The sequence below is a fragment of the Paenibacillus sp. 23TSA30-6 genome (assembly GCF_014858585.1).
Classification (GTDB): domain Bacteria; phylum Bacillota; class Bacilli; order Paenibacillales; family Paenibacillaceae; genus Paenibacillus.
On sequence record NZ_SLTL01000020.1, the window covers coordinates 1 to 57,671 of the forward strand.

55 protein-coding genes and 5 pseudogenes (1 of these 60 running past the window's edge) are annotated in these 57,671 nt (G+C 47.7%); 12 read left to right on the top strand and 48 right to left on the bottom strand.

What is annotated here, in order from left to right:
• Window positions 1-67: 67 nt before the first annotated feature.
• Window positions 68-319, top strand: a pseudogene (locus tag E0698_RS17650) (transposase); the annotation flags it as partial.
• A gap of 380 nt (window positions 320-699) precedes the next feature.
• On the opposite strand, the gene E0698_RS27025 reads toward E0698_RS17650, so the two are convergent.
• The 4 genes from E0698_RS27025 to E0698_RS17670 all read right to left on the bottom strand — a co-directional run bounded on the left by E0698_RS27025 (window position 700) and on the right by E0698_RS17670 (window position 3,985).
• A complete protein-coding gene (locus E0698_RS27025) occupies window positions 700-1,401 on the bottom strand; it encodes a hypothetical protein (protein WP_238354055.1) in 702 nt (233 codons plus the stop codon).
• 473 nt (window positions 1,402-1,874) lie between these two features.
• Window positions 1,875-2,228 (bottom strand): hypothetical protein, encoded by a 354-nt coding sequence (locus tag E0698_RS17660; RefSeq protein WP_192512397.1) that lies wholly within the window; start codon window positions 2,226-2,228, stop codon window positions 1,875-1,877.
• A gap of 365 nt (window positions 2,229-2,593) precedes the next feature.
• Complete coding sequence (locus E0698_RS17665; protein ID WP_149094073.1) at window positions 2,594-3,322, bottom strand: glycosyltransferase family 2 protein; 729 nt, start codon at window positions 3,320-3,322, stop codon at window positions 2,594-2,596.
• Window positions 3,323-3,478: 156 nt separating this feature from the next.
• Entirely contained in the window at window positions 3,479-3,985 is a 507-nt protein-coding gene (locus tag E0698_RS17670; protein WP_192512398.1) for a helix-turn-helix transcriptional regulator, read from the bottom strand.
• Between the two features lie 6 nt (window positions 3,986-3,991).
• Between E0698_RS17670 and E0698_RS17675 the strand changes: the two genes are divergently transcribed.
• Complete coding sequence (locus E0698_RS17675; RefSeq protein ID WP_192512399.1) at window positions 3,992-4,207, top strand: hypothetical protein; 216 nt, start codon at window positions 3,992-3,994, stop codon at window positions 4,205-4,207.
• Window positions 4,191-4,397, top strand: a complete 207-nt coding sequence (locus tag E0698_RS17680) for a hypothetical protein (RefSeq protein ID WP_192512400.1) — start codon at window positions 4,191-4,193, stop codon at window positions 4,395-4,397. The genes E0698_RS17675 and E0698_RS17680 overlap by 17 nt, the downstream gene beginning before the upstream one ends.
• A 69-nt stretch (window positions 4,398-4,466) precedes the next feature.
• Here E0698_RS17680 and E0698_RS17685 read toward each other — a convergent pair whose 3' ends face one another.
• Window positions 4,467-5,480 carry an LLM class flavin-dependent oxidoreductase gene (locus E0698_RS17685; RefSeq protein WP_192512401.1) on the bottom strand — a complete coding sequence of 338 codons (1,014 nt, stop codon included), beginning with the start codon at window positions 5,478-5,480 and terminating at the stop codon, window positions 4,467-4,469.
• A 342-nt stretch (window positions 5,481-5,822) separates the two neighbouring features.
• Here E0698_RS17685 and E0698_RS17690 point away from each other — a divergent pair, with 342 nt between their 5' ends.
• Both E0698_RS17690 and hslO read left to right on the top strand, forming a co-directional pair.
• The gene (locus E0698_RS17690; RefSeq protein WP_192512402.1) at window positions 5,823-6,305 is read left to right on the top strand and encodes an Rrf2 family transcriptional regulator; all 483 of its coding nucleotides are present in this window, start codon (window positions 5,823-5,825) and stop codon (window positions 6,303-6,305) included.
• 31 nt (window positions 6,306-6,336) lie between these two features.
• Entirely contained in the window at window positions 6,337-7,218 is an 882-nt protein-coding gene (gene hslO, locus E0698_RS17695) for an Hsp33 family molecular chaperone HslO (protein ID WP_192512463.1), read from the top strand.
• Between the two features lie 169 nt (window positions 7,219-7,387).
• Here the strand turns inward: hslO and E0698_RS17700 are convergent, their stop codons facing one another.
• Both E0698_RS17700 and E0698_RS17705 read right to left on the bottom strand, forming a co-directional pair.
• The gene (locus E0698_RS17700; RefSeq protein ID WP_192512403.1) at window positions 7,388-7,849 is read right to left on the bottom strand and encodes a helix-turn-helix transcriptional regulator; all 462 of its coding nucleotides are present in this window, start codon (window positions 7,847-7,849) and stop codon (window positions 7,388-7,390) included.
• 25 nt (window positions 7,850-7,874) lie between these two features.
• On the bottom strand, window positions 7,875-8,396 hold the full coding sequence (locus E0698_RS17705) for an AraC family ligand binding domain-containing protein (RefSeq protein WP_192512404.1): 522 nt from the start codon (window positions 8,394-8,396) through the stop codon (window positions 7,875-7,877).
• Window positions 8,397-8,489: 93 nt separating this feature from the next.
• On the opposite strand from E0698_RS17705, the pseudogene E0698_RS17710 reads away from it, so the two are divergent.
• A pseudogene (locus E0698_RS17710) lies at window positions 8,490-8,581 on the top strand (YlxR family protein); the annotation flags it as partial.
• Between the two features lie 56 nt (window positions 8,582-8,637).
• Here E0698_RS17710 and E0698_RS17715 read toward each other — a convergent pair.
• From E0698_RS17715 to folE2, 15 genes and pseudogenes are all read right to left on the bottom strand, one after another.
• A complete protein-coding gene (locus E0698_RS17715) occupies window positions 8,638-9,270 on the bottom strand; it encodes an RraA family protein (protein ID WP_134909771.1) in 633 nt (210 codons plus the stop codon).
• Between the two features lie 122 nt (window positions 9,271-9,392).
• Window positions 9,393-10,259: an IucA/IucC family C-terminal-domain containing protein gene (locus E0698_RS17720; RefSeq protein ID WP_192512405.1), complete on the bottom strand. Its 867-nt coding sequence runs from the start codon at window positions 10,257-10,259 to the stop codon at window positions 9,393-9,395.
• Complete coding sequence (locus E0698_RS17725; RefSeq protein WP_192512406.1) at window positions 10,231-11,046, bottom strand: ABC transporter ATP-binding protein; 816 nt, start codon at window positions 11,044-11,046, stop codon at window positions 10,231-10,233. Before E0698_RS17725 ends, E0698_RS17720 begins: the two co-directional genes overlap by 29 nt.
• Before the next feature lie 102 nt (window positions 11,047-11,148).
• Window positions 11,149-12,240, bottom strand: coding sequence for a FecCD family ABC transporter permease (locus E0698_RS17730; RefSeq protein ID WP_192512407.1), 1,092 nt, complete (start codon window positions 12,238-12,240; stop codon window positions 11,149-11,151).
• The gene (locus tag E0698_RS17735) at window positions 12,237-13,241 is read right to left on the bottom strand and encodes a FecCD family ABC transporter permease (protein ID WP_192512408.1); all 1,005 of its coding nucleotides are present in this window, start codon (window positions 13,239-13,241) and stop codon (window positions 12,237-12,239) included. The genes E0698_RS17730 and E0698_RS17735 overlap by 4 nt, the downstream gene beginning before the upstream one ends.
• 110 nt (window positions 13,242-13,351) lie before the next feature.
• Window positions 13,352-14,356 (bottom strand): ABC transporter substrate-binding protein, encoded by a 1,005-nt coding sequence (locus tag E0698_RS17740; RefSeq protein WP_149094084.1) that lies wholly within the window; start codon window positions 14,354-14,356, stop codon window positions 13,352-13,354.
• A gap of 97 nt (window positions 14,357-14,453) precedes the next feature.
• Window positions 14,454-16,070: a helix-turn-helix domain-containing protein gene (locus tag E0698_RS17745; protein ID WP_192512409.1), complete on the bottom strand. Its 1,617-nt coding sequence runs from the start codon at window positions 16,068-16,070 to the stop codon at window positions 14,454-14,456.
• Between the two features lie 106 nt (window positions 16,071-16,176).
• Window positions 16,177-18,216 carry an IucA/IucC family protein gene (locus E0698_RS17750; protein ID WP_192512410.1) on the bottom strand — a complete coding sequence of 680 codons (2,040 nt, stop codon included), beginning with the start codon at window positions 18,214-18,216 and terminating at the stop codon, window positions 16,177-16,179.
• Window positions 18,217-18,262: 46 nt separating this feature from the next.
• Window positions 18,263-19,546: a type III PLP-dependent enzyme gene (locus tag E0698_RS17755; protein ID WP_192512411.1), complete on the bottom strand. Its 1,284-nt coding sequence runs from the start codon at window positions 19,544-19,546 to the stop codon at window positions 18,263-18,265.
• 24 nt (window positions 19,547-19,570) lie between these two features.
• Window positions 19,571-20,332, bottom strand: a complete 762-nt coding sequence (locus E0698_RS17760) for an HpcH/HpaI aldolase family protein (RefSeq protein ID WP_192512412.1) — start codon at window positions 20,330-20,332, stop codon at window positions 19,571-19,573.
• Window positions 20,326-22,215, bottom strand: a complete 1,890-nt coding sequence (locus tag E0698_RS17765; protein WP_192512413.1) for an IucA/IucC family protein — start codon at window positions 22,213-22,215, stop codon at window positions 20,326-20,328. The genes E0698_RS17760 and E0698_RS17765 overlap by 7 nt, the downstream gene beginning before the upstream one ends.
• Window positions 22,206-24,167 carry an IucA/IucC family protein gene (locus E0698_RS17770; protein ID WP_192512414.1) on the bottom strand — a complete coding sequence of 654 codons (1,962 nt, stop codon included), beginning with the start codon at window positions 24,165-24,167 and terminating at the stop codon, window positions 22,206-22,208. The genes E0698_RS17765 and E0698_RS17770 overlap by 10 nt, the downstream gene beginning before the upstream one ends.
• 25 nt (window positions 24,168-24,192) lie before the next feature.
• Window positions 24,193-25,662 (bottom strand): MDR family MFS transporter, encoded by a 1,470-nt coding sequence (locus E0698_RS17775; RefSeq protein ID WP_192512415.1) that lies wholly within the window; start codon window positions 25,660-25,662, stop codon window positions 24,193-24,195.
• 51 nt (window positions 25,663-25,713) lie between these two features.
• A pseudogene (locus E0698_RS17780) lies at window positions 25,714-26,016 on the bottom strand (diaminobutyrate--2-oxoglutarate transaminase); the annotation flags it as partial.
• A 176-nt stretch (window positions 26,017-26,192) separates the two neighbouring features.
• Entirely contained in the window at window positions 26,193-27,110 is a 918-nt protein-coding gene (gene folE2 / locus E0698_RS17785) for a GTP cyclohydrolase FolE2 (protein ID WP_192512416.1), read from the bottom strand.
• A gap of 232 nt (window positions 27,111-27,342) precedes the next feature.
• On the opposite strand from folE2, the gene E0698_RS17790 reads away from it, so the two are divergent.
• Window positions 27,343-28,212: an aminoglycoside 6-adenylyltransferase gene (locus E0698_RS17790; protein WP_192512417.1), complete on the top strand. Its 870-nt coding sequence runs from the start codon at window positions 27,343-27,345 to the stop codon at window positions 28,210-28,212.
• A gap of 23 nt (window positions 28,213-28,235) precedes the next feature.
• Here E0698_RS17790 and E0698_RS17795 read toward each other — a convergent pair whose 3' ends face one another.
• The 5 genes from E0698_RS17795 to E0698_RS17815 all read right to left on the bottom strand — a co-directional run bounded on the left by E0698_RS17795 (window position 28,236) and on the right by E0698_RS17815 (window position 31,804).
• Window positions 28,236-30,092: an alpha/beta fold hydrolase gene (locus E0698_RS17795; protein WP_192512418.1), complete on the bottom strand. Its 1,857-nt coding sequence runs from the start codon at window positions 30,090-30,092 to the stop codon at window positions 28,236-28,238.
• A 59-nt stretch (window positions 30,093-30,151) separates the two neighbouring features.
• Window positions 30,152-30,730 carry a TetR/AcrR family transcriptional regulator gene (locus E0698_RS17800; protein WP_192512419.1) on the bottom strand — a complete coding sequence of 193 codons (579 nt, stop codon included), beginning with the start codon at window positions 30,728-30,730 and terminating at the stop codon, window positions 30,152-30,154.
• Between the two features lie 67 nt (window positions 30,731-30,797).
• A complete protein-coding gene (locus E0698_RS17805) occupies window positions 30,798-31,142 on the bottom strand; it encodes a cupin domain-containing protein (RefSeq protein WP_134909810.1) in 345 nt (114 codons plus the stop codon).
• A gap of 119 nt (window positions 31,143-31,261) precedes the next feature.
• The gene (locus E0698_RS17810; RefSeq protein WP_025683611.1) at window positions 31,262-31,597 is read right to left on the bottom strand and encodes a YolD-like family protein; all 336 of its coding nucleotides are present in this window, start codon (window positions 31,595-31,597) and stop codon (window positions 31,262-31,264) included.
• Between the two features lie 12 nt (window positions 31,598-31,609).
• Window positions 31,610-31,804 carry a hypothetical protein gene (locus E0698_RS17815; protein ID WP_014281351.1) on the bottom strand — a complete coding sequence of 65 codons (195 nt, stop codon included), beginning with the start codon at window positions 31,802-31,804 and terminating at the stop codon, window positions 31,610-31,612.
• Window positions 31,805-32,143: 339 nt separating this feature from the next.
• On the opposite strand from E0698_RS17815, the gene E0698_RS17820 reads away from it, so the two are divergent.
• Window positions 32,144-33,001: a hypothetical protein gene (locus E0698_RS17820; protein ID WP_192512420.1), complete on the top strand. Its 858-nt coding sequence runs from the start codon at window positions 32,144-32,146 to the stop codon at window positions 32,999-33,001.
• Between the two features lie 45 nt (window positions 33,002-33,046).
• On the opposite strand, the gene E0698_RS17825 is transcribed toward E0698_RS17820, so the two are convergent.
• The 5 genes and pseudogenes from E0698_RS17825 to E0698_RS17845 all read right to left on the bottom strand — a co-directional run bounded on the left by E0698_RS17825 (window position 33,047) and on the right by E0698_RS17845 (window position 36,737).
• Window positions 33,047-34,132, bottom strand: a complete 1,086-nt coding sequence (locus tag E0698_RS17825; protein WP_192512421.1) for an RNA-guided endonuclease InsQ/TnpB family protein — start codon at window positions 34,130-34,132, stop codon at window positions 33,047-33,049.
• Window positions 34,132-34,457: pseudogene (gene tnpA / locus E0698_RS17830) on the bottom strand (IS200/IS605 family transposase). Before tnpA ends, E0698_RS17825 begins: the two are co-directional and overlap by 1 nt.
• Window positions 34,458-34,931: 474 nt before the next feature.
• On the bottom strand, window positions 34,932-35,420 hold the full coding sequence (locus E0698_RS17835) for a hypothetical protein (RefSeq protein WP_192512422.1): 489 nt from the start codon (window positions 35,418-35,420) through the stop codon (window positions 34,932-34,934).
• Between the two features lie 158 nt (window positions 35,421-35,578).
• Entirely contained in the window at window positions 35,579-35,941 is a 363-nt protein-coding gene (locus E0698_RS17840) for a response regulator (protein WP_025683614.1), read from the bottom strand.
• 583 nt (window positions 35,942-36,524) lie between these two features.
• Window positions 36,525-36,737, bottom strand: a complete 213-nt coding sequence (locus E0698_RS17845) for a hypothetical protein (RefSeq protein ID WP_192512423.1) — start codon at window positions 36,735-36,737, stop codon at window positions 36,525-36,527.
• Between the two features lie 213 nt (window positions 36,738-36,950).
• Here E0698_RS17845 and E0698_RS17850 point away from each other — a divergent pair, with 213 nt between their 5' ends.
• Window positions 36,951-37,202 (top strand): helix-turn-helix domain-containing protein, encoded by a 252-nt coding sequence (locus E0698_RS17850; protein ID WP_025716704.1) that lies wholly within the window; start codon window positions 36,951-36,953, stop codon window positions 37,200-37,202.
• 941 nt (window positions 37,203-38,143) lie between these two features.
• On the opposite strand, the gene E0698_RS17855 is transcribed toward E0698_RS17850, so the two are convergent.
• The 5 genes and pseudogenes from E0698_RS17855 to E0698_RS17875 form a co-directional block, all read right to left on the bottom strand.
• Window positions 38,144-39,136, bottom strand: coding sequence for a metal ABC transporter substrate-binding protein (locus tag E0698_RS17855; protein WP_192512424.1), 993 nt, complete (start codon window positions 39,134-39,136; stop codon window positions 38,144-38,146).
• 50 nt (window positions 39,137-39,186) lie between these two features.
• Window positions 39,187-40,035, bottom strand: coding sequence for a metal ABC transporter permease (locus tag E0698_RS17860; protein ID WP_014281343.1), 849 nt, complete (start codon window positions 40,033-40,035; stop codon window positions 39,187-39,189).
• Window positions 39,981-40,688: a metal ABC transporter ATP-binding protein gene (locus E0698_RS17865; protein ID WP_134909819.1), complete on the bottom strand. Its 708-nt coding sequence runs from the start codon at window positions 40,686-40,688 to the stop codon at window positions 39,981-39,983. The genes E0698_RS17860 and E0698_RS17865 overlap by 55 nt, the downstream gene beginning before the upstream one ends.
• Window positions 40,689-40,904: 216 nt before the next feature.
• Window positions 40,905-41,189: pseudogene (locus E0698_RS17870) on the bottom strand (ABC transporter substrate-binding protein); the annotation flags it as partial.
• 82 nt (window positions 41,190-41,271) lie between these two features.
• A complete protein-coding gene (locus tag E0698_RS17875; protein ID WP_192512425.1) occupies window positions 41,272-42,348 on the bottom strand; it encodes a CobW family GTP-binding protein in 1,077 nt (358 codons plus the stop codon).
• A 257-nt stretch (window positions 42,349-42,605) separates the two neighbouring features.
• Between E0698_RS17875 and E0698_RS17880 the strand changes: the two genes are divergently transcribed.
• From E0698_RS17880 to E0698_RS17890, 3 genes are read left to right on the top strand one after another with little or no spacing between them, the layout of a single operon-like run.
• Complete coding sequence (locus E0698_RS17880) at window positions 42,606-43,607, top strand: permease (protein WP_192512426.1); 1,002 nt, start codon at window positions 42,606-42,608, stop codon at window positions 43,605-43,607.
• An 8-nt stretch (window positions 43,608-43,615) separates the two neighbouring features.
• Window positions 43,616-44,593 carry a TIGR03943 family putative permease subunit gene (locus E0698_RS17885; RefSeq protein WP_192512427.1) on the top strand — a complete coding sequence of 326 codons (978 nt, stop codon included), beginning with the start codon at window positions 43,616-43,618 and terminating at the stop codon, window positions 44,591-44,593.
• Window positions 44,594-44,611: 18 nt separating this feature from the next.
• Entirely contained in the window at window positions 44,612-45,721 is a 1,110-nt protein-coding gene (locus E0698_RS17890; protein ID WP_192512428.1) for a CobW family GTP-binding protein, read from the top strand.
• A 112-nt stretch (window positions 45,722-45,833) separates the two neighbouring features.
• Here E0698_RS17890 and E0698_RS17895 read toward each other — a convergent pair whose 3' ends face one another.
• From E0698_RS17895 to E0698_RS17945, 11 genes are all read right to left on the bottom strand, one after another.
• Entirely contained in the window at window positions 45,834-46,076 is a 243-nt protein-coding gene (locus E0698_RS17895) for a type B 50S ribosomal protein L31 (RefSeq protein ID WP_014281334.1), read from the bottom strand.
• Window positions 46,077-46,093: 17 nt separating this feature from the next.
• Entirely contained in the window at window positions 46,094-46,567 is a 474-nt protein-coding gene (locus E0698_RS17900) for a hypothetical protein (RefSeq protein ID WP_192512429.1), read from the bottom strand.
• A gap of 93 nt (window positions 46,568-46,660) precedes the next feature.
• Window positions 46,661-46,810, bottom strand: a complete 150-nt coding sequence (gene rpmG / locus E0698_RS17905) for a 50S ribosomal protein L33 (RefSeq protein WP_007430271.1) — start codon at window positions 46,808-46,810, stop codon at window positions 46,661-46,663.
• A gap of 68 nt (window positions 46,811-46,878) precedes the next feature.
• Window positions 46,879-47,448, bottom strand: coding sequence for a hypothetical protein (locus E0698_RS17910; protein ID WP_134909826.1), 570 nt, complete (start codon window positions 47,446-47,448; stop codon window positions 46,879-46,881).
• Between the two features lie 80 nt (window positions 47,449-47,528).
• Entirely contained in the window at window positions 47,529-48,911 is a 1,383-nt protein-coding gene (locus E0698_RS17915; RefSeq protein ID WP_192512430.1) for an MFS transporter, read from the bottom strand.
• Between the two features lie 174 nt (window positions 48,912-49,085).
• Window positions 49,086-49,553, bottom strand: a complete 468-nt coding sequence (locus E0698_RS17920; RefSeq protein WP_134909830.1) for a MarR family winged helix-turn-helix transcriptional regulator — start codon at window positions 49,551-49,553, stop codon at window positions 49,086-49,088.
• A 230-nt stretch (window positions 49,554-49,783) separates the two neighbouring features.
• Window positions 49,784-52,807, bottom strand: coding sequence for a GAP1-N2 domain-containing protein (locus tag E0698_RS17925; protein ID WP_192512431.1), 3,024 nt, complete (start codon window positions 52,805-52,807; stop codon window positions 49,784-49,786).
• Window positions 52,804-54,069 carry a TRAFAC clade GTPase domain-containing protein gene (locus E0698_RS17930; RefSeq protein WP_134909834.1) on the bottom strand — a complete coding sequence of 422 codons (1,266 nt, stop codon included), beginning with the start codon at window positions 54,067-54,069 and terminating at the stop codon, window positions 52,804-52,806. The genes E0698_RS17925 and E0698_RS17930 overlap by 4 nt, the downstream gene beginning before the upstream one ends.
• Before the next feature lie 16 nt (window positions 54,070-54,085).
• On the bottom strand, window positions 54,086-54,739 hold the full coding sequence (locus E0698_RS17935; protein WP_192512432.1) for a beta-mannanase: 654 nt from the start codon (window positions 54,737-54,739) through the stop codon (window positions 54,086-54,088).
• 18 nt (window positions 54,740-54,757) lie between these two features.
• Window positions 54,758-56,047 (bottom strand): vWA domain-containing protein, encoded by a 1,290-nt coding sequence (locus E0698_RS17940; protein ID WP_192512433.1) that lies wholly within the window; start codon window positions 56,045-56,047, stop codon window positions 54,758-54,760.
• Window positions 56,048-56,093: 46 nt separating this feature from the next.
• On the bottom strand, window positions 56,094-57,671 hold the 3' portion of the coding sequence (locus E0698_RS17945) for a transcription initiation factor TFIID (RefSeq protein WP_192512434.1). 789 nt of this gene lie beyond the right edge of the window; 1,578 of the gene's 2,367 nt are visible here — the last part of the coding sequence; the start codon falls outside the window, past its right edge; the stop codon is at window positions 56,094-56,096.

Genomic DNA, 57,671 nt, shown 5'->3' on the forward strand with positions numbered 1-57,671 from the left:
GACCAACTTTGCTTGCCAATGGATTTAGAAGAAGATATTCCTCCTAATCACCTCGTTCGTGTCGTTAATGCAGCCGTTAAGATACCAGAACCAAGCTCGGGAAACCCTTCGAAGTGAAGAAGGGTACACCTTGGCCGTGCGCCGAATGACGGAACCGGAAAGCGTATTTGGACAACTGAAAAACAACCGGGGTTTCCGGCGGTTTCTGCTTCGCGGCATGGAGAAGGTGACGCTTGAGGTCGGCTGGCTTTCACTTGCCCATCATGTGCTGAAGCAAGCCGCAGTGGACCAAAAATGCAAAGCAGCGATTCTCCAATAACGGGAGAATCGCTGCTTTGCTGACTTTTGTGGTTTTTTTAGAATGAGAAGGGTTGTCTCTAACGTCGAAATCTACTTTTGGGACAGCCCCATAGTTATCTAAATATACCTTGACCTTAAGCTTATAGAGGGCCTTGGTCACCTTGTACGCCTTGAACTCCTTGCGGTCCTTGGTCACCTTGTACGCCTTGAACTCCTTGCGGTCCTTGAACACCTTGAGGGCCTTGGTCGCCTTGAGGGCCTTGAGCACCTTGTGGACCTAGAGGGCCTTGAGCACCTAGAGGGCCTTGAGCACCTTGTGGACCTAGAGGGCCTTGAGCACCTAGAGGGCCTTGAACACCTTGTGGACCTAGAGGGCCTTGAACGCCTTGAGGGCCTTGGTCACCCGGGCTCCTTGAGGTCCTTGATCGCCTTGGACTCCTTGAACTCCCTGAGGGCCTTGGTCGCCTTGTGCTCCTTGAACTCCCTGAGGTCCTTGGACGCCTTGAACACCTTGAGGTCCTTGGTCGCCTTGGACGCCTTGAACTCCTTGAGGGCCTTGGTCGCCTTGGACTCCTTGAACTCCCTGAGGTCCTTGGTCGCCTTGGACTCCTTGAACCCCTTGAGGTCCTTGGTCGCCTTGTGCTCCTTGAACTCCTTGAGGTCCTTGGTCGCCTTGCGCTCCCTGAACTCCCTGTGGTCCTTGATCACCTTGTGGTCCTTGGTCGCCTTGCGCTCCCTGAACTCCCTGTGGTCCTTGATCACCTTGTGGTCCTTGGTCGCCTTGTACTCCTTGGACACCTTGGACACCTTGGACACCTTGAGGTCCTTGATCACCTTGAACGCCTTGAACTCCTTGAGGGCCTTGGTCGCCTTGCGATCCTTGAACGCCTTGAGGTCCTTGGTCACCTTGGACGCCTTGAACTCCTTGAGGGCCTTGGTCGCCTTGTGATCCTTGAACTCCCTGTGGTCCTTGGGCACCTTGCGGCCCTTGAACACCAGACCCTTGGTCGCCTTGTGGTCCTTGGCCACCTTGTACGCCTTGAACACCCTGTGGTCCTTGGACTCCTTGTGCTCCTTGAACGCCTTGAGGTCCTTGAGCACCTTGTGTTCCTTGAACGCCCTGCGGTCCTTGGACGCCTTGATCGGTTCCTAAAAGTTCATCAGATACTAACCGATGGGCAGGTACTAATTGCCCCAATGCATCTTTACCCCAAACAGAAATTTGAGTTTCATTCACTGCTGGTCCGCTTGTGGTAAAAACGAATTCAAATGCGTCTACATTTGCAAAGAAATTCCTAGTTAAAACCGCATTTGGTCCCACTACCACTAGTTGTTGTACATATAATGTTCTACTCCCGTTTAAAATAAAACCCTCGATCAAAACAGTAGAAGAATTTACAGAATCTCGGTTATCTATTTTTACTGTGACCAGTTGGGTGGGTCGGACTCCTAGAACAGGATCGTTTGCAATGGGTCCAGTAGATAATACTGCCATTTAGATACTCACTCCTTTCTAGTAAAAGCAAACTTTTTTTGTGAACAATGTGGTTTTATCTCTGTACATTTGTTGAGTTTTAAGACTCTAGTTGCTCATCCGAAACAATACGCTGAGCACCAATGATTGTACCACTCCCGTTTTTTCCCCAAACTGAAATATCAGTACTTTCTTCTGCTAAACCGCTTGTGGTAAAAATGAATTCATATGCGTCGAAGTTCGCTAGATAATTTTTCGTAATAACTGCATTGGGGGCTAAAGCTATTTGTTCTAGTACATTCAATGTTCGTAAACCATTTAAAATGTATCCTTGAATTAAAATAATTGAAGAATTGACTAAATCACGGTTAATTATTTTAACGGTAACCTGCTGAATAGGCCTGGCCCCACTAACAGGACTATTCTCAATAGGTCCAGTTGATAATACTGCCATTAAGTTGATCTCTCCTTTACTATTTATTAACTACAAATCCATATTGTAAAAAATGCTATATATATTGAACTAAAAAAATATATTTAGGCTTATATCCACTATATTATTTTACGGTTCAATTTATATAGAACAGAATAGGGATTAATGTAGCTCCATGTATCATATTAATAATGTGTTACATATGATTGTTTGTTTACCTATTAAAATAAAAATAGATATCTATCTACTTATGGAAGCCTTTTTAAATTCCGGGGACATTAAAAGGTAGTGACCGAGCATTAAGTAAGCTGATTCATCCAATTTCATTTCCAACCATAAAAGGATAAAGGCACCCTGAGAAAAAAGGTGCCTTTATCCTTGTAAATCTACAACACTCTAACAGATTTATTTTTTAATTCCTCGAATTGTTCCAACCTTTGTTTCTCATCCCATAAATAATGAAATCCCCATCTATTTGCTGTGTCCCCTTCTCGCAGTCCTTGTTTTAAAGCCGAGAAACGTGAATTTATATAGTCAAATCCCAAGTATTTATAATGTAGCAATAAAACATCATTATTGGATGGCTTTATGACGTCTCCTGTAGGTGAAGCAGTATGCCTGCCAGGACTGAAATTTATTTCTTGTATCGCATTTGGATTAAATATTTGAGGCTTATCGTACGTTTGACTTCTTACACCATTCCTTACCGTTTCATGTAATGGCTGATGGCTACTCGGAAAAAAATCAGAAACCATCTCATAACCATCAGGGACAATCCATGTTATCCCTTTAGAGGTGCATTCTTGCAGATATGTTCTAAGGTTAGGGTGATAGAAATGTTCATCTGCGTCACAGACAATAACCCAGTCTGCCTTTCCTCTGCTTCCTTTCCAAAATTGATTGAATTTATCTTGTGCTGATTTCACGAGAGAATTACCTTCTATTTCGAATCTATCTATAACAACTTTGGGATTTTCCCTTAACATGGATACAGAATTATCAGTTGAGTCATTATCGAAAATATAGTATTGATCCGCTATATTATCATAGTGCTTTAAAAAAAACGGGAGCATTTTTTCTTCATTCCAGCATAAAGCATATACATGTATTATCACGTGTTCTTCCCCTTTCACACTCAAAGCTTATGGATCGACTTGCTTGATAATATATGCAATTTATATTTGTAGGGTTCAAGTCGTGGAAGACGAGCTTTTCGTTAAGCGAGTATGTGAGAGATGATAAATCATATTGTAGCTATTATGGGAATCATTTTACCTCATTTGAAAATGTCGTCTTGAGTGTCGAACCTCCCCCGTTCGCTTCTGACACTCACGATATTGACTGGGCGTATACCCTGAATACTCCTTAAATTTCCGATAAAAAAAGCCCAGACTTTCGTATCCCACCTCGTATGCTATTTCGCTAATATTCTGGTTTGTATGGCGAAGTAGCGTCTCTGCGTACAGCATACGTTGGGTTTGAACAAGCTCCCGAAAGGTTTTGCCTGTCTGCTCTTTAAGCAAACTCCCCAGATAATTAGCGTTAAAATTAAATGCCACCCCCAATTGAGGTAGCGTGCAATCCCGATAATGCTGCTCAATGTATTGCAAAATATCAATAATTGTTTTCGCATAGGCTGCTTCGGATGTTTCTCCCCACGTAACCAGACCATGCTTTTCCATCAATACCAATTCTGCTTGCGGATGATCGAGTACACCTTGGGCAATCATCACCTCCCACCGCACACCGACGAATGGTGGTTTCTTATCGACTGGCATGAGCAGTTGGATAAGCAAGCCCCTTCTCAAGCCATACTTATTTACACGTTAAAACGGACCACTCGATTGGCTGAGCAGGTTAATCCTGACAAGCTTCCGTTCCTGAATCAGCGGTTGAGAGACGTCACGACAGCAACGCTTGCTGTCCGAGTAACCGGATATCGGCCTGACGACACCGTATATGCATCACTATTTGGTCGAAGCTTTGCTGATCACAGGTGACCGGGAAGGGGCTGTAAAACACCTCAAATCCTACTGGGGAGGTATGGTACGGGATGGAGCGGATAGGTTCTGGGAATTGTACGATCCCCATAATAAAGCCTTTTCACCCTACGGCAGTTATCTGATCAACAGCTACTGTCACGCGTGGAGCTGCACCCCAACCTATTTGATTCGTAAGTATAAGCTTTAAAATATAATAAGGCCGTGCCAGAATCGGGTTGTGAGAACCTTTTTCGGCACGGCCTTACTATTTGACTAACTACTCGTCTGTTCGCATCACTTTGGCAAGCAGCTCATACGACCGCAGGCGCGCTTGATGATCATATATATGAGAAGTTGTAATCAGCTCATTGGCTCTCGTCTGATTCATTATAAAATCAAGCTTTTGCTTGACCGTATCAGGGCTACCGATTGCAGAATACCCCAACATATTGCCGCGAACCGCCCCCCTCTCCTGCTCACTCCAGAGCTTCTCCATGTCATCAACTGGTGGCTTTAGTTTCCCGCTCTGCCCGCGTATCACATTGAGGAATTGCTGTTCTTGTGAAGTGAAAAGCCACTGTGCCTCCTCATCAGAATCTGCAACAACCACATTGACGCCAACCATCACATACGGCTTATCCAGTGCCTTCGATGGATGGAAATTGCGATGATACAGCTCCAGAGCCTGTAGCAAATGAGCCGGGGCAAAGTGACTGGCAAACGCGAACGGCAACCCAAGCTGACCTGCCAACTGTGCGCTGAATCCGCTTGATCCCAGCAGCCAGATCGGTATATCCAGCCCTTCTCCCGGAACCGCCCGTACACCTGGAACTCCCCCTTTTAACGCTGGATTGAAATAGGAACGCAGCTCATTTAATTGCTCCGGGAAATCTTCACCAGTGCTGTGCAGCCCTCGCCGTAGCGCCCTCATGGCAGGCTGATCTGTGCCTGGAGCCCTACCCAGTCCCAGATCAATCCGTCCCGGATACAGTGACTCTAACGTTCCGAACTGCTCTGCAATCATGAGCGGAGCATGATTAGCCAGCATGATGCCGCCTGAGCCTACCCGAATCTTGTTGGTATGCGCAGCTACGTGCCCGATAACCAGTGAAGTAGCCGCGCTGGCCACCGCCTGCATGTTATGATGCTCCGCCAGCCAGTACCGATGATATCCCCATTGCTCGGCATGCTGGGCAAGAGCAACGGTATCACGGAAGGAATCGGCAGGAGTACCGCCTTCAATGACAGGTGCAAGGTCTAGTATAGATAGTGCAACGTTCCGAATAGTCATTTTTCAATGAACCTCCCTGTAATTGTATCGCTGGTGAAATGCTATATCACTGATGAAGTAAACGCCTGTCCCATTTCCTCCACCATCACATATAATCAGTAAAATAGCTGCACTGTCAGAGTATCGTTTTACGATTCCCCTCACCGCTTTAATTATTTGACATATCAATTGATATGTCAAATATAATAATGTGTCCCGTTATGAATTGCAAATGAATTAAATTTTTAATTTTTTTGAGAAATAGTTTACTTTTACGAAAAGCTCCTCTATCATTCACTTATATGGATAATCATTATCCATATTAGCCGGATTACGGATTTTGAATGTATAGAGGTGATGCTAATGCATATGAAAACAGGCGTCGAACAATCTGTCTACGCCCTCCTGCTACTCGCGATGCTGCCAGACAAAGCGGTTTTGCCAGGAGAGGCCATCAGCCAACAAGTAGGTGCTTCGCCCACTTATTTTCATAAGCTGTTGCGAAAATTGGTCAGCTCTGATTTGATTACTTCTGTTCCCGGGGTCAAAGGCGGGTTTAAATTAAAGAAAAAACCTGAGGATATTCGGGTATTTGATATTTATCTTGCGATCGAAGGACAACAGACGCTCTATTCTTCCAGTGGTATTTACAACGATATGCTTGAATTAAAGGAAGAAGATCAGTGCTGTCTGTTGACAGATTTGATGGAAGAGGCGGAAACGTCCTGGAAGGCAGTTCTGAAAAGGGAAACCATCGCATCATTATCCGCTGACTTTTATAAAGCGGGTTATGCTGCCAAAATTACTTCTTTGGAAAACTGGATTCAGGAAAAAATGGTTCTGTAAAGAATTTGAAATCGCAGAAAGGATCATGAACATGAACGATTATTTATTAAAAGCTCTTGCCTACAATAACCAGGTCCGGGCTTACGCCGTTAGAACAACGGAGACGGTGAGTGAAGCACAACGGCGTCATCATACCTGGCCCACGGCATCGGCTGCATTGGGACGCTCCATGACGGTCGGCGTTATGCTCGGGGCCATGCTTAAAGATGAGGATAAACTGACGATCAGGATTAACGGTGGCGGCCCCATTGGCACTATTCTTGTCGATACCAATGCCAAAGGAGAAGTTAGAGGTTATGTAAAAAATCCGCAAACCCATTTCGACCTTAATCATATAGGGAAATTAGATGTCGCCAGAGCAGTTGGAACAGATGGAGCGCTGATTGTATCCAAGGATATCGGATTAAAGCAGCCTTTTGTCGGACAAGTCCCTCTTATATCAGGTGAGCTGGGTGAGGACTTCACCTCATATCTGGTCCAATCTGAACAAATTCCTTCTTCTGTTGGAGCCGGGGTGATTGTCAATCCTGACAACTCCATTCAGGCGGCTGGCGGATTTATTATTCAGCTAATGCCGGGTACGCAGGAAGAGGTAATCAGTTTTATTGAGAGACGCCTTGAGGCCATTCCGAGTATTTCCGCTATGGTCATGCAAGGACTGACGCCGGAGCAGATACTTGGACAGATTTTGGGAGAAGACAATATTAAAGTATTGGAAACCATGCCTGTGCAATTCCATTGCCCCTGCTCTGAGGAACGAGTTTCTAATGCCATTATCAGCTTAGGTAGTGAGGAAATCGCAGATATGATCCATACCGATGGACAGGCCGAAGCACATTGCCATTTTTGCAACGAGCATTACCATCTGACCAAAAAAGATCTCGAAGGCATGCTGGAAACGGCTACTTCATAATTGCAACAAGTCTATCCTGCAACATCGGTGCCTTACTTCGCAGTGCCGGTACTAACCAAGGAAGAGACTAATCCTTGCTAAGCAAAATCTCCTAATAAGAGCTGTCCCAAGGTAGTTTTAGCTACTAAGGGACAGCTTTTTTCCTTTTATTCGAACCTTGTTGTCAATCTCAAACCTCATTCACCCGCCCCTGACACTCTCGATATTGACTGGGCGTATAGCCTGAGTACTCCTTAAATTTCCGATAAAAAAAGCCCAGGCTTTCGTATCCGACCTCATACGCTATTTCGCTGATGCTGTGGTTCGTATGGCGAAGTAGCGTCTCCGCGTGCAGCATCCGTTGGGTTTGGACAAGCTCCCGAAAGGTTTTGCCTGTCTGCTCTTTAAGCAAATTCCCCAGATAATTAGCGTTAAAACTAAACGCCGCCCCCAATTGGGGTAGCGTGCAATCCCGATAATGCTGCTCAATGTATTGCAAAATATCAATAATGCTCGCTTTACCCGGCTTATGATCCAGCTCAAAATTCATATCCAGCTGATACACCCGCATCAGCTCGGTAAGCAGCAAAGGCACATAATGACTTAGCATCTGCTGAGCATAATCCTGGGGGGATAGAAATTCACACAGCATATTTTTAAAAATATACTGTACATTCTCATGCTGCTGGGAATGAAATAATATAACGGTTGTGTCGTCTGTCCCGGGATACCGCGTTAGCCAGAAAATCAGACACAATCCCCGTATTACTGAACCGTCCAAAAAAAGTGGTTGAGAACGCTTCCATTTTCATAATCAAATTAACCAAAATATCATTTTCCCCAAGCGCGTAAATGCTGTGCGGAACATTCATATCCAAAATACATATCTGCCCCTGCTCCAGCCTAATTTCCCTGCCGTCAATAACCTGTCTGCATTCCCCGGAATACATATAATTCATTTCAATAAAATCATGATTGTGTAAGGGCATGTCCGCAAAACGATGGTGCTTGCTCATATAAATGGAACCGCTATCAAAAAAATATTTGCCCTGCATTCGAAGAATCTCATGTCCTATTTCGCTCTCGGTAATATGAAACCCCAGGGGTTCTAAATCGTTCACATTTTTCCCGGTGCGAATCTGTATTTCCTCTACAGCATCCAGGCTTCTGAGAAATTCATCCAATTGCTGGTGGTTCATCGTTTTCCCTCCTGCTCTCTCCCAGATGTCATGCGATGAGATTGACAATAAAACAAGAAAGCCCCTCTGCGTCAATGCGTTGTATGTAAAAAAATGCTCCTAAAAAGGAGCTTGTGCGGATTGTACGTACTCAGGACCAGGGTATCCAAATAGATCTGACGGGTAAAAAAGCAGGACGCGGCGCCGAGGATGGCAAAATCTTTATCCACACTATACCGGACACCTGACGCGCGTGCAATGTCTACTTTTCCAGCCGGGCATTCAAAAGCTGATCGTATCCGAATTGCTTGCGCGTAAGCTCCTCCTTGCGCTGTTTTTCCAAAGCTTTTTCCCCAAATTCCCATGCTTCCTCCGGCTTCACTACAAATACGCCATCGTCATCACCCAAAATGAGATCACCCGGATGTACGCTGACCCCAAACAGGCTAATCGGCGTATTCACCTCTCCCTCCAGTTCCAGTGTACGTGTAGTCAAGGCACTAACCCCTTTGGAAAAGACGGGAAATTGCAGCTGGTTCAAGACACCAACATCTGTGACACAACCGGAAACAATCACACCAGCCAGTTGTTTTTTCATCGCTACATAGGCTCTAAATTCTCCCCAACAGGCTCTAGCGTCGTCACCGGACATATCGACAACAAGCACATCACCCGCTTGTGCCAATTCCAGTGCATGACGAACAGCGGTGGAGTCCAGATGGGGAAGCCTCACGGTCACTGCATTCCCCAGCAAACGAATGGGACGAAACAACGGCAGCGCCCCCTGCATACATCCAAAATCCGTGAAATGCCCAAGGGTAGAAGCACTAACATGCTGATAAAGCTCCAGCAGCTCCTTCGTTACACCCTGTACCCGTGGTTGAATCCGAAACATACAAACCAGCTCCTTTCGTGATCTAACCAAAACTCACACTATACATCTAGGAATCAAAGCAGGCGGAATGGCGCTTAGGCAAAATTTTCAGCTCACTATAGCCTAAACATCGTAGCTCATACTTAGCTCGTACAATGTATCTTCGGACAGGTAGGGCAATAGCTGCCCGTTTCCTTCATCTGATAAAAATAGCAGCAGGTTTTGCGAACACGTACAGCTTTCACAGCCGCAGTGGGCGCAGCGGTTACCGATGTGGTTACAGGTATGGCCGCTCTCTCTGTACGGGGAGAGCCAAAATACTGAGCCAGCGGATTTTGCCGTTCACCAAACAAGTGAGCCGGAGCTTCACAGGTCAAATATTTAAAATCCCCTTCCGTTCGCAACCGATCCCCGCTTTTTAGCTCCTGCCGGATACGGTCTTCATATAGCGCATAAACATAGATGGCGGTGTTTTCCCATAATATCGTCCTTGGAATGGAAGCAACAGCGGACACAGATCGCCACACCAGGGCCAAATGCTCTGCAAATACATGCCGGATGACGTGATCACGCCAAGCATGACGCTGCTCTTGGCCGCTGTCTCCCCCATCCTCATCCTTCTTTCCGCTGTCACATTCCGTAACGAGTAGTCTGTTCAAATGCAACCTTGGAAGCCAGGTATCCTTGACAAAAGCAGATTGAATCACACAATCGGCAATCTCGACTTCCAGCATCTTGTTATACACCGACATGGCATACAGAGCCGGGGACACGATCAAAAAACCGTACCGCTTCGCCAAAACAGAGGCCGTTACCTTGCGTGAAGAAAAATCATGTAGCCCTGCCAGCCGATCCAGATACATGGCGCATTGAGTTGCATCCAGCAATTCGCTGGCAGGTAGATCATACCGTCCGGATAGAGCCTGTTCACCACTGCTGTCTATTCGCAATTTTTCCGTCAAATACGACCATTCCGCAGGCTCAAACGAAGACCCTTTGGCGTACGGCATCCATTTTCCTCCCCTTTCCATGAGGAATAAACATTGGTGTTCCGTACAAAGGATCAGGAATGACTTGGCAGCGCAGTTGGAATACCTTTTCCACCGTCTTTGCGGTCATGATTTCTTCCGGCTTTCCCTGCGCGTAAATGCGCTTATCGTATACCGCAACCATATGGTGCGCATAGCGACAAGCCAGATTCAGATCATGCAGCACCATGACAATGGTCCTCCCTTCTCGTTCATTCAGATCAAACAGAAGGTCCAAAATCTCAATTTGATGCGTCATGTCCAAATAGGTCGTCGGCTCATCCAGTAAGATCATATCCGTCCCCTGTGCCAAAGTCATGGAAATCCATGCTCGCTGACGCTGCCCGCCGGATAAGGAATCTACTGTACGATCTGCAAAAGCATCCAATTGCGTCGCTTGCAACGCGTTTTGTACCTGTGCTTCATCCTCTGCCGACCACTGCCTCAGCCAGCTCTGATGTGGATATCTGCCCTGCTTGACCAACTGATACACGGTCAGTCCTTCCGGCGCTGAGGGTCCCTGCGGCAAAATGGATAGCCTTTTGGCAATCTGCTTGGAGGGTAACTGGGCAATAGCCTGACCATCCAGCAGCACCGCTCCCGCCGCAGGCTTCAATAGCCGCGCCATGGCACGCAAAATCGTCGATTTTCCACACCCATTGCTGCCTACTAGCACCGTTATCTTTCCCTCCGGAATTTGCAGGTCCAGCTCTTGAATAACCGGATCTGTCCCGTAGTTAATCATCAGGTCCTTTACCTCTAAACCCATGCAGCTTCCCTCCCCTTTTATAAACTGCGAACTTAAGATCTTGTATATTCCATTTAAAAAAGAAAAACACCCATAAGTGTCCAAAAAAATTCCAGCTCGGCTTTAATGCCGATTTCGGCGCTGGAGCAGCAAATATAGGAAAAACGGTGCGCCCACCCCTGCTGTAAAAATGCCTGCGGGAATATCAATCGGATAAAAAGCCGTACGGGCCAGCAAGTCGGCGAGATACACCAGCAATCCCCCTACCAATGCTGACACCAGCGTCAGGCTACCCATAGAGCGGCCTACCCATCTGCGCGCAATATGCGGCGCGATTAAACCCACAAAACCAATCGCTCCCGCAACTGCTACTGCAGTTCCAGCAAGAATCACACTGAGCAGCAGCAACATCACACGATGCCGCTGCACCTCCACTCCCAAGCCGGTAGCCACATCATCCCCCAACTCCTGTGTGTTGAGGCTGCGTGAAAAATAGAGAACCAGAGGTGTGCAGATCACAACAGCGATCAGCATGGTATATACGTTATTCCACGATGCTCCATACACGCTGCCCGTCAGCCAAATATAAGCCTTGCCGGCTGTAAAGGACGAGCTCATGACCAGCATCAGCGTCGTAATCGAGCTCATGGCAGAAGCCAAACCAATCCCCACCAGCACCAGCCGGATTGGCGTCACTCCGTCCTTCCAGGCCAATATATACACAAGCAGCGATACGACCAGCGCTCCAGCGACAGCCACCACAGGCAGCCATTGAATGCTCAAAACAGCTCCCCCGTAAGCAATGAACGTAACTGCCGCTACGGATGCTCCGCCTGTAATCCCGAGGATATCCGGGGATGCCAACGGATTGCGGATAATGCCCTGAAGCACCGCTCCCGCGATGCCCAGAGCCGCACCAACCAGCACTCCTGTAAGCGCTCGCGGAAACCGCAGCCTGTACAAAATAAAATCATAATCGCCTGTGCCACGCCCCCATATCGCTCGAAGCACTTCCCAAGGGTGCACATACGTATCTCCCCAGCCTACACTCATCACGCCAATGATCAGTAGCGCCAAGGCCAGTCCGCCCATGATCCATAACGCTCTTTTTTCCAGTTGGATATGAAACCTGCCGCTCCTGCTGCGCAGCGTCACATAATGCTTCGCACTCATGCCGTCTCTGCCAGTCCCATGCTTCAAATTCACACGCTTCATTTCCACGCCACCCCTTTACGGGCAATGTAGACGAAAAAGGGAACCCCGATCAAAGCTGTAATGACGCCAATCGGAATTTCCTGCGGCGAAATCAGCACTCTGGCTGCGGTATCCGCCGACACCAATAGCAAAGCACCCAGTACCGCCGAAAAAGGGGTAATCCAGCGGTAATCCGCACCAACCAAAGCACGCGCCACATGCGGAATGATCAGACCGACAAAGCCAATCGCCCCCGCAATAGCAACAGAGCATCCAGCCAGCACCACAATAATCAGGCCCATCGCGCATTTTACCCATAAGATATTTTGCCCCAAGCCCTTCGCTACATCTTCCCCAGTCACGAGCAGATTCACCGCTCTACCCATAAACATCGCCGAGATCCCAGCCACTAGCAAAAAAGGAAATAAAGGCTGTAGCATCTCCAGCGAACGTCCGCTGACAGAGCCTGCCATCCAGAACAACACATTTTGCATTCCCGTTTCATTCAGCACCAAAATAATTTGGATCATCGACATAAACAAAGCGTGAATGGCAGAGCCGGACAATACAATCTTGACTGGCGTCAAACCATCCCTGCCTAATGATCCGATGACGTACACCAGAACAGCCGCCAGTCCTGCGCCGATCAAGGCAAAGCCCATCAGAGACATCATGGACTCGACCGAAAACACGACCGCTGCGATAGAGACGAAGAACAAAGCACCCGCATTGATACCGAACGTACTGGGCGAAGCCAACGGGTTGCGGGTAAGTGCCTGCATGAAGGCTCCTGCCATCGCCAAGCTCGCGCCTACAACAGCAGCAATGACCGTGCGCGGCAAACGTTCGGTATGTATCAGCACATGCTCTACATTTTGAGCATCATAATGAAATAAGGAAGAAATCATAAAATTTGGATTAATTAGCGTTCTACCCATCAGTAGGCCAAGAAATAAAGCTCCTGTCAACAAAATCAGGCATACACCAAGTCCAGTCCATTTTCTTAAATTTGTCGTTAGCATCGTTGCATAGCCTCACTCTTCCAACAGCCTGGTACAACATAAAAGAAGGATGAGAGATATAACCCCTCACCCCTCTGCTATATTTCCGTTGTTCTTATTGTCATGTAGGTTTATGATTTCAGATCATACATTTTATAAAGATCATCCAGCATCCGATTCGCGCTCAGATAACCTCCAGCCAAATTCCAGTTCACTTCGTCGACCTTAAAAATGCTATTTTTCTTGTATGCATCAAGGTTTTTCCATAGAGGATGACGGGTCCATGCTTCAACATTTTTTTCAATCGCAGCCGGATCCTTACCGGAGTTAAATACGAACAATGTATCTGCATTCATATCGGGTATGCTTTCCTTGCTGTTGACTTTAACTCCCCACTGATCCCCTTCTTGTGCAGGAGGACGGGTAAAGCCCAGCTCTTTCAGAATTTTCCCGGCATAGCCCATATAATAAATACGTGCATGGTCCGCGCGGAAATTAACAATGGAGGCCTTGATCGGCAGACGGTCACCCATTTTCGTCCTAAAATCCGCTACACGCCGATCCCAATCCGCCAGCAATTGTGTTCCTTTGTCCTCCTGATTCAACACTTGTCCGATCAGTTTTACGGTTTCCTTCCACTCATATACTTCGTTGACGGCCACGGTAGGGGCAATTTCCGATAATTGCTGGTACGTCGCCTCGTTACGGAATCGGGTTGCAATGATGACATCCGGTTTCAGGTTATAAATCTCCTCCAGGCTCGGCTGTGTTTCCAACCCGACCGTGGGAATCCCTGCGAGATCCTTTTTTAAATAGTCATACACGGGCTCCGTTCCATGGGACTCCACAATCCCCACAGGCTTTATACCATAGGCGATCATAACATCGTTGGCTCCGTTATACAGCGTTACGATCCGCTTGGGTGTCCCCTTAATCTCGGTTTTACCCAACACATGCTCAATGATACGCACCGAATCGGTTGAAGCCGCTCCCTGTGTATCCGTCGTTCCTTTATCCGTTCCAGTCGCTCCACCGGAATCCACACTCTTACCCGCGCCTCCAGCTCCGCAGCCTGATAAAAGCAGCAATACAACCATGAGCGCAATCCATATACTCCCCTTGCCTGATGCTTGCATTTCTCTATTCCCCCTATTTAGATCGCCAATAATGATATTGATTCTCATTATTAATTATAGGGAGGGGGGCCATGATGAACATGGACGTTAGCGTCCTTTATTTGGACGAATCAGACAATAACAACGTGACTGTTTTGTCCAATAACAGGTCGTGAGACAATGAAGTATAGCATGTATACAGATGTCGGCTATCGCACATATGATGTACTGCTCCGCTTTGCACCGCCTTCAGTTTCTGCCATTCAGGAGAGCGCCACAGTGCCATACATTCTTGCTGAATCGTTTGTTCTTCACAGGCATTTCCATAATGGCGGAAACATGTCAGTATGATGCGATCCGCATCATATTCAGCCAGATCGTCCACCGTCACCTCACGGTAATGGGCAATGGCCTCCACTCCCGCAGGCATAGCCAGCTTTAAATCCCCGTACAGCACTGTTCCCACATTCCGCTGTCCGTACACACACATTTTCTGGTTCCCCACTCCCACGATTAGCACCGTCTCCCCGCCGAGCTTTTGCCTGACCTTTCGGGAAATCGTTTCTGCTTTCGTTTCATATCGCTCCAGCCATTCCACCGCTTCCGTATCCTTGCCGACGATCCGGGCAATCGACTGAAAATGAGTACGCCAGTTTTGGAAAAAGGGTACGGTGACGGTGGGCGCAATCTGCTCGTACATTTTTTCTTTTTTCGACTTCTCAAAATCCCTGAACTCACAGGTTAAAATCAGATCCGGTCGGGCTGACATCAGCCTCTCCAGATCGGGCTGTACCTCACCCACCGAAATGGTATTGCGGAAGCCTTCGGTGACAGGATAAGCCTTGTTGATGACCGCCGCATACGGCTCAATACCCAATGCAACCAAATGTCCGGTTAACAGATGCTTGAGCGAAGCGATTTTATCGGAATACCGGATTGTATTCACATAAGCTGAGGGGGAGCGTCCGGTCGCGGCTTTAAACTTGCGGCTAAAATAGAACTCATCGCTAAATCCGGCACCGTGAGCAATAGAACGAAAGGAATCACGAGTGAGCACCAATGCCTGCTTCGCATGATTGATACGAATGTCCGTCAAATATTCCATCGGGCTTTTGCCGATCAATTTTTTGAACATACGCGAATAATAATCAGGGCTCATTCCTGCCAGCTCTGCCAGCTTATCCCGCGTAATATCCGAAGCATAGTGCTGTTCCATATTATGGAGGGTCAGAGTCACCGCCTGCTGCACATCGGGCTTCTGATCACGGCTGGTATGCTGAAACAAGGACATCAGCATTTCCTGAAATACAATATTGGCCTTCATTTGGTCCCACACGCTATTACAATGATGCTTCCTCTTGATCTCTTCGACCATATCCATCACAAAGCGAAAGTGGGAAATGATCCATTCATGTGGTCCAAGCGCTGGTGCGGGTATGTAACGGTCCGGCTCCCCGGACGGCTGTAATGCAAGAAAACGAATAATATAATAATCCGCCGGAGCGCCGGACAGCATATGGAGCTTCAAGACTGCGCCGGGAGCGAGCATAAAGCCCTTTTGACGGTAAAGAGGATACGTCATTCCATCAATCGCTATATCCCCTTCGCCTTCATTGAATAATAACAAGGTATGAAAAGACGTTTCTTGCCGGGAGGAAGAGCGACCAGAGCACACATGCTGAATATCTTGCAGTTTAAAAAGAAATGAAATAAAGGATTGATCCTGCGTATTCATGGCTCCCAGCCTTTCTATATATCGATAATTATTCTCGATTCTATGAGAACTCTTTTCATTATATATAGACTGGGTCAGATTTTGCAAAATGGAATTGCGCTCAAGCTTATAAATGATGAAACGGGTTCTGTATACGGCTTTGACCAGATGGCATGCTGCCGGGTACACCGGACTGCTCCAGTAAAGGTTTAACCAGCAGCTTGAGCGGCCAGTCCGACTTTTCAAATAAAATATGCTCGATTTCCTGACGAACGGCAGCCTTGAAAGGCACGTGCTGAATTGCTTCTTTCAATTGATGCCTTAGTACAGACCACAGGGATGGCTCGTCTATGTTATAAACACCAGAAAGAGTATCTATAATGGCGTACAGATTGACTTGAATACCAAGGGTTTGCAGATAGAACAACAATTTCTTCGGTGTTTCATTATATAGGCTGTTGGAATAGCCGGGCCGGATTTGGTATTCAGGATCGGCAATCCCCTGCTCTGTCAGCCAGGGCAGATGCAGACGTACCGAGTCATGGTCACGCAGCAAAATGTGCTCGATCTTGCCATTTTTCCAAACCAGCACACAGTTTTGCCCATGGATTTCAGGCATGAGCCCGATCCGATACAAGCGCAGCATGATTTCAAAAAATGTCGAGCACACTTCACCGAACAGTTGCTTTACCGATTCTGCCGTGTCCGGAAGTCCACGCTCAGCGGCCCATTCCCGGAAAAAATGATGCTGGCTTGCGGCCAACGCAGACATGGGGATAAGGCGAACGGCCGGATCATGGATCAATTCATGCGGATAAATACGCGCCATCGCAGCCAGGTGCCGGGGTGGATCATCATACAGGCTGCCATTTTCGAGCATATAGGCCCACCAGGAGCCTTCATCGCATAAAAACAAGCGTTCCTGAAGCTGCGGGTCACGTGTCTTGGCTTGCTGCAACATGGCTTGTCCGCGATCCCCGTTAATCAGCTTCACCGCAGGAAGATAGCGGGATGCCCCCAGCGAAAATACGCCCAACGGGAGCTTCACATAATTCGGACCGCCCTCCTTGGGAGACAAAGAGCGTACAGATGAGGTTGCCTGAAAAGCTCCAGCCTTCACTTCCAGTGGAATCCATACTTTGCCCGCCAGCTCGGCATGCAAATGCCGGGGTAGCATATACGTGAGCTGCCACGGGTGAACGGGGATTGCAATATAATCCGCTGCTAATCCGCGTTCCTGCATCTCCTGCTCTACTAGCTCACGCTCGGAAATGGACAGGAGAAGGTCGTCCGGCTGCTGTCCATCGTATGGGCGCTGTGTGTCCGATTCGACTGTCGCTGCTACTGTTTCTGTTTCCGTAAAATGAGGCCCTTGTGCGATTCCCACTCCGGTCATCACCGCATCCTTTCGGAGCGCCACCCAGCTCAGTGTAATGTCTTGCCCAAATTCAGCGATATATTGGCGATAGTCCTCCTCGTTCAAGCCTGTTTTGGCCTTGGATGCGGGGTGAAACGGACGATCACGCAGCGAAGAATATCGTTCCAGTTGTTGAAAAGCCTCCGAGGGCGATTTCTCCAGTATATTTTCATCCGTCAGTCCGCTATCCAGCGACCATGTGGTCTGTTCAATCGTTTGCTCCAGTAGCTGGACAAACCTTCCCACTCCCTCCTGTTGGCGGTATTCTTCATCCAGGCATCTCTCAATCACACGCTGCATCAGCGTCACGGGGTGAAGCAATTCTGCACCGAATCCACCACCCTCTGGCCGCTGCTGAATTTCATACACGCCACCTGCTCGCAGATAACGATAGGGTTGAACCACCGCAGCTTGTACAGGAAAAACGAGACTGTGCTCCTGCTCCCGATCCACCCACCAGCGGTAAAGGCTGACCGAACGACCGTTGGGAGGTGCTTCTCCCTTTGGATTCGCAATAGCTTCAGGATCGGCAAAAGCAAATAGCTCGCCTAATTCGGGATGGACAGCAGTATAGTAGCTTTGCCATTGCGGAATAGACAGCAGTTCAACATCGGCATGCTCCCAAAACCCTTCCGCCAGCAATGTATTGATGAGATCCTGCATGACATGGTTTTCAGCCTGCTTTTTCCTCTGTAAAAGTGTTGTCTCTGTGGATGAAAGTACCGGGGTCGTGCTTGATGTGGATTTCATATGGATTATTTCCTCCTTCATGTTAGTATTTTATGTTAGATTTATGTTAGATATATTTCCCTGTTGTCTCTGTAGCCTCTATATCCTCCGCGCCCGTTGCACGATCCATATAGTAAAAATGCGGATGGGGATGGCTTAGAAAGTCATGATGGGAAATCGTCCAGCCATAGGCTCCCGCAATGTGGAACAGCAGAACATCCCCAATCCGCAAATGCTCTACATACACTTCATGCGCCAGCACATCCTTGGGCGTACAAAGCTCACCCGCGATGGTCACCGCTGTTTGTCGCCGCTCTGTTCGCGGAAAAGGATACTGCCAATCGTCAACAGCAATCACATCAAAAGGCTGGTTGTGCTGCCATGACACTGGCAATCGAAAATGATGCGTTCCCCCGCGAATAATGGCGTAATGCTGGTCATGATTTGTTTTGAGGTCGATCACTTCTGCCGCATAATACCCGCAGTGCGCCACCATATAGCGCCCGGACTCAAAAATGAGCTGGATGCCGGGCATGCGGTATTCCTCCCACACTTGATGCAATTCCTCCATAAAATCATCCCATTCGAACCTGCGCGCCAGATCGGTATACGAAATACCAAAGCCGCCGCCCGCGTTCAGATAGCGGATGGATAGCTCATGCTCCTGAATCCAGCCCTGCACACACTGCAAATACGTAGCGACCATTCGGGCATGCAGCCGGGCATCCAGATTATTGGACAGAGAGTGCATATGGAAGCCCTCCAACTGTACATACGACAGACTTTGGGCCAGTCGGATCGCTTCTGGCACCTGAATTTCGTCGATACCAAACTGAGTGGGCCGACCGGACATCGTGATGCTCGCCTCCGGCAAGGTACGCCGCAAATTAATACGCAGCAAAATAGATACACGCTGTTGTCTGCGTTCCGCGATCCAGCCGATACGCTGCAATTCATGCAGACTTTCGGCATGAATCAGCATCACCTTCCGCTCTAACGCTTCCTCAATTTCAGCGTCCTTTTTCCCTGGACCTCCAAAAATAATCGGCACGTCGGCTGACACTTCACGAATAGTCCGAATTTCTCCAATAGATGCAGCTTCGAAGCCCTTTACGACGGGAAGCAGGCTGGCGATCAATTGAGGATCGGGATTGGCTTTGACCGCGTAAAACAAACTGCAATCGTCGGGTAAGCTGCTCACACAACGTTGTGCTCGTTCTCTCAGTGCGCCCAGGTCATATATATATGCACATACCGGCTGCTGCTCTCGCTCCCGTGTTTGCTGGATAAGTTTTTCCACATACGGAACGATCCGCCCTCCAGATAATGCTGAAACAAGCTGCTGACTCATGTTCTTCCTCCTTTATGTTAAGAGCTAGCGTAGGTCAGACCTTCTTTTTTGCAAGGCGCGAAAAGCAATGCCCCGCTCATCACCCAGTACGAAGGCATGAACCTCTTTTTCTACCCATGCGCTGTATTCCCCGTCCCTGCGCGGAATGGCGCAATACGGAATACCTGCTTCCCGTGAAGCTTCAAAGACCCGCTGTAGCCCCTCCTGTACAATCGTTGCATCGGTCTGCCACGGCACCCCGTACGATTGGGACAAATCCGCTGCTCCTTCCAGCACCATTCCAATGCCCGGTACAGACAAAATATCCGCGATGCGTTCCACACCCAATCCGCTCTCAATCATGGGCACCAGCATAATCTGTTCATTGGCCTGATTCATGTAGTCCACCAGATTTCCTTTGCCAAATGCGGCAGGTCTGCCGCTGTTCAGGCTTCGCTTGCCCTCCGGGCTGTATTTAGCAGCCTGAACCAGCATCTCCATCTGCTCCCTGCTCTCCACATGCGGAACGACAATTCCCTGTGCTCCGCTATCCAGCACACGCAATATTTCCTTGGCATCGACCTCGGGCACACGCACCAAGGGCGTGATTTGTGCGGCTTCCGCAGCACGGATCATATGCTCCACCGTCTCGGGATTGACCATGACATGCTCCATATCAATGATCACAAAATCATATCCGGCATGTCCGATCATTTCGACCGTAAGCGCCGCCGGAATGGAAGCGATGAGGCCAACGACCTCCTGTCCTGTCCGCAGCTTCTCCTGAAGCCGATTTACAGTCAACATGTCGGCTCCCGGTGCACATACAGCGGGTTCATTCCCGGCTTGAAATGAAGGTCCTCATCCCCAAGCAGACGTCTTTTCATCAATTCTTCAATCTGTACGGTCGGGGCAAACAAATCAAACAGACGGAATCGTTCCTCATGCTGAGGATGCTGGCGCTGATAATCATGAATAACCTGTGCGGACATTTCCCAAAAGCGCTGCTCGTCCAACTGATAATGCTCCGCCAGGAACATCGCCAGCTCGGCGGCTGCAATAAAGAAAAAAGCATCGTAGGAAAAATCGCGCACATCGTCCGGATTGCTCGTTTTAATAAACGAATTGCGGTTAATCCGGGCATGACTTGGCGGCTCAGGATGAAGATCGGGGCATTTCTCCGGCTCTGTCAGATGCTTCACGGAAAACCGGACACCATCATGAAAATCCTTAAGCGCCACCCGTGTCGGTTGCCCGTTCCGGTGGATCAAAATGATATTCTGACCGTGGGATTCCATGCCAATTCCATGCGCAAACAGCATATGAATAATCGGCGATATCGTGGCCTCCAGCACACGCCGTGTCCATTCCTCTACGCCGAATTGCTGTACCCACGGATCAATAAGCGGTACCCCGTTTTTTTGCACATAACATAGTCCGTTAAAAGGAATCGCATCCTCATCCGGCTGCAAATACCCGTGAATGCTTTCCCGCCAAACCGTCCCCAGTGAGCCGTAGGTTTTCGCCTGACGGTATTCGGGCAGCTGCTCATAGTCATACGTGATACCCAAAACCTCACGCAAAACAAAGAATCCCTGCTGAGCAGCATATTCATCGTGTTCCAGCAACCCATACAGCCAGTCCGTGATAAGCGCTCCGTTCAGCACCGTATGTCCAGCCATGATCCGACTGGTCGAGGTGTTCGTAATGCTCAGCGACAGCTTCACATACGCGCGCTCCGGTGTCGTCCGGTTGGACAATGTGCGGATCGACTGCTGCGCCTGATACACATCACTCGCTTCACCGAGCCACACGATCCGCTGATTTGCCAGCTCTTGATGAAACCGGGGTAAAATGACCTGCTGCCATTGCCACGGGTGGACAGGCATGAGCCGATAGGCTTCCGGTTGCTGACCGTAGCTGGTTAACAAGGCTTGGAAGCGTGCAACTTCGCTTTCTCCCAACTCTTGGCGAATAAATGCTTCATACTCAATCGCCTGCGACTGCCCTGCCCGGCTATGGCTTTTGGCGATGGCCAGCCAAACAGGACGGAGCGGCTGCTTGAACTCGGGACCATACAGCTCATTATCTGCCAGCGTAAAGCCGATTCTGGATTTATAGCATGGATGGTAGGGATGCCCGTCCCCCAAATTGCCCTCCAGCTCATCATATCGACGCTGGTCATCCGCCAGAAATGGCGCGTTGAAAGAGCTTTGCGCCTGTACATCCTTGAGTAGAGTTTGCTCCAATTCCTCGATGAAGCGCTGAAGTCGTTCACCCTGCTGTGCGGTGCTGAGGACTTCATTTGCAAAATCCGCCAGCGTGGCCGACGTTTCGCTTCCGTCTGTCCCCACTCGTATGATTGGAACAGGAACCAGCCGAATGCGCCCAAAGCTGTTCATCCGTTTTCCGACAGAACGGTATTGGACAGGGCGACCTGTAATGTCCTTGCCGGACAATATAAAATGTTGATCGCCGTTATCCACGGAATCGTTATGCGTGTCATAAGGCAAAATTTCTTCATATAGCAATGCCTGAATCAGTTGACGGATAATACGCTGCTCGACCTGCATAAAGGTATCCGAGCGGAGCGCCTGAATGAAGCGCTGAGTGGTCGAAGCATGGCTGGCGGGAGCTGTAGAAAGATTGCTTGTGGAAAAGTTATGATCCGAAATGTTAGTTACAGACATGAAGTCACCTCACGAAAATGAATTGGATTAGGGATCAGGATAAACGAAGGCGTATCCCCCCTGGATTGAAAGCAGCTTGTAAAATTGGCTTTGGCAGGCAGTGTAGGTGCGGTCAATAAATCTTGGATATAGGCGGCTAGACGGGGGCAAGAGCTTGTAGCTTGTTCCTGTAATTGCTCCAATACCTTGCGTACCACCCTCCAATACTCCTGCTCACTATGCTGATCATGAACCGCAAGGGCATGAATCAATGCCCCCAAATGATTAACAAAGAAATAATAACGGGTACGCATCCACGGCTCTTCTGCACCGTACAATACGGGACTGTCCTCAGCAATCAGTGAACCGACCCATCCGGCTGCGTCGGCCTGTTCACGCACAATACTTACGCCCTCCAAATCCCGCACATAGTAGCATTCCGGCCATCCGTCCTGTAGGGACAGAAGCGAATTTTGTACATGGGCTTCGAAGGCGATACCTTTCACCGCAAGCAAACGCAGCATAGGCACCATGGATACGTGAAGATACCGCTCCAGCCAAGCTAACAGGTCAGGCCGTTCTCCGTTTTTACTCAGGTAATTGTCCCGAATCACCCCGATAAGCCGCGGCTCCTGTTCACCCGGCAACGACTCCAGCAAGGAAGCCACTACATAGGTGGATTCAGGGTTCAGGTCCATCGGTCGATAAAGAACCGTAAACTGGTCAGACAATTGCTCCAGCTCTTGAACCGTCGTTGTTCCTCGTTCTGTTGCCGCCGCGCTATGCTCATGTCCTGCGTCATACTTTGCATCAATCGTGGTGACCTGTGAAAGCTCTGCATCCTTAGCAGACTCTGGATTCTCCGTTCGCTTCGCTACCTCATTCGGCTGGAAGCATACGCGGCTGTATCCCGTTTCTGTCAGCACCTTGAAGGACTCGGATTGGATATGGGACGACCAGTCGGCTGAAAGCTCATGAATGACCTTCGCAGCATCCAAAGTACGCCGAGCCTGCTCCTGTGTATTGTCACGTACCAGATTGGTAATCCGCACATGCAGCGGCAGCTTATAGCCGTTTCCGGTTTTCAAATCCCATACTGTTCGTATCGAAGAAGTCGGATAAACGACAGGGCCTAGCGCGCCCAAAGGAATCAACACCCGCTGACGTATCAAACTTTGAATGCAGGATTGCCGCAACACCTGTTCGGCCTGCCATGGATGCATGGGCAAAATGCGATATCGCGCCAACTCCTCTCCCCACTGACGGCGAGCATGGAGCCGCACAGACGGGTCAATGGCATCCCTGTGATGCTCTTCACCAATCCATTCCTCCTGCACGTTATCCTCATGAACCGCGAAATAATACAGCGGAAACGCCGCACCCATCTCGGGACTGTATAACGGAAGCTCATAATCAGCAAATCCCTCCGTGCTTTTCGGAAAAGGATGAAAAGGGTGTCCGATCAGCAAAGACTGCTCTGAGCGTACATACGTCAGATGGGCTTCTGTACTTGAGAAAGACTTTGACTTGCTCTCGCCTGTGGTCTTCGTATGGTGATCCATAAAGAGCGTCATTTTGTGCATGCTGTTACGAATACGCTGCTTCATCTTTTGCTGCTCCGCTTCCCTTTGCTCGGGCTTGGCGTGATAGCTCATCTCGTCCAGCAGCCTTTGTATAACTCCATCCATCTCCAGGGGCCTGTACGTCCCTCCTTCTTCCACCTCGTACCAAGCACTCCCATACACATGTTGCCCCGTTGCAGAGAAATGGTGCAGAGTTCCCGCCAGTTGCAACCCGATCCGGGGTAAAATCACCTTTATTTTCGGTGCTTCCCCTTTGATCCTTGGGTCAAATTGTCGTGTTTCCCGCAGATAGCTGTTGACCAGGACCCGTAGTGTCGCTTGCTCCGCCCAGATCCTGCTTTTGGACAGCTCTCCAGCGATAGTGGAAATCTCCGTTGATTGTGTCAGCATGTATATTCTTTCTCTCCCTTCCTGTTCAAACCTTGGGTGTAGCCGCAGGTGCTTTCGCTTGCGGGGTATCACTGGATGTACGACGCGCTCCTTTTTTACGAAGGAAGTCAGGCGTCTTCAGGAAAAAAGCGGCGGGAATGGTGAGTAAAATCAATATACTCATCCCGATAAACCCTTCCCTGATCGCTTGCAGCGTTCCCGTTTCCACCGAATAGCCCGCCACCAGAAGCTGAGTCTTGCGAACTTCAAAATAAATCGAAATCACAACCATTCCAAGCGAAGAGGTCAGTCTGCGCATCACATTATTCATTGCCGAGCCTTGGGCTACCAGCTCATCGGGGATTGCATTCAACCCGGCCGTTGTGGCAGGCATATTCGACAGACCCAGCCCAATTCCCCGTAGCATCATGAGGGCGAAGATCATCCACAGCGGTGAATTCATCTGGAGCATACCGAGCATCGCCGTAGCGGCACATGTGATGATAAGTCCCGTGCTGATCATTCCTTTTGGTCCTTTGCGATCTAATTGCTTGCCCGCTATCGTGACGAACCACCCTGTACATATAGCGGAGGGCAAAAACACAAGTCCTGTCATCATGGCGTCATAGCCATACACATGTTGAACCAGCATCGGAACCAGAAAAATGCTGCCGAACATCGCAATCGCTTGTACACTCGCCACGATGACGCTCAAGCTGTAGGTTCGTATTTTGAAAATGTGCACATTCAGCAATGGCTGTTCCTTCACCAGCTCCATTCGCACAAACAGAACCAGTAAAGCCGCGCCTGCAAGGAACAGCAGAATATGCAGCGGGGCAATCAGATCCGCAGTTGTCGTTGTTCTGCCCAGCGCAAACAGAATGAACCCCACACCCAACGTAACCGTTATAAAACCGCTGCTGTCAAAGGTGCGCGACGGATTGCTACGTGCAGCTGTTAAATAACGCATCCCCAGTAGCAATCCCAGCAGTCCGGTTGGCACATTTATGAGGAAAAGCACCTGCCAGCTGCTTAGAGATAGCACGATTCCTCCCACCGTAGGTCCGAGCATTGGAGCCGCCATAATCGCAATCCCCCAGATTCCCGTAACCTTACCGCGTTCCTCCTTGGGAAAGGCTTCAAAAATCAGCGCCAGTGACAACGGAATCATCAGCCCGCCTGTCATCCCTTGCAGTCCCCGACAGAGGATGACAGCGGTAAGCCCCCACGATAACGAGCCGAGCAAGGAACCTGTGACAAAGAGCGCAAGTCCGCTCAGATATACTTTCTTTTTCCCAAAACGATCTGCCAGATATCCGGTTAAAGGCATCGTCATACCCATCGTGATTAGAAAAATAGTGATGAGCCAGCTCGCTGTAGCAGCGTTCGTATGAAATACTTTAATGAAGGACGGAATCGCCGGGTTGAGCGAACTGTTATTCAGCAAAACCGTAAAGGTGCCGAGCATCACCGTGATGACGACCTTCCACCGCTCGGGCACAGCACGTATGTTCATCCCTCGGCCTGCTTAACCATGACCGTGCTGCAACCCGGCATAGGCCACATGCACCGGAGTAGTCAAATCGAGCATATGCAGAGGACGTTTGTGATCCAGCAGCTCCCTGATCGCTTCAATCACCACCGGATGATTATGACCGAGCGCTAAAGTTCCGGCCCCGGCCAGGCAGTCGTAATAGATTCTTCCATCCATATCCTTGACATGGGCTTCGGCGATGGCAATAGGGATACGGCGGGGGTAGGATCTGGCATTGGATTCCCGTGCAGCCTGGCTCTCCAGATAACGGGTGTTTTGCGAGATAGCAGTAGCAGCTTTTGGCAACTCGATCGCTCCTTTGATATTGATAATCATTTTCAATTAATTCACCTCCTTATTATATGGAATAAATATCCTGATTCCATGGACATTTAAGACCGGGTTTTGGACAAAAACTGTTTTTAATTCCTAAAATAGAATAAAAAACCACAATAAAAATCGCCATTTCGACCATTTTCACTGTGGTTCTTTTGCATTTCTTCCTGACAGAATCAGGAGTGCGGTTTTGTGTATGAAATTTTCGCTATAGCATCATGCAAATGGATGGATTCTTCATTTCGGCACTCCACCGTGAAGGCACGAACGGCCTCTAGCTCAACCAGATCGGCAGCAATCAGCCGCACCATATCTTCGACAAAACGCGGATTTTCGTACGCTTTTTCAGTTACTGCCTTCTCGTCCGGGCGCTTGAGCACCGGATGCAGCGGAGCGCTGGCATTGGATTCCGCTGCATCCAGCAGCATGACCTTCCAATCCTGCTCCAGCTTGTCCGGCTCATCTATATGCGCCTCCATAGTTACCACGCCCCGCTGATTGTGGGCACTATACTCGCTGATTTCCTTGGAGCACGGACACAAGGTGGTTACTGCCACCGTTAAGCCAACCACGGTACGACTCCCCCGTCCTGCCTCATAGCTGATTCGGATCAGCGTCTCGGCATGGTTCAGTCCCGTCTTTTCCAGTACAGGGGAGCGCCGTTCGTAGAACCAGGGGAACGACAGCTCCAACTCGGCCCGTTCCTGATTCATCCGCACAGCCAGACCTTCCGTAAAACGGGCCAGCTGTGCCAAATCCGTCGTTCCGCCCTGCTGCCGATATTCCTCCAAATGCTCTGTCAGACGGCTCATATTGATCCCTTTAGTCTCACGATAAAGCGAGGTTGTCAGCTTAAAGGTTCCGATGCTTACCTGTGACGAAGGGCTCAACCCCGCCTCCACGGTAATGGGATGCTTTACTCTGGCAATGCCCACCTGTTCGATGTCGAACAAATAGTTGCGTTTCTCATTTTGCAAATCGGACATGTGTTCCTTCGTGGTGGGTTTATCTCCCGGGATAGGGTCCACCGAGCCGAACAGCCGATGGCGCTCTGCCTTGGAAGGCAGTTCCGGGGTTACTCTATCTTCTCTCACGTTAATGACTCCTTCAATTATGATTTTCCAAGGTGACAGGATGCTGCTCCAGCGATTTTTGCAAAACTTTTTAATAGTAATAATTACGATTAATTTATATTACTACAAAAATACCGCAAGGTAAACCTCGCTTCCCTCACGGCAACACAGTTGAATAGCGTTCATTCATGAGCTAATGTGAGGGTAGAACTTTTTTTCGAGATAAAAAACGAACCTGCAGGAGGTTGTTTCCTTGAGAAGTGAACATGAAATGCTTCATACCATTCTCGAATTTGCCCAAGAGAACGAACGGGTACGTGCCGTGATTATGAATGGTTCACGTGCCAATCCACATGCTCCACGGGATATATTTCAGGATTATGACATCGTCTTTCTCGCATCCTCCGTAGACAGCTTTGTTCAGGATCGTCGCTGGATCAACAGTTTTGGAGAATTGATTATCATGCAAACGCCCGATGAACACATGGAACCCGTTCCGACTTACCGTGATCGCTTTGCTTTCCTCATGTTATTCACGGACGGCAACCGTATTGATCTTACACTCTATCCTGCGGATAATATCGCCAATTTGGAGCGAGACAGCTTAAGTGTGCTGCTGCTGGATAAAGACGGACTTGTAGAGCCTTTTCCACCGCCAAGCCTTCAAGATTATATAACAGTACCTCCAACTGCCCAAACCTTTGCAAACTCCTGTAACGAGTTCTGGTGGGTCAGTACCTATGTGGCTAAAGGATTATGGCGACGGGAGCTTCCTTATGCCAAATTTATGTTGGATCGGCCTGTAAGAGATATGCTTCACTTGATGCTGGAATGGCATATTGGTATACGGACAGACTCCGCGGCAGATCCGGGGAAGCAGGGAAAATATTTCGAGCAGCACCTTGAGCCTGAACATTGGGCTGTCTACGTCCAAACGTTTGCGGATGCAGATTATGGACATATGTGGCAGACTCTTTTTAGAATGGGTGACTTATTCAGAGAAGTAGCCCTGGAGGTGGCGAATCATTATAGTTATGAATACCCGGCTCAGGACGATCAACGTGTTACACACTATCTCCATCACGTACAAGCTCTGCCAGCAGATACGAAGGATATCTTTTAATGAAAAGACCAGTCAGACATAATTTATATGTGTTGCTTTAGCAATTGCGCTGTTCGTTCCGGTTGCGAGATCGGAAAATGATGGGCTGCGGGAATATCTAGCGTGTGCAAGGAACGGAATGGCTCAGGCAGCTTATATATCTGATCCTTCACCCCCCACAGAATCGAAACTTTCTCCTTGGACCGTGCTTCGTATATTTGGGGAGCGAATTGGAAGCTATTTGACCTCGTTAACATGGCCAGCGTTTCCGCAGTCGTCTTTCTTACGCGCGGGGAACGCATTTCTTCAAGAACATACGTAACGTATGTTGGCGGGATATCTCCCAAGCTCTCAAAACATGTCTGCGAAAGCAATTGCTTTTGTAAGCCTGGCTCGCTGAGCCTGCCCAGCACACTCTCCGTAATTCGTGCACTCCTGTACCTAGGCGGAGCGGTATGCAATGCAGGCTGCAACAGATGCAAGCTGCTGATGCGCTCAGGTACGCGTTCCCATACTTTAGCAGCCAGTAGTCCGCCGAAAGAATGACCTACAAGGCGGATCGGCGTTTCAAAAGCCTGAATGGCCTGTACTAACGATTCAATATGGCCTTCCAGTACATCCTCCTTATGATGGTATGGAGAGCGTCCAAAGCCGGGAAGATCCACCAGGCAAACCGAGGATTCAGGAAAATGTTCAGCCAGCGGTATCAAGCAATCTGCCCCGCTTAAAGTACCGTGAACAAACACTATCGTTGGATTTTCATTTCTCGCCTTTTCCACCTTTCGCTCCAGTGTAGCTAAAGGCCCGCGCCTGCTGCGGACATATCCATCTGTTTCCGCATGGGAATGAATAATTCTAAAATCAAGATCGGTAATAACAAATGGGAAAGTGCTGGAATTCACCGCATGTGACAGCCCGGATTTATGGTGAATCCGCCGCGTTGCATCTAATGGGTAGTCCACGGCCACGATAAAATCGAGTGATTCCTTCGGGATACCCAACTTTCGACCAAGTGGAGTACCCAGTATCTTGGATAGCCAAGCGGGTGAAATCGAACCTAACGGTTTACGGACCCGAAGCTCCTTCGCCATATTCGTTCCCAGCTCTATCATCGTCGGGCTCTGTTGCCTTTCATCCATCAAGTAGTATGTTTCATTGGCAGGGCGCGGTTCCTTCGCAAGAGCGCTGATAAATTCGGCCGCATGATCTACGTGAACCAGTGGAAGCCAATGAGACTTCCCCCCGGGAACGAGACCCATGAGCTTGCGTGCTGTAGAAGCCACGAGAATGCCGAGTCCACCGGTTTGAGGCGTATCCCCATGCTCAGAGTCACCAATGACAACGCTCAAATGGATAACCGAAAGCGGAAACCCTTCCCTGTGCGCCCCCTGCCGAATATGCAAATCAGCCAGAAACTTCATACGCTCGTATGAAGGTGCTTGTTCCAATTGAGCGATGACAGGCTCCGGGGCATTCCAGTTATGATCATTAAAAGGGCTTTTGAACCCAACCAAATGGATAAAATGTCGTAGCCCCTTGCTCGCATGAATATGCGTAGCCAAAGTTAGCATTTTTTCTGCCGCTTGTAGAAAAGCCGCTCTCGCTTCCTCCTCTCCCAGCAAAATATCCATCGGACCTCCTGCGTGAATCACCACATCTGCGGTCTCAACCCGCTTTCTGTCAGAAGGATTCAGTCCCAGAGCAGGTATGCTTAAATCACCAATAACCGGCGTTAATTTCCCGGTATGCCAGGCTGTCTCCAAACCCATTTGCCTGCACATTCGTTCCCATTTCTGCTGTGAACGAACAAGAACGGTAACGGTGTGCTCCTCCCGGGAAAGCTGCCGTAGCGCATGCATGCCGATAAAGCCTGTACCACCCGTGATGAAAATATGTGCCATGAAAATAACCTGCCTTCTATATTTTAGTACCAATCAGTGCTAATGATGATTAAAAAAAATCACTTTAGCAGAAACGCTAAAGTAAATTTTAAATTTTCTAGTATGCTCGGGTCCTGGTTTGCATGTTGCAGAAAAAGTGCCCCCTCAATGGCCGAGACAATGAATTGGGCAGTCGACCTGGCAGGAAGTTCAGTCTGAATCTCTGATTTCTTCATTCCCTCGTTCAGCAACATCTCCACGGTGGTGATTTGGCTTTGGAAAAATTGGCTGACTTTATCCCGAAACAAGGGGTTATCCTTGGGCATCTGCGTATAAAGAGTAATAAATGGACAGCCGCCCAAACAATCTGTCTCTTGTTGTGTCAGCAGTTGAAGAAGGATTTCAAAACGTTCCTGAACAGACTGATCCTTACGCGAAGCAACCTCATAAATCATCTCGTTATACGTTTGAATCAGTTGATCCAGAATGGCTGAAAGCAACTCTTCCTTACTTTTAAAATAGTAGTAAATGTTCGTTTTGGATACGTTGCTTACAGCCACGATTTCATCCATACTTGTCGTATGATAGCCTCGGGTCAGGAACAATGAAGTGGCAGTGTGCAGAACAACATCCCGATTCGTCGTTTTATTTTTCTTCATCATATTTAGCACTATACGGTACTAATGAATGCTTGTCAAACTTCGCTTGATTAGGTCTGCCGAAATATTATTTTTCAGTCAGGACCCGATCACCACTGCTCGCAGGCTGAGAGATCACCAAAAACTCAACATCCTCATTTGTTTCGTTAAACATTTGATGAGGGACCAAAGAAGGAATCTCACAGCCTTCCTGAGATCCTAATTCGATTCGTTCACCATCCACTTCAAGTATGGCTGTACCTGATAAAATAAAGAAGAATTGGCGTGCATGATGGTGATAATGTCTGACCTCGTGTGTATTCCCGGGCATACGCTCATGAATAATACTCAAATCTTTATTTTTCACCAAACGCCAACCATCACATTGATCTCCCCATATGTAATGTTCGGCATTGTTTTTACTTATTTTCAAACTGAACCCCTCCTTTTGCGATTACTGATTCATTTTAAGCCTGTATTCCTACGGCTACAATCTTATTTTCATCCAACAGAACGAACATAAAAAAAAGTCCGACTTACCGGACTATTTTTTTATATATCTGCCTCTATAATTTCCTCCAGCTTAATCCAGCTAAAATCCTCTTCCCCACGGGACAGCTTCACTTCCCGCCGACTCGTGTTAATCACCGTCACAAACCCGCACAGCTCCTCGTCATCAAATGGATTGAATACCCGCAGCGTAATGGGCTTCCGCTCGTTATAGGAAACGATGATCGCCTGCTCAATCTGCTGCATTTCCTGATCGTCCAATGTCGGCTTGCCGCGTCTCCCCTGCTCCTTCATCAGTCGCAAATAAGCATCCCGATGCTCAGGCAAGATCATGCGCGAGCTTTCCCATATGCCGTTCCCTTCAAGCTTTTTCCCCATCGTAAACGCCTCCTATGCTGTTCTGGTTACCGGATGCCATGCCAGTACCTGATCTAATCGAAAAACGCGTGGCTGGCCTGTCTGTAAACAGGTGGCTCGTATCAAACCGTTCCGCACACGATGCACCTCAATGCGTCGCTGAGACAGCTTGCCCTTTCGGTCCATATACACGATTTCCACGATCTGTCCCACGTATTTTTCCAGCATGCTCCTTCACTCCTTATCAGAACGTTTGTTTGTATTATATGCGAACATGCGTTTGATTATCAATGTTAAATAATCCCCTGAGAGAATGTGATGCTCTGAGGGGATTATTTAACACGCTTTGACATCAAAAAATGGATCTTCCCAATCGTAATTCCAGCCCATATGCAATAGAACATCATAGCATTAAAGCCTATATCCTGGAACGTAGAATATTCCAAACTCCAATATATATGGGTTTTATAAACATTTATTTATAAATATAGGCATTAATGTTTAGACATTACTTTTCATTTTTTGTAGTCTTGGTAAGAAAATAAAATTTAAAGGAGTGTAATGATTATGAAATTTGTAAAGCTAACTTTATTCACGATGGTTTGGATGATGGTTCTCTTTTTTAGTACTAGCCACAGCATATATGCTGCCGCTACGGGGGATGTCCTTAATAAACCGGAAGAAGGATGGTCTCGTTATGAAGCGAATACGCCCGAGATCACCTATCTTGGTGGTAATTGGTTTCGTGATAATACCGGCCCAATAACCTGGACTTCTCCCTGGCAAAAATCTGGAACAAGTCTAAAGTTTAATTTTAAAGGTACTAAATTAAGATTAATTTCTACCACTTGGTGGTCTGGTTCTAGCAGCATTGATGTCATTATAGATGGTGTTAAGGTTGATAACTTTTCTTTGACTGGAAGTGACGTAGCAGCCCGTAAAATCATGTACGAAAAATTAAACTTGCCTCAAGGAGAGCACTCTGTTGAATTTGTAAATAATACACCAAACTATTTATTTATATATGCAATTGATACTGATGGGTCGTTACTTCCCTTTAAACCTGTCGAGGTAGCGCCAACTCCTGAACCGTCTGAACCTTCAAAGCCCTCTGAACCATCCGAACCCTCACAGCCGAGTGGTGACCGTGCAATTCTGGTTGTGACTATGGATAACGGGCTTGATAAAGAATTTGATATAAGCAAGAAGGAGCTAGCCTCTTTCATTCAGTGGTATGACGCTAAAGATGCCGGACGGGGTGCTTCCTTCTTCGCCATTGATAGACATACCAATAACAAGGGCCCTTTCAACAGCCGCAAAGACTATGTAATATTCAATAAAATTTTGACGTTCGAAGTAAACGAATATTCATGTGAACCTCTCTCCAAAGAATTGGAGAGCTTCTCAAATCATCAGGACTCGTAACCTCGTCCCTCCTTGAAGGCTAGTTCCTAGCCTGATTGCGTTAGATTAAGATACGTTCTGCAAGGCTAGTTTCAATATATTAATAGCTGCATTTTCATCCCGATCTGCAACGTATCCGCAAGGACATTGATGGACACGAACAGCAAGTGATTTTTTGACGATTTCTCCGCAGTTGGAGCATCGCTGCGATGTGCCCGATGGATTCACTTGCACAACCTGACGACCGGCGCTTTCAGCCTTGTACGTCACGAATTGAATAAGTTGATTCCATCCGCTATCTGCAATGCTTTTGGCAAGATGATGGTTCTTGACCATCCCTTGTATATTCAAGTCCTCGAAGGCGATCAGTCCATATTTATTGATCAACTTTCGCGATTCTTTATGAGCGTAATTCTTACGTTGATTTGCTACTTTCTCATGGAGTCTGGCTAGGTCGCGTACAGCTTTACGCCGGCGGTTTGAACCACGCTTTTTCTTCGAGACCGCACGTTGCTTTCGTTTCAGCTTTTCTTCGCTTTTACGAAGAAATTTCGGTGACTCTATTCTCTCGCCATCTGATGTTACCGCAAGTTGGGACACGCCAAGGTCAATGCCAATCTGCTTTTCTGATGCTGGAAGGTGTTTGCTTTCGACTTCACAAGAAAAACAGGCGTAATATTTGCCATTCTTAACCATGATGGTACACGTCTTGATCGTTCCTTGCGGCTGCCGATGAAGTCGAATGCGTACATCACCGATCTTGGAAAGCACAAGTTGCTTTCCTTCTATGGAAAACCCACTCTGCGGGTAGGTAAAGGAGTTGTACTGACTTTCAGGCTTGAATCTCGGAAAGCCCGCTTTCTCGCCGTTTTTGACGCGGCGAAAAAAGGCTTGGTACGCCTTATCCAACCGCTCAACGACATTTTGAAGGACTTGAGAATGGATGTTTTTGAGTTCAGGTATGTACCGTTTTCTCTTTGGCAACGTTGCTTTTTGCTCGTAATAGGTAAGACTCTGCCCCGTTTGCTCGTAAGCAGCGATTCGTTCGGCGAGCAAACGATTATAGAGGAGACGGCAACGTTCCAGCGCGAAATGGATGTACCCTTGCTCCTCTTTGGTTGGATATAGACGGAATTTATAGGTTCTCTGCATTAGCCGTCTCCTTTCTTTTGATTTTCGATGTATTTCTTTATGGCTTGTTCGGAGATAGAACCAATGGTTTCAATGAAAAGGCTGCTGTTCCAGAGGTGTCCACCCCATAATCTTTTTTTAATTGAGGGAACCTCAGAAATAGTTTTCTTGCAGAAATTCCTTTCAACATTTTTACAATATAGGAAGGAGCTATTTGGGGGCGTGCTGATGCAAAAACATGAATTTGGTCTTTTTCGCCAACCTCCATCATGACCACTTCAAATTCTTTTTCTTGAGCAATTTCTTGGAACAGTTCTTTAAGGTAGGCTTCAATTTCTGCTGACAGTACAGATCGGCGTTACTTAACCGACCAAACGATGTGATAATTGACGTTGTAAACGCATGTTCTAGCGTGCTTTATATTTTCTTTTGTCATACAGATAGTCTACCAGAACCAAGTTTTGATACTCAAATAGATACAATGATTTTGGAGTTACAGATAGTGCAGATGAAAGTCCGCTCGTCCTAAATAATAATAAATTAGGCCTTTTATAGTACAGTACGTCCACAACTAGTTCAATATTTACCCCCCCTCGAAGTTGGACAGTTCTTAACATTAAAAGAGTGACAAGCCTCCAAGTGATGAGGGGCTTGCCATTTAACGTTCTGATTGACAGGTACATTGACCCACAATCGAGTAGATTGACTAGAATGTCTTCCCTCCAAATGAGGCTCACTGAAAATGGCAAAGAGGACAAACTAATTGTCGCAATGCGGCAGCGGCTACTTACTTCTCCAGAATTAAACTGCTAGTGCGGGATTAAAATTCGTAGGTGGACAGCTTGATATCCTCTTTATTCAAACTTTTCAACGGATAGGCTGGGCCATTCCAATAAGTCAGGATATCAACAGGCTCGTTAACGCTATGTTCTTTTAACATAAGAGATAATTCAGGCAACAAATGCGGAAGCTGGTAAGAGCTTGTTATAAAATGATACTCTTCCGGACTTTCACATTCTTCAGCTCTGTAAAAAACAAAGTAACCCTCGGTGTTGTCCCCGATGAGTACAATATAACGAGCAAGAAAAATAATTTCACCATTGGAAAAGGGAATAGAGTGTGTCGCATTAGGAATTAAATCCTTTTCCATCCCCTCTATACGCGCGGTAAGTTCACTGTTAAGAGCATCTATTCTTTCTCGTTGCTCGCTAATGAGTTGTTCATAGCTTACAGGGACAAGCCCTCCTTTCTTAATCGTAGTGATCAGTTCATCGATAAATACTTTTTGAGATAAAACCCGATTGCTCATCCTATTCATCTCCACATTCATTTAAATCACAGCCCTCTTACTCATTTTCAAGATGCTTTATATTTATGTAAATTAAAATCCTATGTCATAGAAATGCTCTTTTGTTCAACTTATGGATTGCAGCCATCATCATGAATGGGTACGGTTAACCCGATTAATCAACTACCAAATATTTTTGTGATTGCATTCACAACTCTCTCCATTTGAAATGGTTTAACAATAAAATCCTTTGCACCTGCCTGAAATGCTTTGATAATCGCTTCTTGCTGACCCAAAGCAGAGCACATTAAAATTTTAGCCTCGGGATCAAGCCCTATAATCTTTTCAACAGCCTCAAGTCCATCCATCTTGGGCATATTGATATCCATGGTGATTAGATCGGGACGAAGGTTCGAGTATTTCAAAACAGCATCATACCCATTTTCCGCCTCCGCAATAACAGAGTGACCCAAATCCAAAAAAATATCCTTAAGTACAGATCGCATAAATAAAGAATCGTCGACGACTATAATTGTTGCCAAGGTTAATCTCTCCTGTCGTTTTATATATCGTACTTCTTCATTCAGATGCTGACTGCTGAACAAAATGCATATCCAAGTTTCAATATCGGTGAAATAATAACTGAAGTTAATAGAAAAAATCTGTAAAAATAAAAACGCTACCATTGGATTACAAACGGAATTTCAAACTAGATACTATTGAATTAGTTTTCAAAACAGGTTTTCATAATGACGTAAATTATTCCTGTAGGGTGAAGATCATAAAGTACTAGGTATCCACTGGAACCTTTGCACTATATATGCAGGACTTAAAAGTTACCTATCGTACCATTCCGCAGACGGATGGTGCTTCACTTGTACAGCACCATTCCGCCTACTCTGTTTTCATGGGAATTTACGAACCCGTTTTGATTAACTCTTTCTACTTCTTTAGGATTCTTGGCTTTAGAATATGTAACCTATATTATAATGTTTCAAATTCAAAGCCTCCTGTCATACCATGCATTACATCACAAGTGAGCCAATCTAATGCATTTTTACTTAATAGCTTCATAACAATTTCTTGTATCTTTACAGATATGTCTCCTTTTACATAAGATGCCAATTAAATAGATGCAGTGCTACGATCCTCCACGTAAAAACGATGCAAACCCGTTTGATAAATTTTCTCCACTCTTGCCAAATGAACAGCGCCAGTTAGAACATACATAGCATAGCCTGGCTTTATAAGATAAGCCTCACTCGTTTCATAATCAAGTTCTTCCTCTTCCCATACATGAACAATCACAATCTTCTCCAGCACAGCAATGTTTGACATGTTCTTTTCCTCTTTTCTAAAAAAAATTTATTGACCAGAAATAATTTATCAATTCCTTTTGTGTAAAAGAGATTTCTCGCAAGTATTATCGTTTAATATTTATCACTAAACGATAAATCAATAATAAATATACACTCTTAAACGTTTATCGTCAAATGATTATTTCATAATGCTTACTAACAGGGTAAAATAATTGATAAGAGGTGATGATCTTTGGCGATAAACATAAAGTTAGAAGAAACATTGGGCAAAGCAGGAATCACAAAAAATGCCTTGGCACGCGAAGCAAAAGTTCGACCGAACTTAATTTACGATATGTGCGATGGTAAGACCAAACGCTTAGATCTGGAAACATTAAGCCATATTCTCGATACATTAGAAGATCTTACAGGTCAGAGACATAACCTGAGCGATGTTCTGGAGTATATCCCACGCAACGAAAAAAACGATCACTCTCCTGTCTAATGGAGATAGATCGTTTTTTATGCTCTGCATATAGAGATAAAACTTACAGTAATAAGTAAATATAATTATATTGTAGCTTTTTTATAGCTAAATCCATATTTCAATAAAGTTTTCGCATGAAATCAGCTTTTTTTAACGAGAGAATACCTTTTTTAAGTATATTCCTGACCTCTTGATGTGCAAATTATCCCCTAAAAGCAACTTTATACAAGCTTTCTTATAAACAAATATAATCATAAAGTTGTAAAACACGACTGACAAGTGTAGAATAAAATTAACAAAAAAAAGAAACCGAAATGTCGCAAAGGCGCCACGGCTTCTTTAAGATTTTCGCGAAAATAACCGCTCACCTACCAAGAGCGCGGTTATTTTCTTTTTTTTCTATATGTCTGTATCAGGCTAATTATGGAGAGGGTTACGGACAGCAGTTTTACCACTGGCTCTACATACTTCAGAACAATTGTTAATTGCTCTAAAAAGTACGACATGGTTTCGATGATATTTATCATATCGACCTCCATGCCGTGCGCCTTTGCTCGTTACATCATACATTATATTCACAAAAAAACCTAACTTTTCAATTTCAAATTCTGTCTAAGGCTCTGATCGTCAAACATTATCTGACTGGTGATTTTGGCACAAAAAACTTACTCCTACTCAAAGTTCAAGTCGGAATAAGCTTGTAGAAAGAAAATACAGACGTGCAGTTAATTCCCCGATTAAATTGTGGTAGTCCTTTCTTTATGGTGCTGTACAAGCGAAGAGGTCGCTTTTGTCCCCGGATTTCTATCCTCATTATAGGCTTTATTCAAGAAATCCGGGGGCGGTGGCGATGGGAAGCACCATCCAGATGCGCAGTGGCACGATAGGTAACTTTTGAGTTCAGCTTATATAGACATAAAAAACTGACACCGGAGTCGTTCCAATGTCAGTTTACAGTCTTATTCATTCAGAGCCTTTTTCAAAGCCTCCATGTTGTTTTTCATAACGCCAAGATAGTCGAGATTCTTCTGCTTGTCTTCATCCGTCAGTCCTTCGAGCGGATTCAGTACATCGATTTTTGCACCGATTTCAGTAGCTACGGTCTCAGCGACCTTCGGATCAACAAGGGTTTCAAAGAAAATCGTTTTAACATTATTTTCTTTAGCAAATTTGATAATACCCGCCAGCTTGTCCGGTGTAGGCTCTTGCTCCGGAGATAATCCAGCAATTGGTACTTGGGTCAGACCATATTGCTTAGCCAAATAACCAAAAGCAGCATGCTGCGTAATAAAGTCTTTACGTTTTACATCTTTCAGACCTGTTTTGAACTCGGTATCCAGCTCTTTCAGCTTGGCGATGTAAGCATCAGCATTTTTCTCATAATCAGCTTTGTTTGCGGGATCGGCTTTTACCAGCCCTGCTTCAATGGACTCTACTTCCTTTTGGGCCAATACCGGATCAAGCCATACGTGAGGGTCCAGCACATGATCGTGACTATGACCTTCCTCAGCGTGTACTTCTCCTTCTTCCTCCTCAGTACCTTCCATCAGGTTCAGCCCTTTGCTTGCTTCAACCACAACACGCTTGTCGTTAGACGCACTGCTCAAAGCCTGCTCTGCCCAGCCTTCGACGATACCGTTATATACAAAAACGTCGGCATCCTTCACCTGTGCCATATCTTTGGCGCTTGGCTCCCAGTCATGCGGCTCAGCACCAGCAGGAATCAGCGCAGTTACATCAGCATGATCTCCAGCGACCTGCTTTGTAAACTCATACATTGGATAAAAAGTGGTAACCACTTTCAGCTTTTTGCCGCTGTCCGTCGTTTGTGCCTGATTCGGCTCGGTTTGGGGAGTGTTGGTAGCTGTATTATCAGATTTGGCTCCGCAGCCGGACAAAATAAGTACCAGCCCCGCAGACAATACGAATGATTTTTTGAACCATGTATTCATGTTCATAGCTCCTTTATTTGTTTGGTTTTTCAGAATACGAACTGTTTCATTCACTGGCGTGCTGCATTCTTCTGCCGGGAAGCCTGCTGCTTACCCAACTTGCGGACCAGCTTTTGAATACCGATTCCCACGATCAGGAATAATAACAGCACCATGGCAATCGTCCCCCCCGGGGGTGTACTCAGTTCATACGATGCAGTTAAACCCGAAAATACCCCGATCAATGCGGTCACCATAGATATCCAGATGGCTGCGGCAAAGCTCGGTGCAATTCGAATCGCCAATGCAGCCGGTAACACAATCAGTGAGGAGACAAGCAACACACCGACAATCGGCATTGCAGCGGCTACAATCATCCCTGTCAAAATGCTAAACGCAAATGAAATGGATTTGACAGGAAGGCCGTTTGTCTTCGCTGTTTCTTCATCAAAGGTAATCTGATACAAAGGACGCCGGAATACGAAAAAGAAAATACCCCCGATCACAGCCACTGCGATCATCAACATCAGCTCTGTCTGATTAACCGCCACCACTGAACCGAACAAATAAGCGGAAAATCCTTTATTAATACTCTGATTCAGGTTCATTAATATAACAGCCGTCGACAGGCCGCCTACCATAATAATGGCCACGGAAATCTCACTGTACGTTTTATAAGACCTGCGGACGTATTCAACGATAATCGCTCCGATTATAGCTACGATAAAACCAGTTATCGTCGGATTAATGCCCAGATAGGCACCCGCTGCCACCCCTGCCAGCGATACATGCGATAGCATGTCCGCCATCAGAGCCTGACGCCGCAGCATCAGGTACACTCCAAGCACCGAGGCCAGCAGTGCAATTACCCCACCGGCACAAAATGCCCGCTGCATGAAGTCGTAGTGCAGCATTTCCATCCGCCATCTTCCTTCCTCTCAAGCTCAATAATACGATCCAGATAATGTTGCACTTCCGATAATCCATGGGTAACCATGACTACAGTTCTTCCATATTCCTTAACCTGCTGATTCATCAGATCGTAGAAGTGATGGCGGCTTTCCTGATCCATCCCGGTCGTGGGCTCATCCAAAATGAGCAAATCCGATTCCTGAGCAAGCGCTCGTGCCACACAAATGCGCTGCTTCTGTCCACCGGACAGCTCGCCGATTTTACGATGACGCAAATCCCACATACCTACCTGACGAAGCGCCTGCTCTGTCAGATCATGATCCTCGGGCCGCATACGGCGCAACCACGAGCCATGAGTGTATCTTCCGGAACGGACAAACTCCAGAATGGTACTTGGAAATCCACCATTAAAAGCAGCAATTTGCTGCGATACGAATCCGACAACAAGCTTCTTACCCTCACCTGTACGGTCGGACATAAACACCTTGCCCTTCCAAGGTTGAAGCAAACCGAGCAACAACTTGAGCATTGTCGATTTGGAAGCCCCATTCGGCCCGGTAATGGCCACAAATTCGCCAGAAAAAATTTCAACATCGGCATCCACCAGATTAGGAACGTCCCCGTAGCCAAATGTAACTTGTTCCAGTGAGGCTAATAACATGACGCAAATCTCCCTTTCCTTTAAAAAGCCTGGAGCCATCTGAACGATTTACCTCCGCGCAGATTCTCCAGGTCGTTTATTCTCATGAAACCATCTACCGTAATTATTACGATTTGATAATAAAAAAACAAGCGTTTGATAAACGTAACCTTTACGCATTAGCAAGTTTAACAGTTTAGGAAAGGTTCGTCAATGTTTTGCAAGTCTTTTGTTCGTTTACTTTACTTCGTCCGGGTATAGGCCGGAAGCCAAGGTTTTCAGCGCAATCGGCGCACGTACCCCTTCAGCCGCTGCGGACAAAGGCAGCACTACAAATCGTTTGTTTTTGATCGCTTCCACACCAGCCAGCGCGGGCTTGCTTAGCAGAAGCTTTTCTTTATCCGCCAGCGAGGTATCTCCATAATTCAGAATCACAATGACGTCAGGATTGCGCTTCACGACTTCTTCCCAGCTTACCTCGGCAAAGCTTTTGTCAATGTCATCAAAAATATTTTGGCCTTTTCTACAGTACCGAAAGCAGGCTTTCCAGCTACGTTAGCGCGAGAATTATGTTTTGACGGATAAATGTCGCTAGTTCCTGGGGTCATAAACCAGTCAATGGCTTTTCGGCCGCTTCCAGCTTTCTCAACCGTTCTTCAATCTCGGAAGCAGAGAAATTTTCGCCCATGACGACGGCTACATCATTCACCGGCTTTTGCGGGCGAATCGGAATGATTTCCAGCTCCCGGTAGGCAAACTGGAACATCATCTGACCCTCTGATTCCAGAAAACGCACAATTCCTTTGGCTCGGTAAATTTCAGCAGGCAAACTGCGGAACAACTGTTCAAACTCGGAGCGTGGCACAGGTTGTCCAAAGAAATGCGTGTGAACGACTACATGGTCGTAGGAATGATAATGCTCCCCATGTTCGTGTTCGTGGTCATGCTCATGGTGCTGGTGGTCATGATGGTGATGGTCTCCATGATCATGAGCGTGTAGATGATTTTCCGAATGATGGTGATCATTCCCGCTATCGGCTATGGACTCCTTTTGCCCCGAAACGTCCATACGTTCCTCTCCTTGAATGGAGAAAAAAGTACCCGCGTCCACGTCGCTTCGTTGCGTGCTCACCGTCAGCGCGTATGGATTTAATTCTTTTACGAGTGCCTGTACCTCCTGTAGCTCGCCCGTAGCCAATAAATCAATTTTGTTAATAATCAGCTTGGAAGCGCATCGAAGCTGATCCTGCATCAGGCGATGTGACTTGTTTCTCTCGTGACCTGAGGCAAAATCCAGAAATTGACGCGCATCCACCACCGTAATAACGGATTGTAAAATCATTGAGGAGTAGATGGAGGCATCTGTCACCGCATCTACAATTTCCATCGGATTAGCCACTCCGGTACATTCAACGATAATCACGTCCGGCTTATATTCCTCAGCAAGATTCATCAGCTCCACGCCCAAATCTCCGCGAATGGTACAGCATATGCAGCCACTAAGCATTTCCTTCATGGGAGCCTGGCCGTTCACAAGACTGCCGTCCAAATTAACATCGCCCAACTCATTCATCAAAATAGCCGGCTTGAGTCCCTGCCCTTTATAGTAAGCCAGCGCCTGCTGAAGAAGAGTTGTTTTACCGCTGCCCAGAAATCCGGATAAAACAACAATCGGTATCATAAAATCCTCCTTGTTTTTACAACGTTTTAATAAGGATCGTACCGTAAAAATTTCCTTCTTGCAATCGTTTGTTGAAGTTTAATCGTAATATTTACGAATTAATACAGGCACATTGTCCAATTAAAGAACACAATTATATAGATGACCACGCTTGAACTTGTCCATAAAGGAGTACTCCAGACGCTACCAGCGGGCATGTTTGTCCCATTGCCGGCATAGGATGTAGACAAGAACCCTTATTCCCAAGGAGACGTAGAATGAAAAACAGTACGCTGTTGAAGATGCTGCCTTTTATGATTCCGTTTGCCTTTCTCATCCCTGTGCTTGTTACGCTATCTCCCCGGTGGCTTCGTTCGTTAGATATGAGTCAGCTACAGCCGTTAAAAACGGTATTTATGGGTATTTTTCTGGAAGCCGTCCCGTTTCTCCTTATCGGTGTGCTCGTTTCATCCCTTTTGCAATGGCTCGTACCGGAAACATGGATTCGCAAAATAGCGCCTGTGCATCCTGTGCCAGGTGTTCTGCTGGCCTCCTTGCTGGGTCTGCTGTTTCCCATCTGTGAATGCGGTATGATCCCTGTCGTTCGCCAATTGATGCTCAAGGGAATGCCTGCCTATATGGGCATCACCTTTATTTTAAGCGGGCCGATTCTCAATCCCGTGGTGCTGGCTGCGACGATGATGGCGTTTCCTTCCCATCCCGAGATCACTGCCGTTCGAATGGGGCTGGCCTTTGTCGTTTCTGCGATCATCGGGCTGATCGTGTATGCCTTTGTGCGTGTGCACCCGCTCAAACGGTCATTGCTCTCTTTTAACCAGCAGAAGCAGAACAACCAGACTCATCGGCATAATCGCACATGGCGGGGCTTTTTTGTACATGCTGGCGACGAGTTTTTGGACATGAGTAAATATCTCATTATCGGTGCGTTGCTGACAGCCTGCATCCAGACCTTTATCCCGCGTGATGAAATGCTTTCGTTAAGCGGTGGAGCGGCTGGCTCGTACGCCTTTATGATGGGCTTTGCCTACGTCCTGTCGCTATGCTCCACCTCCGATGCCTTCGTCGCTACTGCTTTTTCGCATACCTTTACACTGGGTCCGCTGGCATCCTTTCTTGTACTCGGCCCGATGCTGGATTTCAAAGGCACGCTCATGCTGCTAAGCACCTTCCGCACCAAATTTGTCGCCGTCCTGTGCTTGCTCATTGTTTCGCTTGTCCTGGTGGGCTCTATAGCTGCTGAATGGTTGTTGGGGAGGTGATTACGAACGTGAATTCAACCTTTAGCATCCGCTGGCAGTATGGCATGCGCTCCTTGCTCATGATTGGATTGGCTGTGTATATCATCACATTGAGTCAATCGAATTCCCTTCATTACTACTTGGCTCCACAAATGCAAAAGCTGCTCCTGCTCTGCCCCGTACCCCTGCTGTTTATCGCCTTGGCTATGGCGTGGCACGGCATAGCCGGGGAGCAGGAAGGCGAGGATTTATGTGATTGTGAGCATCCGTTGCCACAAAGCTGGGTCAAAAAAACACTTGTATACGGAATGCTTCTTATTCCGCTACTATTCGGTTCTCTGCTGCCCAATCAGGCGCTCGGCAGTGATATGGCGGCCAAAAAAGGCATGTCCTTCACGTATCCCAACCCGGATATCCGGCGCAAAACAGATATACAGACCACAAAAGCACCGGAAGTTTCCATGTTACCAACTGGATCTTCTACTCCAGCTTCACTCCCTCCAGGGGGAAAATGGAGTCAGGAAACGCTGGATAAGCTGTTCGTTCCACCTGATAAATACAACGTAGAATTTGCCGAGCTGGCGAAACGTCTGTACCAGCAGCCGACCATACAGATCAAACCGGAGATTTTTTCCGAAACCATTGGAGCCATCGAATTGTATAAGCACGCTTTTGAAGGAAAAAAAGTGCAGGTGACAGGCTTTGTCTATAAAGACGGCAGCTTGCCGGGCAATGGTCTGTTTGCGGTGGGAAGGTTCCTCGTTATGTGCTGTACTGCCGATGCCATGCCTTTCGGGATCATCGTCCAATCAAAGAAGGCACCGTCCTTTGACAAGGATACGTGGGTGACTATTGAAGGAACATTACATGCCACACAAAAAGGCAATGTACCCGTGCTCGAAATTCGATCCGAGAAAATAACCGCTGTGGCACAGCCGGAATCCCCCTATGTTTATACTCAGGCCGACTCGGTAGCCACCTTTGATCGCTTGAATGCAGCACACTAAACTTATTAAGGAGGAAGAATGATGAACAAGGTTCCTGTGATTTTAATCAGTGGTTTTCTTGGAAGCGGCAAAACGACACTGCTTCTGCGCCTGTTAGCCCATACCCGGCGAATTCCGCTCCGTCCCGCTGTATTAATGAACGAAATGGGTGAACACGATGTAGACGGCGCCATTATTTCTGAGGAAATGCCTGACGTATCGGTGGAAGGACTGCTGGAGGGCTGCATTTGTTGCAGCAAAAGAAATGAGCTGGCAGGCGCTCTGCACACCCTGCTCAGTCAGGAGCCGGATCTGATCTTCATGGAAACCACCGGGGTAGCCAACCCTGAGCAAGTGCTGGAAGAGCTTCGTTCCCCGCTGCTGGCAGATCGGCTGTATCTGGTTCACAGCATCAGTGTTGTGGACGCTGAGCTTTTTCACGAATACAACAGCCGCTTCACCGCGGATAAGGAGCTGGTTCGAACCCTGCATGGGCAGCTTCGCACCGCAGACTTCATTGTGGTGAACAAGACGGATGTCGCAAGTAGCCATAAAGTGACGAAGGTCGTCAAGAGCATCCGCAAGCTCAACGATACGGCCAAGCTGCAAACCGCTGAATATAGCCGGGTTGACCTCGAACCACTGCTAGAGCCTGTTCTGGCTTCCGTATCCGTTGCCGCAAAACCTGTACAGGTAACTCAACCCACATCAGCACAGGCGCAGCGAACCGATGCAGTCGCAGCGTCCGTCCCTGTTTCCTCCAAAAGTATCGGACGACCTGGCAGTATCTCCAGAAGTACGGCATTTAAAGTCATTTCTACGCACAGTCATAGCCATAACCACGATGCCAACCAGCCCCATTCGTTTTCCCGTCTGGAGAGCTTAACGCTGCATCAATATTCTCCACAGCCGCTGGAAAAGGAACGATTGGAAAGTTTCCTGACCGGGCTTGGTTCCTCGCTGCTTCGGGCAAAAGGCTATTGCGTGCTTCCGCACGAAGGTACGATGCTTTTGCAATATTCAGGCAGTCACCTGGAGTGGCAACCCACTGCGCTCCCCGTGAGCCAGGGGTATGTCACGCTCATTGGGGAGCAGCTCGACAAAGCATCCATTGTCGACCAATGGGAGCAGTGCTTTATTTCGCTTTAAATGACAGGTCTGGATTAAGACAAAAAAACCTCCTGCAGATGCAAGAGGTTTTTTAAAAAAGCGATGTTCACGAATTATTTGTATAATCCGTGAATATAACGCTCGTCTTGTTTTAAAGGTTATATTTTTTGTTAAAGCGATCCACACGTCCACCGATATCCACGTTTCTTTGTTTACCAGTGAAGAACGGGTGGGAAGCGGAGCTGGTATCTACACGGATAACCGGGTATGTGTTGCCGTCTTCCCATTCCATCGTTTCTTGGGAATACTTAGTGGAAGCACTCAGGAAAGAGAATCCACAGCTAGGGTCCAAAAAGATAACTTTGTTCAATGTTGGATGAAGATCTTTTTTCATATTATTCACCTAAGCTTTCATATCATTTTTATTGGTTCAAACTCAAACGTACTGGCGCAATACTCCATCAGTTGGCAAAAGGAACGGTTATGTCCCAGAAAAAAAGACGACAGATCGTAACGATTGCGCTCAGGTTCGTAAACGACAAGCAAACGATGCCGCATATATCGCATCGCCCATTGCACGAACGCCCCCGATCTTTCGTCAGCCTTCATCGTTATATAAGCATATAGTGAATGGTCTTCCGGCTCGTCCCAAATGCTGACACCAGCACAGGAGAATTCGGTAGCCACGTGCTTTCGATTCAAAAGGCAAAGCGTACCATGCAGCTCGGCATCTATCGTACAGCTATGAAAAAAGGCCGTTTGCTTAGGTGCAAGCTTTATCTTTGGACGCTCTATCCACTGGACTAATTCAAGTTTTCGCCGGTTCCATAACGCAGGCTTTTGCAAACTTAACACGATTTCTTCATCATGAAGTGGAGAGACCATGCCATGGCTCCTTTCATGAAGCCCTGTATCAGTAGAATTCAGGCTCCGTTCAGGATGCAAAACAATTCAGGTTGCTATGTAGCAAGCCCCAAATTATCTAGTTTCACGATGGATCGTGTACTTTTTCAGACGCGGAGAGTATTTTTTCATTTCAAGACGCTCCGGATGATTTCTTTTGTTCTTGGTTGTTGTATAGTTGCGGTCACCAGATTCGGTGCATGCCAAGGTAACAATTACGCGCATTTCTCTTCCTCCTTAAATGGAATACATGGTATACAATTACAATAGTAATTTTTACGATTAGTTCTATTCTATAATTCATGGTGCTCTTTGTCAACCTTTGACTGACGGTTTATCGCTTCTTCTACAGTATTCCAGCGATTACGGTACTGTGCCAGCTTCGGATGAAGTTCTAATGGTTCAGTCGAAAGTACCAATCTGACGTTTCTGATCCATTCATCGAACGAGGCATAGGATGCGCACAAATTAGCAGTTTCAGGACTTATATACAGAAAAAGCGGGGGAGTATATTTTTCCGCCAGAAAACGGATTGCTGCTTCAATCGGCGTATACTTTTTGCGTTTACCTTCCCAGCTCTCAATTACGACAGCACTCAAAGCCTGTTCCCGCTGCCACTCCCCAAGGTCGTCCACCCGCTTGTAATACGAGCGAACCGGCTGCTTCCACATTCTTCTGACTGTTTCCTCATGTAACGGGTATAGTACCAGTTTTTTAAAGGATAACGCAGCTCCTGTTTCAGCAAAAAGCTCCAGTTCCCTGGCTGTAATCTGCTCAAACGTATCATAATAGATCATAGTTCCTTTATGCGTCTCGACTGGAGGCTCATAGCCATAGGGTACATATTGAAGGTTTCTTGTCATGCCGGACACTCCATCCTTCCGTAGATGAACTTTTCCTTCTATATTATACCCTTGTTTTGGCATGAGTTTGCATAAAATGTTTATCCTTGCTGGGCAGCAGTCGTATTGCGGCGTGGGCCCCGGCGAAACTGCAAAGCGTAAAGTCCCATGGTTGCGAGCGCAATCAGCGCAAGAACCGTAAATATATTGCTAAAATTGAACACCTGCACGTTGGTTACGACAGGATTCAGATGAAAGGTAGACGAGGTATCTAGCGTTTTACCCAAAATACTGGTCGTCACTGCACCGGAAATAAAATTCAGCAGAGACAGCAATCCCATTCCAACACCAATCTGATCCCTCGACAAGGTGCGGGAAATCGTGTTAGACATGGCAATCTGCATAAAGGTTTGACCTACGTTTCCGAAAATAAGCAAAAATAAAATGAGATACGGAGACGCGCCCACAAAGGTAGACAAGCTGATAAAGCAGATAAACATAAGCGTAACTGCTGTGTAGACTAGAAATGAATTTCCTTTGCTATCGGCCAAACGCCCTCCCCTTTTACCAAGCAACGCCGACGCAATGGCAGCAGGAAACATAATCAATCCAATCGTTGCAGGCGCAAGCTGATTGAGACTGTTCAGAAACTGCGGCGCCAGGTACGGCAGCCCAAAGCTGACCCCTGCTCCCAAAAAGGCTATAAACAATCCGTAAGAATATTGCTTGTTGCGGAACAGCTTGGGCTGAATGAATGGATCTTTAGCGGTAGTGATCCGCCATATAAACAGAGCAAACAGCACAATACCGACCAGAAAAAATATAATACTGCTTTGCGAAATGGAAAGCAACAAGAAGGCTACCGTTCCGCCCAGCAGCAATCCACCCAGAAAATCAAATTTCTGATTCTCTCCCCGCTGGTCGTCCAAATATTTGCGAAAGAACGGCAAGGCGATAAGCGGCAGCATGGAAATAATGAACAAAAAGCGCCAGCTTGCAAAGCCTGTAATCAAACCGGATATAATCGGAGCCAGTGCCGTACCCAGGGCCAAGCCAATTGCTGTAACGCCCAAGGCGCGTCCTCTTTTTTCGGCAGAGAAATAACGGACAGGAACGATCATAGCCGTTGCCGGGATGACAGCAGCCCCTGCGGCCTGAAGCAAACGGGCTACAATCAGCATCCAAAATTGATTGGCCAACAGACCAATAAGCGAACCTAGTGCAAAAAAGATAATCCCAAACGTCAGTAAATCCTTGAGACGGTATTTATCCGCCAACTTACCGTAGGTCACGGAGCCAACCGCATACACAATCATATAACCGGTTAACAGCCAACTCACATCGGAAGCACTAATATGAAACTCCTCGCGAATCACAGGCATGACTACATTAAACATAAAGGCGTTCATTACTGAAAAAACAAGTGTGAAGGCCAACACACGCATAAGCTTATCCGCATTGGGATAAGTTTGTTCTTTTATCATTGGTCTCTCCCTCTCCTGAAAAACTATCTATGCTGCAGAGTTTTCTATAGCCACTCTCAGTCGGATGATGCTTCCCATCGCTACCGCTTTGCTTGTACAACACCATTCCGCCTACTCCGTTTTGATGTTCACTTTTCAAGTTAGCTTATACAGGAATTTTCTCTATATATCCATTCAAACGCGGGCGTTCGCAGGCCGGTAATCGTGAAGTATTTTTTTCAAAAGACCTCGAAGAGCCTCTAACTCCCCCACAGATAACGTTTCGCCTACCGAGCCTTTAACCTTCTCAACCGTATGCTCAGCTACCTTGTGAATTTTCAAGCCTTCCTCAGTCAAATAAATCTGCTTCATACGCGCATCTTGCGGGTGACTTTTGCGTACTGCCCAATTTTTCTTAACGATCCCGTTCACCAGGCTGGTGACGCTTGATTTATCTATAAGCAGCAGCTTTTCCAAATCCGTATTGGTCACTCCAGGCGACATTGCCAGTATATAAAGCGTCTGCGATTGCGGGGAGGTAAGCCCCAAAGGACGCAACGCCGTCTCAATCTCGCGCCGGACTGTAGTAAAAATCCATTTAATTAAATACATCGTGCTCTCTTCCTCCCAGGGAAGACAAACGGGATACACCTCACTTCCCATGTGGTTACTAACCTCCATAATCATTGAATTTTGATAGTTTGAATTCCAACTAATTTTAAACAGTCGCCTATCTAGTGTCAATACTTTAGTCGTTTTTAAGTACATTTTCTAGTTAAACTTATTTAAAATCTTATGTATAGCAAAAAGACGAGCCCAGTAAGGGAAGCCCGTCTCTTTGCTTGTTGGTTCATGTATAATTGCTTGTACATGAGAAACCATTGGAATACGGCTTAGTCTGCGGTTTTCACTTGAACCAGCGGGTACTCTTTTCCATCCACCGTTACTGTACTGGCATCGTCTAGCTCCAGCCGTTGCCAAATGGTCAGCAGTGTGCGATAAGGATACTGCTTCAGGTCATACTCGGTTGGCGCGTCAGCGTCCGTTCCGGTTCCATCGGTTGCCGTACCACTCGCCGCTGTAGTAGTCCCCGATGTCGTGCCTGCGCCCGATTCTCCTGTCACCGTTTCGGCCTGATCAGCGCTGTTCCCCCTGGAAGTACTGCCACCGCCAGCCGTTGAACCACTGCCAGCGGTCCCCCCTGTTGTCGCACTTCCTGGAGACGCACTGCCGGTCTTCGTGTCACCAGATTGTCCAGTGTTGGCTTTGCTAGCTGCTTCCTTGTCATTCTGTTCAACCAACGTAAAATTTTCGTATAAATGCTCCTGTTGATCCGCACCTACAATGACGAGCTTTTTAGGCTTAAACGTCGCCTGCTCCGTTGAATTTTGAAAAGCGAACAACAGCTTGACCATTTTCGTAGTCGCCTTGGTGTTGGGCACATGAGTCACAATCGCCGTAGGCTCTTCCTTTACGGGTACTGTAGGCTTCACTACAGGCTGTTGCACTGGCTTGGGTGTAGTGAAAGGCGCAGGCGCGGCGGCATCAGAACCGATTACTCCCGCTGCTTTCAGGCCGCCTAGCGTGCCTGCAATAACGACAAGCACGATCCCGGAAATCACCCCACCCTTGCGAAAGCGACGAAGCGTTTTGGCCAAAGACGTATCCGTCTCACGCTTTGCTGTCAGATAGAAATTTTTAAAGACAGGCTTGGCAGGCTCAAAATATTCACGCCACAGCGTTTTTTTATGCAGCCCCTCGCGTCCTTCCTTCTGGAAGAACAAAAGCAACGCACGTCGATAGGCTGGTTCAAAACCGCCTCGTGGCGTAGCGAATTCGGCATGTCCCTCCGACCAGCGGATAAAACGGTACATCGTATCGTTATCCTTCGCCCATTTGCGGATCGAGCTAACCAGTCGAGCAAAATCCAATATTCCTTCGCCCGTGCCATCGGAACGATAGAAGGCGGGCAGCAGGCGGGCAAAATGGCCCTCCGCAAGCTGCTGGGGCAGCCAGCTGTAAGCCCAGTCCTGCACCTTCTCCACTTCGCCCGGCTCCAGACCGTCTAGCACGGACGGTTCCGGGTTCTCCGTGCTAAACCAATCGTAAGCCGCAATCAAGCGCACCGCTTGTCCCTTGAGCGGGGCTGGCAGCTTCCCGACCCACTGCACCAAATCAGGACGGGTAAAGAACGGAATCTGTACGACCTGATCAGGTGAGATTTCCTTTAGCTCCACTTCGGTAAGCAAATACCGATCCGACGCTTCCTGCAAGCGTTCCGTTAACCCGGATTGCTCCAGTGGAGAGAGTTGGCCCCCCGTAGAGCTACTTTCCCATTGCTGCAACCGTTGATGAATAGCAGCCACAGCCTCTACCGGCTTTCTTTCGGCACGCAGCCTGCCCATCAATGCGGACTCAGCCAAAAGCTGAAAATCGGCATTCGCCGATACTTCAATATATCGACTGCCCCATTCATGCACGACAGCCAGCAACCCCTTCACATCCGGTGTTCTTTTCATCTGACTGTCCATGTAGGGAATGAACAGCATCTTCGTGAGCGCCGGATTACCCAGCACCTTCGTAAAATACGCCTTGCCCAATGAAGGATTTTCTTCAATTGTATGATAAATAAAAGTGACAGCTTCCGTATTTCTGGCGGTATAGGCGTTATTCAGCGAGCGGATCAAATACTCCACCAACCGATTCTCGCTGCTACGCGCGTGAACTTTATAGTAATCCTTAAAGCAGTCGACCAGACCCACGTCAGGAATATATCCATCCTTCACCCGATCAAATTCATGATCAAAAAACGACAGAAATAAGTCATTTAGCAGCATTTTACGTGGCAACGCATCGGGAGAAGACAAATAATCAGTCAAGCTTCTCAGCACGGAAATTCGCCGTTCGTTATATAGCGCCCGCTCTCCCTGCTCTATTCTGTACAGCGTAATGAGCTCGTGATAGCTGGATAGCGTCAGATCACGCCCCGCCTCCATGCCAGTCAGCATCTGCTCGGCAAATTTGAAAAAATCGTCCGGCGTCCCCCCATTCAGCAACGTACGGGTAATCCAGTCAAAATACGGCTGTCTTACCTGCTCTGCATCCACATTGAGTATCCGGCCACTGTTAGTAAGGTCAAATACAAAATCCTTTTCCACATTCCGATCACCAGGACGCAAACTGAAAGGCTCAACAAACATCAAATGAATGCCTTTTCTGCTGTGCGGCTCCTTCGCGTATGTAAGAAATCCGAGTCTGTTGCGAAATGCATAAGGCAGCGCCGTATACAACACACCCAGCAACAGCTTGGCTGAAGATGCCACCGCTTCTGAAGGAACGTTCAATGCTATATATACCTTTTTACGTCCCGTCGCGGACATCATAACTGCATATAGAATCTGCTTGAAAACTTCTTCGCCGAGCTGCAATTGAGACAGCACCGCAGACGGATCAACAGATGGAAATACGCTCCCACCCGGAAGACGCTCCAATTCCGGCAATTCCGTTCCTTGCTCAATATCGTAAGTATCGACAAAAGATGTGTTCAGCCACTGCTTGTAATCAGACGGAGATTCACCATGCCCGCCTGGAATCACATAATTGTGCGTAAAAAAGGCGCTCCGTAACCCGGTAAAATCCGCTGCCTTGTAGATACTGCGTCCCAGCACCACATCCCCGGACTCCGTCCGTACCAGATGCATGGCTTCCGGGTAGACGCTCTCCTGCTTCTCGCCACGCGCCGTTAAAGCAGCAGGCGCATCATACACACACAAGGGATGCAGCACCTTTTTAATAAAGGTAGTGTCCAGCCCCTTGGAATTGGCCACCGTATCGAAGCCTTCCGTTGAACGAAAAATACCACGCCGTTCCCGTGTGTACATCTGCTGCTGTATCAAATGAGAGGTAGAATTACTCACTGTGATTCTCTCCCCTCAATGTACTTCAGCTTGTAGAGTAGCCAAATGAAGGGCTCATCCACACGGATCGGACTAACCAGCCCTTGCAGCTTTTGATCTACTGGATTGCTGCCCAAGGCGGAAACCGCAAAATAGGCCGTATCTGTAAAATACACATCCATCGTGCCCTTGAACGGCTTATCCACCTTTTCAATGAACCGCCGAACCTCGCCATCAATGTTCGCAAACTCATCCAAATCCATATACTTTCGGTGCTCCATCGGATTAAAGATATTGCTGTTCGTCTTGATGTACGTGCCTTCTTCATCTGCCAGCGCAGTGAGCATGTCACTTTTGGTCAGAACAACGGCGGTTGGAATGTCCGTTTTCCCCTTTTCCTGATACGCGATAAAATCACCGAACATCGTAAGTACGACGTCACGCGGCTCATCATATTGCGAAACCCATTCGCCCGGCTTGTCGCCGATGTTAATCTTGATACGCTCCCGAATAGAACGGATTTGCAGCGGATCGACCATAAACAGAATACCCGCCGAATTTTTAATATGCTGCCCGTGCAGACCCAGATAGTCCTGATCGACCATCCCTTCACCGGCAACATCAAAAAACACCAGCGTCAGTGGCGGTTTTTCCTCATCCTTAAACACAAACTGGAAGATAAAAGGCTCCTGCATCTTTTCCTTCTGTGTAGAGGTCAGCAGATCCCCACGCTCAAACAACGGTTCCTCATACATCGTACGGAACTTGCGGCTGATCTCCGCATTGAGTGGCATGCAAGCCGCATCAAAATGATCAGCCGTAACATGCTGCAACGTATGAATCAGGGAGGTCATGTAGACAGATTTGCCCGCCTGCGAAGCTCCAATAATCGAAATAATATTACTCGGCACCTTACCAGCGGTCACTGGCAGTTCGTTATGGCAATGTGGACACAATCTGCGACGTGTAAGCTCGCCGTAACGATCCGTCAGACCTGTCAGTACATGATCCGAGTACAAACGATGTTCCTCAGGAACATCAAGAGGGTGAAGAATGGCTTCCATATCATGTACACTGTCCAAGCCAAAGCGCTCCCGGTATTTGTTCAGCAGCTCATCCTCGCCCAAAGCATAATCCTCGTCATCCTCACGGTGATGGGAAGCGCGGAATACAACTTCTTCCGGGGAAAATTTACTAAAGCAATAAGGGCACACAATATCATAAAATAACGGCCTTGGTGCTGCCTGTGGCTTTCTTCTGAATAAATTGCTAAGAAAACTCATCGGTTGCGGCCTCCTTTCATTCAGGGACTAATTCATATACCATGCCATATTTCTGACCGTCCGTAAAAAACAACCGCACATATTCATCTCCGCCTACTTCCACAGCGGGCAACACATTTCGTCCCGCAGCGAACGGTGCCGTGAACGGGTATAAGGTCCCGTCCTCCCGGTCCGCCGGATAGCCACCACGCTTTTTCACATAGCAAAGCGCCTCCTGCGGAACAGGAACTTCAGCCGTCACCTGAATCTGCACCGTTTTGCGGCTGCGAAACCAGCTTTTTTTGTGGTGAACCGCATATCTGATTTTAGCTTTGCCCGTGCTCAGTTCCAGCCGGTTAGCTCCATTCTGCTGACGGATCACAAAAGTATCTCCGTCCTCCCGCACAGCCGGATACACGGTATACCGCACGCGTCCAATGCCATCGATCCGGTCGCGGTAACTGCCAGCAGCTTTGTACTCCTCACGTGTGAAGAGCTTAAGGCTTGAAAAAGGCGGCAAGGCTTCGGCATCTTCCTGCCTGTTCACACCCGGATCGGCTAATTGTTTCGCAATATATACCACGGCTGCTCCTTCCGGCCACTGCCAGCGAAGCACAACCCGGTTGTCGTCAATTTTGTGGCTCAGCTCCGAAATAACAGGATCACTGGGCTGTGCATCCCTATACTGCATAAGTTCCAGCCTCCCGTTCTAAAATCCACTGCTGCGTCGATTACGCGGCGGGCCTTCCGGTGCGCCTCTCCGGCGACCTGATGGCGCACCGGGGTTTCCTCCGCCGGAAGAACGGCGAGTATTTTCCGCAATCGGCAGCACGAGCGAGAAGACGGCGATCAGGGCCGCCAATACGAGCGCTGCCATCAAACGAATCATCAAATCACTGATGGGCGAGCCGGACAGGCCCTTTTCCAAAATAAAGCCAGCAAGCAATCCGGCAGGAATCCCGCCAATCGCGAAATTCCGCGCCAGAAAACGGTTATCGAACATCAGTCCGAGCGCCAATCCCAGTAGGACTCCAACAATTACCAGAGCCGTTACGCGATAAATGGCAAAATACAGACTGTCCGCATACTCACCTGTTCGCTCCGTTACCAGTGTACGGTCGCCGATTTTGTCATAAATTTTACCGAACGCCTGAGTAAGACCTTGTGCATTCGCTACATTGGAGTAAGTTCCACCCGTCATTTGGGCAATATTTTGTAATAATGCTATACCATCGGATTCAGCGAGCTTCAGACCGATCGTATTAATCGGAATCTGCCGGGCGATGTAAGGAGCCAATGCCGTCTGAGTATCCAGATCACTAAAGCCGTCAGACAGCATAATAACGAGAGAACCCTTTTCTGCATTACCCTGAGTTTCAATTTCCTTGATGGTTTCATCCAAAGCAAGACCGATTTCTGTGCTGCCTGTCATTAAGGTATGCATGCTGTCGATTTTGGCATAAACGGCTTGCTTCTCCGCATCTGTGCCAATCGGGGTAAACGGCTGAACCAACTGCGCAGTGGACTCAAAGGAAACAATGGCTACCCGCTTGTCTCCATCCATTTGACCAATTAGACTCTTGGCGGCTGTCAGACGTTCATTGTCGGGATCTGTTTGCTGCATACTCCCGGAATTATCAATGACGAGCACGAGGTCCTGTACACTTTTGCGACCTTCGGGGTTTACCTGATAGCCCAGTTCCAGCAGCAGCCCTGCCACGAACAGCATCACCAGCGTAGCAGGCACCAGCAGCTTCCAGGACAGCCCGGAGTACCGCTGCCGCCATGAAGGCCCGTTCAGTTGTGGCGAAATCCACTCGCCGATAAGGCATCCCAGGCCAATACACAGCGCCATGATGCCAAAATACAGCCCAAGCACGATGATATGCGGCCAGTGGCCTATCAGTTTGTTAAGAATCAGCTCTCCAATGATGAAGCCCACTACGGCGCCCAGCAAGCCGAACAGCAGCAGGAGAACATTAAATTTACGCTGCTTCATAAGAATCGTTGCTTCCTTCCATAATTAAAGTAGGATACACATGTTGCTACCGCAATTCTGGCAGCCGATCCGCGCTGATCCCGTGAAACACGAAACCATTCGCGATATATGTCTCATAATACGTCTTACCGTTACGGTAGACCATCAGATCCTCCAGATGGAAACCACCCATCAAATGAAGCTTTTCTACCCCGCTGCTGCGGCGCTCATGCACAAACCCCAGCTTGTAAATGCGCGAGGTAATATCCACATCCAGCGCATAAGGAAGAAATTCGCCTTCGTAGTCACCAAAGAAATACTTTTCCTCATACCGATGCTCATGAGTGTAATCCAGTAAACGCACGTTAATGCCGCCGTTTACCTCCAGCGTTTGGTACAGTTTTTTAAACAGCTCATCCTTCGGAACGACCAGCCGATTTTCATAGGCAGCAGCCACATTCGCCCGCCGCAGCAATTCTTCCTCGAATGTCTGGTTAAACGGCTGTGCGCTGAGGATCAGGGTGCGGCAAGTCTGTGTGAGTCGATCCACCAGCTTTGACGGACCTCCATCCAGCAAATTGGACACAGGACCCATATGCCGTACATCAAAGAATACAGATTTGCCCCGCTTGGTCTCCAGCTCTTGCATGACATCTTCCGTCACACGCTCGTAATACTCAAACAGGTTTTGGCCCGTGTAGCTGTCAGCCTGACGGACGCTGTCCGTTGCAGCCTGATGCAGGTCACGCTCCAAATTGGCAAGCTGTACAGTAATATGTTTCGCCTGCATATGCCATTTTTCAAGAGCCAGCTCATAACGGCGAAGTAGCTCCAGATCCGTTTGAATCCGCAGCATGTGCAGCTTGTGCCCATAGACCGTCTCGGTCAGGTAACGGATCAAGCTGCGCACATTATGTTTATCCATCAGCGGCAAGCGTTGAAAAGGCTGGTCCTCCACTCGTCCGCTATACAGGGCATCCAGCTCGGCAGCGCTGACCTGCAAATCAATGGACGTATCGCGAATCAGTCCCCGAATGGCGGTAAGCACATTCCCGGTCTTATTCTCATCCGTCCAGTCCGTAAGCTCGAACAAACCGATCTCAGGGTGCTCCTTGGCCGATTCGTTCACAGCCGTTTGCAGACGTAATTCTGCCTGAAAATCCCCCAACCGTTTGTGTGCGATCCGTTCACAATTATCACGGAAAAAGGCATCACAGCCCTGTCCGAACAAGGCTTCCTCCGCCTCGCGCAGTGTCATCCGCTTTAACGAGCCGTAGCTGGCTCCGCTGGTCATGAGGGCGCTCATGTCGGTAATGGCCTCATTGCCAGGAACGAGGTCATTACGTGTACGGCCTCGCTCGGTAGCATCCAGACCGAAATAATCCAGCTTATCGCGTATATCCCATTCCTGCTCTGTTCTCATACGCGCCAGCAGCTTCACATAAAAGTGATACAGCACCGTAAGCGCAATCGACTCATTAGGGCGCTTTACCCGGGAAAATCCGGCCGACACATAGCCCTGCCGCCCGGATTCCGTCATGATGTTGTTTTTAAACGATGTATTGTTGTATCCCCCATCCTGGGATCGATAGGAATCCCCCGCCTGATAACGATTTTTAAGAAGCTGAATGTGGCAAATGATGTC

Coding starts and splice junctions, on each gene's coding strand:
- E0698_RS17660 (WP_192512397.1), bottom strand. CDS start 2,228: ATGGCAGTATTATCAACTGGACCTATTGAGAATAGTCCTGTTAGTGGG.
- E0698_RS17670 (WP_192512398.1), bottom strand. CDS start 3,985: ATGCCAGTCGATAAGAAACCACCATTCGTCGGTGTGCGGTGGGAGGTG.
- E0698_RS17685 (WP_192512401.1), bottom strand. CDS start 5,480: ATGACTATTCGGAACGTTGCACTATCTATACTAGACCTTGCACCTGTC.
- E0698_RS17690 (WP_192512402.1), top strand. CDS start 5,823: ATGCATATGAAAACAGGCGTCGAACAATCTGTCTACGCCCTCCTGCTA.
- hslO (WP_192512463.1), top strand. CDS start 6,337: ATGAACGATTATTTATTAAAAGCTCTTGCCTACAATAACCAGGTCCGG.
- E0698_RS17700 (WP_192512403.1), bottom strand. CDS start 7,849: ATGCTGTGTGAATTTCTATCCCCCCAGGATTATGCTCAGCAGATGCTA.
- E0698_RS17705 (WP_192512404.1), bottom strand. CDS start 8,396: ATGAACCACCAGCAATTGGATGAATTTCTCAGAAGCCTGGATGCTGTA.
- E0698_RS17715 (WP_134909771.1), bottom strand. CDS start 9,270: ATGTTTCGGATTCAACCACGGGTACAGGGTGTAACGAAGGAGCTGCTG.
- E0698_RS17720 (WP_192512405.1), bottom strand. CDS start 10,259: ATGCCGTACGCCAAAGGGTCTTCGTTTGAGCCTGCGGAATGGTCGTAT.
- E0698_RS17725 (WP_192512406.1), bottom strand. CDS start 11,046: ATGGGTTTAGAGGTAAAGGACCTGATGATTAACTACGGGACAGATCCG.
- E0698_RS17730 (WP_192512407.1), bottom strand. CDS start 12,240: ATGAAGCGTGTGAATTTGAAGCATGGGACTGGCAGAGACGGCATGAGT.
- E0698_RS17735 (WP_192512408.1), bottom strand. CDS start 13,241: ATGCTAACGACAAATTTAAGAAAATGGACTGGACTTGGTGTATGCCTG.
- E0698_RS17740 (WP_149094084.1), bottom strand. CDS start 14,356: ATGCAAGCATCAGGCAAGGGGAGTATATGGATTGCGCTCATGGTTGTA.
- E0698_RS17745 (WP_192512409.1), bottom strand. CDS start 16,070: ATGAATACGCAGGATCAATCCTTTATTTCATTTCTTTTTAAACTGCAA.
- E0698_RS17750 (WP_192512410.1), bottom strand. CDS start 18,216: ATGAAATCCACATCAAGCACGACCCCGGTACTTTCATCCACAGAGACA.
- E0698_RS17755 (WP_192512411.1), bottom strand. CDS start 19,546: ATGAGTCAGCAGCTTGTTTCAGCATTATCTGGAGGGCGGATCGTTCCG.
- E0698_RS17760 (WP_192512412.1), bottom strand. CDS start 20,332: ATGTTGACTGTAAATCGGCTTCAGGAGAAGCTGCGGACAGGACAGGAG.
- E0698_RS17765 (WP_192512413.1), bottom strand. CDS start 22,215: ATGTCTGTAACTAACATTTCGGATCATAACTTTTCCACAAGCAATCTT.
- E0698_RS17770 (WP_192512414.1), bottom strand. CDS start 24,167: ATGCTGACACAATCAACGGAGATTTCCACTATCGCTGGAGAGCTGTCC.
- E0698_RS17775 (WP_192512415.1), bottom strand. CDS start 25,662: ATGAACATACGTGCTGTGCCCGAGCGGTGGAAGGTCGTCATCACGGTG.
- E0698_RS17795 (WP_192512418.1), bottom strand. CDS start 30,092: ATGGCACATATTTTCATCACGGGTGGTACAGGCTTTATCGGCATGCAT.
- E0698_RS17800 (WP_192512419.1), bottom strand. CDS start 30,730: ATGAAGAAAAATAAAACGACGAATCGGGATGTTGTTCTGCACACTGCC.
- E0698_RS17810 (WP_025683611.1), bottom strand. CDS start 31,597: ATGGGGAAAAAGCTTGAAGGGAACGGCATATGGGAAAGCTCGCGCATG.
- E0698_RS17815 (WP_014281351.1), bottom strand. CDS start 31,804: ATGCTGGAAAAATACGTGGGACAGATCGTGGAAATCGTGTATATGGAC.
- E0698_RS17820 (WP_192512420.1), top strand. CDS start 32,144: ATGAAATTTGTAAAGCTAACTTTATTCACGATGGTTTGGATGATGGTT.
- E0698_RS17825 (WP_192512421.1), bottom strand. CDS start 34,132: ATGCAGAGAACCTATAAATTCCGTCTATATCCAACCAAAGAGGAGCAA.
- E0698_RS17835 (WP_192512422.1), bottom strand. CDS start 35,420: ATGAGCAATCGGGTTTTATCTCAAAAAGTATTTATCGATGAACTGATC.
- E0698_RS17845 (WP_192512423.1), bottom strand. CDS start 36,737: ATGTCAAACATTGCTGTGCTGGAGAAGATTGTGATTGTTCATGTATGG.
- E0698_RS17855 (WP_192512424.1), bottom strand. CDS start 39,136: ATGAATACATGGTTCAAAAAATCATTCGTATTGTCTGCGGGGCTGGTA.
- E0698_RS17860 (WP_014281343.1), bottom strand. CDS start 40,035: ATGGAAATGCTGCACTACGACTTCATGCAGCGGGCATTTTGTGCCGGT.
- E0698_RS17865 (WP_134909819.1), bottom strand. CDS start 40,688: ATGTTATTAGCCTCACTGGAACAAGTTACATTTGGCTACGGGGACGTT.
- E0698_RS17875 (WP_192512425.1), bottom strand. CDS start 42,348: ATGATACCGATTGTTGTTTTATCCGGATTTCTGGGCAGCGGTAAAACA.
- E0698_RS17880 (WP_192512426.1), top strand. CDS start 42,606: ATGAAAAACAGTACGCTGTTGAAGATGCTGCCTTTTATGATTCCGTTT.
- E0698_RS17890 (WP_192512428.1), top strand. CDS start 44,612: ATGATGAACAAGGTTCCTGTGATTTTAATCAGTGGTTTTCTTGGAAGC.
- E0698_RS17895 (WP_014281334.1), bottom strand. CDS start 46,076: ATGAAAAAAGATCTTCATCCAACATTGAACAAAGTTATCTTTTTGGAC.
- E0698_RS17900 (WP_192512429.1), bottom strand. CDS start 46,567: ATGGTCTCTCCACTTCATGATGAAGAAATCGTGTTAAGTTTGCAAAAG.
- rpmG (WP_007430271.1), bottom strand. CDS start 46,810: ATGCGCGTAATTGTTACCTTGGCATGCACCGAATCTGGTGACCGCAAC.
- E0698_RS17910 (WP_134909826.1), bottom strand. CDS start 47,448: ATGACAAGAAACCTTCAATATGTACCCTATGGCTATGAGCCTCCAGTC.
- E0698_RS17915 (WP_192512430.1), bottom strand. CDS start 48,911: ATGATAAAAGAACAAACTTATCCCAATGCGGATAAGCTTATGCGTGTG.
- E0698_RS17920 (WP_134909830.1), bottom strand. CDS start 49,553: ATGGGAAGTGAGGTGTATCCCGTTTGTCTTCCCTGGGAGGAAGAGAGC.
- E0698_RS17930 (WP_134909834.1), bottom strand. CDS start 54,069: ATGAGTTTTCTTAGCAATTTATTCAGAAGAAAGCCACAGGCAGCACCA.
- E0698_RS17935 (WP_192512432.1), bottom strand. CDS start 54,739: ATGCAGTATAGGGATGCACAGCCCAGTGATCCTGTTATTTCGGAGCTG.
- E0698_RS17940 (WP_192512433.1), bottom strand. CDS start 56,047: ATGAAGCAGCGTAAATTTAATGTTCTCCTGCTGCTGTTCGGCTTGCTG.